This window comes from Alteromonas mediterranea DE, from assembly GCF_000020585.3.
Lineage (GTDB): Bacteria > Pseudomonadota > Gammaproteobacteria > Enterobacterales > Alteromonadaceae > Alteromonas > Alteromonas mediterranea.
Genome location: NC_011138.3, coordinates 804587 through 862257 on the forward strand (window position 1 = coordinate 804587; position 57671 = coordinate 862257).

Consider the following 57671-nt stretch of genomic DNA (forward strand, 5'->3'; position numbering starts at 1 on the left):
ATATAAGTGATTTCTTCACGCTCTTTGCTGGCTAAGTCATCGCGATTTGCGGCGTCGTATTGCGCGGCAGCGTCTTGACGTTGCTTAACCATTTTGGTTAACACCGCTAAGATTGCGCTATCGTCTAGCGTAATTTGTTCATCGATTTCTTTTTGCTTAATGGCAGCCATAGCCATACGAATAGTACCAAGACGTACTTTTTCTTTTGCACGCATCGCATCTTTCTGCGCTGCTTTTAAATCATCAATTAGTGCCATGATGCTTCCTGATTTTTATTAGTAGAGTGAGTTTATACCAATCCGCATAGATCATTGCCCACTCAGAAGGCGCTGGCAAGTTTCCTAGCGAAGCGTGGGAATGCAGGAATGGTTGTTCCCTTTCAATTTCCCAGAATGAAGCTAGGAAGCTTGCCAGACCTTCCCGAAGGGCGAGTATAAAATGTCCGTACTCTTTGTTGTGTCACCTTGATGTAGAACCACTATACCTGCGGTAACACGCCGCGATTCCAAACATTTTAACTCTCGCTGAGAGGGTAATCATCTATGCGGACTGGTATTATTAAGCCCCAAGTTGAAAATCAAATGCAACCATTTGAAGGGAAACAAACGGGATATTTTAGGATAGATAAAATAGCATCCAAAAAATAAAGGCCCAGAAACGCGAAAGGTGCTGCAATTGCAACACCTTTCAGACTCGTTACTTAACCCTATATTAGTAGAGTTTTACGCGACGTGCGTTTTCACGAGCTAGCTTCTTAAGATGACGCTTCTTAGCGGCAGCTTTCTTGCGCTTGCGTTCCCAAGTTGGCTTTTCGAAGAATTCACGACGACGAACTTCAGAAAGAACACCTGCTTTTTCACAAGAACGCTTAAAACGACGCAGCGCCACATCAAACGGCTCGTTTTCTCTAACTTTAACGATAGGCATTAAACACTCACCTCAAAACTTTTACTGTGTAAATCCGGGTAAAATTGTGCGCTAAAAAGGCCACCCGGGTTAAAAATGGTGCGAAATTCTAATCATATCTACAGAGAAAGTAAAGGATGAATTGCCAAAAAATAGACAATATTGTGCAATTACCATTCATTTACCCGTTCGCCGGCATTCCATGAATACAGGATTAAAGGTAAACTCTGCGCTCGTTAAGCACTGTGTTGTTTAACTCGGCTCACATAAGCGCCCTTATCAGAACGTGTTCACCTTGTTTTTTCTTTGATTAATACATCATTGATCAAAAATAAAACGTGGACAGATCTTATTAAGGGTAGTGTTAAGATCGCGGCCGGATCATAAAGATCATCGCGCCGGATCGCCAGAATTATTTATTCAGTTTTTGATCGTGCGTTTTATCGAAGTGGCTAACTCTACTTTATCGCTGAGCGTAGTAAAAAACAGGCACCGTAGTTTGTAGTAAAAGGGTACTCCCCATGCGTATTTTAGGAATAGAAACATCTTGTGACGAAACCGGCATCGCTGTCTATGACGATGAGAAAGGTTTGTTGTCCCACGAATTATATAGCCAAGTGAAGCTACACGCCGATTATGGTGGTGTAGTGCCAGAACTTGCGTCGCGGGATCACGTAAGAAAAATTATTCCTTTGATAGAAAAAGCCATGGAAGATGCCAACACGCAACCATCAGACATCGACGGCGTTGCTTTTACGCAAGGCCCAGGTCTGGTAGGCGCATTATTGGTCGGTTCATCAGTGGGTCGTTCATTGGCCTATGCGTGGAACGTACCTGCGGTAGGTGTTCACCATATGGAAGGGCATTTATTAGCGCCTATGCTCGAAGACGACGCACCGGCATTTCCTTTTATTGCGCTTTTAGTATCCGGCGGCCACTCGATGCTGGTTAAAGTAGAAGGTATTGGTCAATACGAAGTGCTTGGGGAATCTATAGATGATGCGGCGGGCGAAGCCTTTGACAAAACCGCTAAACTCCTTGGCTTAGATTACCCAGGCGGGCCGCTTTTGGCGAAGCTGGCTGAAAAAGGCGAAGCAGGGCATTACAAGTTCCCTCGCCCTATGACAGACAGACCTGGTCTTGATTTTAGCTTCAGTGGCTTAAAGACCTTTGCGGCTAATACTATCCGCGACGCTGATTTAACAGGCGATAATGCAGAGCAAATTAAAGCCAACATTGCTTATGCGTTTCAAGAGGCAGTGGTTGATACACTGATAATAAAGTGCAAGCGGGCGTTAAAACAAACGGGAATGAAGCGCCTTGTTATAGCAGGCGGCGTAAGTGCGAACACCATGCTACGCAGTGAGATGAAAGCGCTAATGCAAGCGCTAAAAGGTGAAGTGTTTTATCCTAGCTTGGCGTATTGTACTGACAATGGAGCCATGATTGCTTATGCCGGCATGCAGCGATTAAAAGCAGGGGAAACCTTAGCGCTTTCCTCTCAAGCAAAGCCGCGCTGGCCTCTTGACACCTTATCGGCAATTTAATGGGCTTGTGGTATCGCTGCGGCTATACCCAATGAAATAGGTAACAAGGAACAATAAACGGATGGGCTCAAATACATTGGCAACGCAGAAAAACACGTTATTCGCATTTACGATGCTAATTTTTTCATTTTGCTTTATGTCGTCTGATGCCGTCGCCGCTGAGCAAGCCAGCTCAGCCCAATCAAACCCCGTGGGTTTGAAGCAATTGCCGATAGAGACAATGCATGAAAGTGAGCAGGCAAAACGCCATGATGAACAATATGTGGTACTCATCTCCCTTGATGGTTTCCGCCATGACTATATTGAACTGCACAATGCTAAGTACTTAGGCGCGATTGCTAAAGAAGGGGTAAGAGCCGCTTCAATGATACCGGTTTACCCTTCCAACACGTTTCCTAATCACATTTCGCTGGTAACCGGGTTATTGCCTAAACACCACGGCATTGTAAACAACCGCTTTTATGATAAATCGCGCCCCGCCAAAGACGGTTATGCCAAATACAAATTAGGTTACGGGCGCATGGATAGTACCTGGATAACCGCAACACCTTTTTGGAATTTAGTGGAATATCACGGCATGAAAGCGGCCACGTTTTTCTGGCCAGAATCCGATGCACGTATTTCGGGCGCGCAGCCCAGCTATTTTTTCCACTATTCAAAATATGCAGATTATCAGCAGCGCATCGACCAAATTATACATTGGCTTAAACTTCCTGAGGGAGCTCGCCCTCGCTTTATCGCAGGCTATTTTTCTTTAACCGACACAGTGGGTCACGACGAAGGGCCCTTCTCAGAAAAAACGCACCATGCAGTGCAAAACGTCGATGCGCTTATCGGTCAGTTACACCAACGTATAAAAGCACTTAATTTGCCGGTAAATCTCGTGGTGGTCTCCGATCACGGCATGACACCGGTGGATGAAGCGCAACTAATCGAAGTGGAATCGTTATCTATTCCTGATAGCTTCATTATTGAAAATGAAGGCGCTCAGGTTCACCTGTACGCAAAAGAGAGCGTATCGAGAGAAGACATCACAAAAGAGTTCGACCGCCTTACCGCCATTGCGCAAAACCGCTACCTTGTTTTAAACGAACAGCAGCGTGCTCTGCGTCATATGGAAGCGGGAAATAGAACAGGGGATATCATTTTAGAAATTGCGCCGCCGGCGCGATTTAAAAACGCGGGTAGCATGCATACAAGCAAGGGCGGTCATGGGTATGAGAATACGCTGCCTGATATGGGCGCAACCTTCGTCGCTACGGGTCCCGCCTTTAAAATAAATAAGACATTACCGGCGTTTAGCAATTTAGAGGTTTACCCTGCACTGGCAAAAATATTGGGTATTACGCCACTAACTCCTATTGACGGTGAGCTAGACGTCTTGGCACAAGGTCTTACTCTTTAACTTTACCCTTGTCCCACACTTTACTTTCATTACCTGCCATTAGACGGGTAATGTTGTCTTTGTGACGCAGAATAATAAGCAGCGAAAGCATGGCTACCGGAATGGTATACAAAGGCTTAATCAAAAAAGTAAATAGGGGCGCGAGCGACACGGCAATAAGCGCCCCTAAAGAAGAGTAACCGGTGAGAAAGACGACCACCACCCAGCTGAGAACGAGTAAGCCTGCTAGGTCGAGGCCAATAGGAAGCATAGCGCCAAACGCGGTTGCGACGGCCTTTCCGCCTTTAAAACCGAAATACAGTGGGAAAATGTGACCTAAACACGCCGCGATGGCAATGACACCCAATACAATGGGGTTTAGCCCTAAAAAATAGCTGCCGTAGACTGGGATTGTCCCTTTTAAAATATCCATAATCAGTACTAACAGCGCAGGAATGCGACCGCCTAAGCGGTAAACATTGGTGGCACCGGGATTTTTGGAACCTGCGGTTCTCGGGTCGGGTAAACCGAATAGGCGGCTTATCACTACTGCGCTGGAAAGCGAGCCAAAGAGATAGGCAACAGTAATCATCAACAGAGTTAGCGGAGTCATTTTATCATTCTAGTTATAAAAGGTTTTGTTTAAAGACCGTTGCTTTTTATCGAGACTGAAATTCACACACTACAGGTTAGCAGGCTTTGCGCTTATTAAAATTATAAAACCTTGGTTGCCCCCAGTTGTCATACAGCGGTATAGTTGTGCCACACAAGCGTAAAGCTACTCCATCCAAATGCGATATACCACTGTTTACCTACAATAATGTGGGTAAAAGCGCAGTAGTAAGACCAGTATCACTGTGTTTAACTGGTTGATAACAGTACAAGATGAAAAAATCCATGGGTAAAATTTATATAACAGGGCTTGAAGTCGACACCCTGATTGGTGTTTATGATTGGGAGCGAGTACGCACAACGCAACTGCTGCTTGATGTAACACTTGACGTTGACCTATGCGCCGCAATGCAAAGCGATGACGTAGCAGATACCGTAGATTACGCGAAAGTGGCAGAGTGTATTGTAGATGTAGGTAAACAAAGTACGTTTGAACTACTCGAAGCGTTTGGAAGCAAAGTGATGGACGCCGTATGCGAACACTTTGCGGTATCGGCCATAACGCTTAAAATAGTAAAACCAAATATCCTTCCTAATGCGAAAACCGTGGCAGTTGAAATGAGTAAAGAGCGCGTTTGATGTCCTCACATACCGTTTTAATAAGTATTGGCTCAAACATTGAGCGCGAGCGTTACACTAAACAATCTTTAGTGGCACTAAAGCAGCACTTTTCCGATGTAACCGTGTCTTCTGTATACGAGAGCGAAGCGGTAGGATTTAACGGCAGCCCTTTTTACAATGCGGTAGCGAGGGCTACGACGTCTAAAAATATTGGACAGGTGTGCGCCACACTCAAAGGCATTGAAAAAGACAATGGTAGGGTACACACAGACAAAAAGTTCTGTGCAAGAACCCTTGATTTAGATCTGCTTACTTATGATAGTAGAGTAACAACAACACCTGTGGTTCTGCCTCGCGAAGAAATTTGCTACAACGCCTTTGTGCTCTGGCCGTTAGCTGAGCTTGTGCCAAATGACGTTCACCCTGAAACGCAAGAAACCTACGCCCAAATGTGGCAAAAATTTGATAAACAGAAACAGCAATTATGGCCAATTGACTTTACTTGGAGTTAAGCAAAGGAATGACACTTTTTGAAATCATTATTTTAGCAATTATTCAGGGCGTAACTGAATTTCTTCCTATTAGCAGTTCTGGGCACCTACTTTTGCCTGCCGAATTGCTGGGGTGGGTAAGCCAAGGGCTAGCCTTTGACGTTGCCGTGCACGTGGGGAGTCTATTGGCCGTGATGATTTACTTCCGTCAAGAGATAGGGCAAATGACGGTTGCGTGGGTCACGCAAGGCTTCAGTAAACAGCAGTCCACCGACAGCAAGCTGGCGTGGTATGTGATCGTTGGTACGATTCCGGCTGTTATTATCGGCTTTCTTATGAAAGGCTGGATAGAAGAAAACGCTCGAACTGCCCTTGTTATTGCGGGTACGACGATTATCTTCGGGTTATTACTTTGGTATGCCGACGCGACCGCAAAACGAGAGCAAGAGCTTGAAGGCTTAACCCTAAAGCAAGCTATATATATTGGCTTAGCACAAGTATTGGCTTTAATACCGGGCACGTCTCGTTCAGGTATCACTATGACCGCGGGTCTTATGTTAGGGCTAAAACGTGAAGCGTGCGCGCGATTTTCATTTTTGCTTTCTATTCCGGTTATTCTAGGTGCCGGGCTTTTAGCAACCCTCGACCTGCTAAGTGCCAATGAAGCGGTGGATTGGTATGCGCTTCTTTATGGTGCCGCCTTTTCATTTGTTAGCGCTTATTTGTGTATTTATTTATTCCTAAGCTGGATTGCACGCATTGGTATGCTGCCTTTTGTTATTTACCGTTTAGCGTTAGGTGCTGTGCTTTTGTGGTTTGTCTTTGCTTAAGCGTGAGCGAATAAAAGATAAAACAGCGAAAGCGTAGTAAAGAATTGGATATGAATTCGCACAGGGCATAGTACGTAGCTTCAAAGGTATAGCTGAACAATTGTACTTAAGCCCTAAAGTTTGCGAGAAACAACATTTTGATAAGGGAAGTAAGATATGGCAGAAACTATTTTCGATAAAATTATCAATAAAGAAATCCCAGCAGAGATTCTCTATGAAGACGATTTATCGCTGGCGTTTAAAGACATTAATCCTCAAGCTCCTTATCACTTTCTGGTAATTCCGAAAAAGCAGATTGCTACAGTCAATGATATTGCTGAAGAAGACAGGGAAGTGGTGGGGCATCTTTCTTTTGTAGCGGCTAAAATCGCCAAAGAAGAAGGGTTTGCCGATCAGGGTTACCGCACTGTCATGAACTGTAATGAATATGGCGGGCAAACGGTTTATCACATTCATCTTCACGTGCTAGCGGGTAAGCCTTTGGGGTGGCCTCCGTACACGGAAAATATGAAACAACACGTTGAATAGCAAGGTTTCACCCTGTCATATAAAAAGGCCGCTTTAGAAAGCGGCCTTTTTGGTATTTAAGTAAGCTAACGAAGTTACTCGCTAAGCCCTAGTACTTTTTTACCTTGGTTGAAGTGAATATCAACCGGAATACTCGCCGCCTCTAAGCGCGCTAAATCTGATGCAAGGTCAGGTTTAATCACACCCATTGTCTCAACCAATTCAGCCACGCCATCGTAATCGCCATCACCTTGTAAGGTAAGAATAAGTTCCGATAGCGCTTCTACCGCAGCGCCCATTTTCTCCATATTAACCCGGTATAGCCCGTCTTCGGTCTTTTCAAATGCGCCCTGTTGAGCAAAGAAGTTAAAGCGAATCATGTTGGCTTTGCCATGTGCAGAACTTGCACCAAAACGCACTGAACGGAAAATGCCTGCCATAAAGGTTACGTAGTAATCCTCTAATGCGCCTTCGGTAATCTCACCTTTTTCGAGAAGGCTTTGTACCATATACAGGCCAAGAATATCTGCTTTACCTTCTTCAAGGGCTGATGCATGCTCTTTTAGTGCGCCGCGCACGGTACCTGAACCGTCCAGGGTGTTTTTAATCCCTAAACCGTGGGCCACTTCGTGAAACATGGTGTTCGCGAAAAAAGCGTCGAATGTAATGTGCTTGCGCTGCTCAGGTACAATGAGCGTATCTGCGATAGGAACGAGAATGGTATCAAATTTTGCACGCATAGCGTTTTTAAGCTGCAGACGTCGGGTCCCTTTTTCTAGCTGAACCCGTTCGTCGTTAGGCAGGTTTATGGCAATGGTTTTACTGCCTGCATTAGAATGGCCCGCATAGTAAATGACGTCGTATGCGTTAAGGTCCGCGTCCGAGCCCGGCATTTCGGCTTTGTAGGCTTCAGCGACGGGCAGGCCTTGCTGTAGTTCAGGCAAGAAAGCCGCATACTTTGCGAGCTTTTCACTCCACGCTAGATCTTTAATAAGTACGTAAGCTTCAAACGCAGCGCGATAGCCAAAAAGTTGGTCTTCATAGCTTTCAATGGGGCCGATAACAAGCTCAATCGGGTTGGTTTTCATATCCATCCATGCCATGTCAGAGGCAAGGTAGTCATTGGATAAAAGTGCTTCGGCGCGAAGCTGCAGGTATTGCTTGAAGCTCTCATCTTCCGCCAGCTCTGATGCTTTTTTAAGTAAATCAGAGGCTTTCATTAACTCGCTTTTAAATGCTTCTGAATAAGGCACTGAATAAAGGTTACCTGCTTCATCACGTTTTACCATAGAGTAAAGGCCTTGTTTGTCTTCAAAGCTTGCCGTAGCGAATTCGGCTTTATCTATGTCATGGGGGTAAAATTCAGCACCGGGCGCTTTGTCATCATAGCCACTAATAAAAGGGGTATCTCCGTTTAAGCGATCCCACGGCCCGTAGTTAATGGCAGCAAAGTGGCGGACGTCTTCATCGTCTATTGATGAAAGAAATACATCTTTATCTTCAAAAAACGCTTGTTTCCAGAATAAGTCATCCATGATTTTTGATGCATCGATTAACAGCGAAAGCATTTTGTGCTGATTGTCACTAAGGTGTGACAAATCGCTAGTAAGGTCTATACCGTGATAAATAGACAAGCGAGATTCGTCAACTAACAAGGTTTGCTCTGTTGTCGTCTCGGGTTTTGCCGTTGTTGTTTGTGTTGTGTCGGCGCTTTTACCGCACGCTGTAAGCATAAATAACCCCGCTATTGCGGCAGCAATAGGAGTGTAATGTGAAAGTGTGTTTTTCATAATGAAGGTTACCGTGTTATCTGTCGAAAAATAGCTAGCTCACTATAGCTATGCTTTTGATTTTATACAAAAGTATGAAAATTATTTGTGTAATTTGAATAGTGCTTTGCTACTGGTTGTCTATACTTTTAAAAGCTTTGGTTACTCGGTCGGTGCGAAAACCCCGGTTAGATAATTGCTATTTTTTAGTTGGTCGAAACCGAAGCGCTACTATAGTATGGTGATAGAAATATCATAATAAAACAATAAACCTCCTGTATTTTTGCGTAACGAATAATGCCTTATGCTAATAAAGCAGGGAGAGCAAAGCATAAACGGTCATAGTTGATGCTGGTTTACGAGTACCAACTTGATTAACTGATACAGCAACTGATTGCCTTCTGGGCTATTTGGAACTTCCTAAGGGTAGAAATATGTCTACACAGAACGCGCTTTCAACCATCTTGGTTGAAAAAATTAACAACGATACTCTCGTCCTTCCTACACTTCCTGCTATCGCATTGAAAGTTCGTAAAGCAGCTGACGACCCTGATATAAACCTAAACGCAATGGGCGAGGTTATAGGTCAGGACCCGTCATTAAGCGCAAGAATGATTAAAATTGCTAATAGTGCTTATATGGGGCGTAGCGTTAAAGTGACTTCAATTAGTCAGGCGGTAACGCGTATTGGTCTGCGACAAATTAAGAACATTTCTACTGCCTTGGCAATGGAACAGCTATTTGTATCGAAAAACGACGTGGTTGCTCGGTATTTACAGCAGGAATGGGCCAATACTGTGAACATAGTGTCTAGTGCCATGGCGGTTTTACAGCTTTATATCGCCCGGACTAAAAATCGTGAAATGAGCATGGATACTATGACTTTGGCAGCCCTTGTTCATAACATTGGTGTGTTGCCTATTTTAACCGAAGCAGAGCGCCACCCTGAAGTATTTGCTAACCCAACATTTCTTGAAGTTGCGATAGATCAATTGTCGGGGCGAATCGGCGCGAGCATAATGAGAGAATGGGGCTTCGGCGATAGTTTCGTTAATGTGGCTAAAAACTGGAAAGATTTAAGCTACCTGCCTGATAACCTAAGCTATATCGATTTTGTACGTGTTGGCGCGGCGGTTTCAGGGGCTGCCGGCAGTCAAAAAGATGCTATTTTAAACTTAGCGATACAGCGCGGTGTTGTAGAAGATATGGGTGAACTACACTCTGATGAATTCGAAGAGCTAAGTAGCGCAGCGAAGCAAATTTTCTTATAAGCAGTTAAGCTACCCCCAGATCTACACAATAATGTTAGGCCGATACAGAAGTGAATCTTCAAAACGTATCGGCCTTTTTGTTATGTAAGTTGCTATGGGTACAGCGCTAAATAAGCAACACTAGGCGTTAGCAGGTTTCTTTTGAACATACAGCAATATTAAGCCTAGCCCCAACCCCCACACTGCTGAAGTCATAGAAAATAAGCTAAAGCCTGACGCAGTACACAGCATAGTAAGCAGTGCAGGGGCCCTGTGATGTTCTATTTCCATAGCACGAACTACCGCCCCTTGAAGCGTAGCTAACAGAGCTAGCCCAGCAAGTAGGTGAATAATGATACTGGGCATGCTAACAAATAATGCTACGACCACAGACGCTGAAAGCCCCATAAATATATACGCCACACCGGCTGCAATAGCCGCTTTATAGCGCTGTGACTTTTCACTATCCGCTTGTTCACCCATGCACAATGCTGCTGTGATAGCGGCTAGGTTAAAGGTAAAGCCTCCAAATGGTGCTAATAGGGCTTGAGCAATGGCGATACCTGATAAAATAGGCTTATGGTCGGGTGTATAGCCGTGGGCGTGATGAATAGCAATACCAGGTAAGTTTTGAGAAAGTGTAGTAATAAGAAAAAGGGGAAAGGCTAACCCAATAGTGGCACTTAGCGAGAAAGTGGGTGTTACCCAAATAGGCACGGGCAGGGCAAATATTGATGACAGCCCTGATGAATCGCTTGTTAAAGCAACACCACCGTCTGCACTGCTCATAAACATACTAATGCCCACCGACATAACCAGCAGTAACAGCATTAGATAACGGGGAAATAGCCGGCTTCCTATTAGATAAACCGCGAGAAATAACGCGACTAAGTGCGGCGCATCGTTCACATCACTGAATATAGCAAGACATATAGGTAAGAGAATACCGGCCAAAAGTGCCGATGAGATTGCAGGCGGAATCCGACTAATTTGTTTAAGCAGGCTACGACTTTGAGCCGTTACAAGAGAAAGCATTGCGCATATTACAAAAGCACCAATGGCTTCGCTTAAACGGTAATTACCGATACTCGTTAACAAGAAAGCGGCGCCAGGGGTAGACCAAGCGGTAACAACGGGCAGCTTGGATAGCCACGAAAATAAAATACAGGTAATACCCATGCCTAGTCCAAGCGCGAATAACCAGCTTATTACCATGTCATCGCTAGCGCCGGCCTTACGTGCCACATCAATGATAATAACGACAGAACTACTGTAACCTACCGTAACGGCGGTAAGCCCTGCGCTGATATGACTTAACTTCCATTTACTCATGAAAACCCTCGTGATGGAATTTCGATTTGGAATCGACTGAGTGATAAAAACACGCTTTTAGCGTCTATTTATGTGCTACTCTACCTTTTTGTGCGCTATAACGTACAATAGGTAACTTACCATTTGTGCGTTATAGCGCACAACTGCTTTATCAACATTAGAGACGAAGTAAAAGGCCTTCATTACATGACAAAAGCAAATGCGCAGCCTTCTGCTATTTCAAAAAGCATTGCTCAACACCTGCAATCAGTTCGTACAGGGCGAGGCCTTTCACTTGATAAAACCGCCAAATTAACAGGGGTGTCCAAAGCCATGCTTGGGCAAATAGAGCGAGGTGAGTCTAGCCCAACTATCGCGACTCTGTGGAAAATAGCCACAGGTCTTGCGTGTTCTTTTTCTTCTTTCTTGTCTGGTGACGAAACAGCGCCTACGTCTCAACACGCAGATGATAAGTTCGCTAACGACCCAAACGTAACCATTAAAACGCTATTCCCGTTTAATGCAGTCACTCAGTTTGAAATGTTTGAGCTTTGCTTGAAGGACTTTCATGAGCAGCACTCTTCGGCGCACCAAATAGGTGTAACAGAACACATTCACGTATTACAAGGGAAGTTAGGGGTTTTGCAAGATGGTCAATGGCAAGCCTATCAAGCGCAAGAGCAATGTATATTGCACGCAGATCAGCCACACGGTTATCGAGATGAAGTAGGAGAAACGCGCTTTGTTGTGGTAATTCACTACCCTGTTTAAAGTGGCTAAGTAATGTTTTTTGAGCGGCTAGAAAGCCTTTGTAAAAAATCGCTTCTACAAAAGCAAGCTAATTAGAAACGGTACTCTAGGGATATTTATGAAAAGCCTAATTACTGTAATAGTGATTAGGCTTTGAATTAAATGCTCAATTGATATTAGAGAATAGATTGCGTTCTACTGATCGCTCGCTCACAAACTATCGTCGTTAAGATTAAGCGCACCACGAAGGAAGTTTAGCAGCGTACAAATTTCGGCTGACATCAGCGCAAATTCCGCGTCAAGGCGCGCTTCTACCTGATCTTTTGGTACGTCGTCAGTTTCTTCTTTAATGCGGTCGGTGAACTTAATGCGTTTAATGGCACCATCTTCACACATAACAGCCGCTAGCGTCTCTGCATATTCAAATGCGACTTTTTGGACCAGCTTACCTGCATCTAGGTGAATAGTAATTTCTTCGCTGTCTAGCGGCTGGTTTTTACAGCGGATAACGCTGCCTGTGTCATCAGTTGATTTAAATTCAGCTTCTTCAAGTAAGCCTACGCCTTCAGGCGTTGCCTCAGTAACCCAATGGGTAAGTTCGCTTTGAAGGCTTCTGCGCGTAAACGGCACAACAGGCAGCGAGCCTATGGCCTTTCTTACCATGGCCAAAAAGGCTTCGGCTTTGCCGTCAGAAGACGCATCAACCACCACCAAATTGTCGGCTAACGAGATAAAACCATGAGTGTAGGTGTTTTTTGTAAAGGCCTGAGGCAGCAAGCGGGTTTGAATTTCTTGCTTAAGGTCGGCTTTGGCTTTTTTGCCAACCGGCGAGCCTGTTTCCATTTCTATCTTGGCTGCCATTTCATCAAGTTCAGCATTAACCACAGCAGAAGGAAGAATCTTTTCTTGTTTCTTTAGCGTTATCCAAAAACGCTGTTGAACAACGTGAAACATGGTGCCTTGCTTACCAGCCTGAGAAAACGGGGAAGCAAACCCCATAGTTGCCATATCTTGGCTGCCGCACGGGCGGAAAGCATGCTCGTTAAGGGCACGCTCTAAATCGCCCTCATCTAGCGATAGCGGTTGAGTAATTTGATAGGCTTTTACATTTTTAAACCACATAGTGTAAGCATTCTCTTGATAAAAATAGGGCGCAAGCGTACCAATGTAAGTGGCACTGCGCAATTGAATAAAAAGGTATTAAGTCATGATTGTACGCTTAACGTGCGACCTGTCTAAAAATGAATACTAGGCGTGTCATGTACTCTTTTTGGGGAAGCGAATAGTATAATGCAAGCCTTGCTCTGGCGCACTTTGCGCTTCAATATGCCCGTTTAGTGACTGCGTCACTAAGTTATACATAATATGCGTTCCCAAGCCACTGCCGCCTTGTCCACGTTTTGTTGTGAAGAAGGCGTCAAACAGTTTTTCTAATGCCTCTTCATTTAGCCCGTTACCATTATCGGTGTAGTCGATAACCACATTGTCACCCGCGTCTTTCACCACTAAATTAATGGTGCCGGTGGTTTTACCTTCAAAGCCGTGGGTAAGCGAGTTCACAACCATATTGGTAACAATTTGTGCAATAGCGCCAGGCGCACATTTCACTACTAAGTTGTCGGGGCAAGAGACATTAATTTCATACTCGGTATGTTTAAAGCTTGGTTTAAGCGACAGAATAATCTCATTAATGTAGTCGCCAAGTACAAATTCTCGTTCTGTTTCACTTGTCTGGTCTACCGCTACTTGCTTGAAACTGGCAATGAGATCAGAAGCGCGCTCTAAATTGTTCAGTAGCAGTAGGGCGGTTTGTTCTGCTTCATCAATAAAGCTCGACATGCTTTTACTGGTTAGGCTTTTATCTTCAAAGTCGGTTTTTAGGTTATTTAGGCGCTCTTGAAGAAAGCTTGCTGCGGTAACGCTTACGCCTAACGGCGTATTCACATCATGGGCGATACCTGCAACTAAACCACCAAGCGACGCCATTCGCTCAGACTCTACAAGTTGTTCTTGAGTCTGACGAAGCGTATTCATGGAGTTAGCTAATTCTTGATTACGTTTTCTAAGCTCAGCTTCTATGTACTGACGGTTCTCGTTTTCTTGGCGCAACTCCCGCTGATGGGCGATAAGTTCGTCTTTTTGCTGCTCCAAATCCAGCATAATTTGAGAAAGAGAAGCGGTTTTCTTTGCCACCTCTTGTTCTAAAATAAGGTTTTGGTCGTCTAACTTTCTGTTGGCGAGGGTTAATTCGCTTTTGGCGTCGTTAAGATTGTTTTTCGAAACTATCAAATCGTCAATGACGCCGTTGTACGACTCTTTGAGCTGTAAAAGCTCGTTATCGTCTTCTAGCTCTATATTGATTTTGCTGTCTCTGAGGTGCTCGGGGTCGAAGTTACCCATTTGTTCGGTAATACTTTGAAGCGGCTCTGAGAGCATAGTGCGAAAGGCTGTCATGAACAGAAATACAAGAAATGTGGTTTTTACGATAGCGTTTCCGATAAGGAAAAATACGCCCACCTCTATGCGACTAAAAATAGTATCAAAACTAGAATAAAGGGTAACATCACCCACCGTTGATTCGCGTCCCGAAAACTTAAAAACGAGAGGGAAACTGTAGCTGAATACCCCGCCAGAATGGTCTTCGATAACTTCGCGATCAATGGGCGCAAGTGAACGTTTTGCACGAATACCATAGTCTGCAATGTAGTTGCCGTTTTCTCCGCGAACCTGTAGGCCTTCAACGATGGGCAGTGACATCAGCCCTTCGGAGATGGCGCGGACCTGATCGTTATTGAGCTCCCACATTGCGCGGGTAAGGCTAGAGGAAAACGTGTTCTTCAAAGTTTGAAGTTCGCTTTCTACGTGATTTTTAGTGCTGAGGTACTCTGTGAAGATCTGTCCTATTGTTACCAGAAGAGTCAGCGAGAAATACACCGATAACACTCTGGCTAAGAGCTTCCTTGATAACCCTGTCTTGACCGCAGTCATTGATAAACATACCCCTGTTACATCAGACTCTATATTCTCTATACATAGTTTCGAGCGTTGCGTTTTAGCATAGAGTGATTGGTAATTTCGACGATTCAAGAATATGCGTAAAAGAAATAATAAACAAGATTAAGCGCTTAAACTTTGGGCGAAGTTGTTTTATTACCGTATTAAACTTGACACATTAATGTAATCGTTTTAATAAAACTGTCACAGACCACATTAATAATAACGGCGTTTAATAATGAGCAGGAATATAACGATGTCTCGTACAGTGTTGGTGGTTGAGGACGAAGCGCCTATCCGTGAAATGCTTAAGTTCGTACTTGAGCAGTCGGGCTTTAATATTATTGAAGCCGAAGATTATGACATCGCGCAAGAAAAAATTTGCGAACCCTATCCGGATTTAATCTTATTAGATTGGATGCTGCCGGGAGGAAGCGGTGTACAGCTAGCGAAAAGTTTAAAGCAACATGAATTTACCCGTGATATACCGGTAATTATGCTTACCGCGCGTGGCGAAGAAGAAGACAAAATTCGCGGCCTTGACGCAGGTGCTGACGATTACGTCACCAAGCCTTTCTCTCCTAAAGAGTTAGTGGCGCGAATAAAAGCGGTCATGCGCAGAGTAACACCGACCTCAAACGAAGAGCCTATCGAATTTAACGGGCTTAAGTTAGAGCCGGTTTCCCACCGTGTTATGGCTAACGAAGAGCCCCTAGACATGGGCCCAACTGAGTTCAAGTTATTACACTTTTTTATGACGCACCCAGAGCGTGTGTACAGTCGAGAACTTTTACTTGATAACGTGTGGGGAACAAACGTGTATGTAGAAGATAGAACGGTAGACGTTCATATCCGACGCCTGCGCAAAGCTATCTCTCGTCATGGCCATGATGCTATGATCCAAACCGTACGCGGTGCGGGCTATCGTTTTTCTACTAAACTGTAATTAACGAAGATGTTAAGGGAGTGGCAATGCGCTATTCCCTCTTGCCTTTACGCTTTTTGAGCGAATGTATTTTCCACCATTAACAACGCGAGTTATTTCATGTATTACCCTTTCTCTTGGTTGAGAAGTACACTGCGATTAGTGCTATTCCTTGTGGTTTTTGCGCTGGTGGGGTGGTATTTGGATGACATGTTGTTCGCAGTAGCGATAGGTGCAACCCTGCTCTTATTGTTTAATTATTGGCACCTTTATAAACTTAACCGTTGGCTATGGCATAGCCGTAAGATGTCTCCACCTACTGTGCGTGGCGTGTGGGAGCATATCTATGAAGGCATTTACTATCTTCAGCGCCGTAACCGCAATAAACGCAAGGAATTGGGCGAATTGGTTAAGCGCTTCAGAGAAGGTTCTGAAGCCCTGCCAGATGCCGCTGTGGTAGTTGATGCTAAGGCGTGTATTATTTGGTGTAACCGCCTAGCGCGACTAGATTTAGGGCTTAAGTGGCCACAGGATTCAGGCCGTCGAATAGACAACTTGCTGCGACATCCTGAGTTTATACAGTACTTTCATGCAGGTAACTATAAATACCCCATTGAAGTACCGTCGCCAACTAATCCGAATAAAACCTTTGAATATCGCATCATGCCCTACGGGGAAGAGCACTTGCTGCTTATTGCCCGTGATATAACACGGGTTTCTCAACTTGAAGAAATGCGCAAAGATTTTGTGGCCAATGTATCTCATGAGCTTCGCACGCCGCTAACGGTGATTAATGGATATTTGGAAATTCTTCCTGTAGATGAAGAATCAGACCCGTTTATGCATAAAGCGATGAAGGAAATGACATCGCAAACCCATCGCATGCAAAACCTGATAGAAGATTTGCTGGTATTGTCACGCATTGAGGCAAGTTCAGAACGCATTTACGAAAACGTGGTCAATATTCCTACAGTGCTAGCCCAAGTGGAAAGAGAAGCACAGGCGCTCAATAAAGAAAAGAACCACAAAATAAACTTTCATATTGATGAAGAGCTTTATGTATTTGGCGTAGAAACCGAACTTAGAAGTGCTTGCTCAAACTTGGTGTTCAATGCGGTGCACTACACACCTGCCGGTGGTGAAATTAATGTGTACTGGCGACGTAAACCCAATGGCGCGCAATTTTCTGTGGTAGATAACGGTGATGGTATTGAGCCAAATCATCTAAACCGCCTTACCGAGCGCTTTTATCGCGTGGATAAAGCGCGCTCTCGCAAAACCGGCGGATCGGGGCTGGGCCTATCCATTGTAAAACACGTGCTAAGTCATCATAATTCTCGCCTAGAGATTACGAGTACACTTGGCGAGGGCAGTAACTTCTCGTTTGTATTAGATAAAGAACTTATTGCTGAGCAGCTGTAGTGTTTAAGGTTTTTGAATGTGATAGTTATGCAATCAGAACACCAGGCGATTACGGGGGAGTATCAGTGAGTTTACATCGTTTTAGCCTGTTAAGCTTGGTCTTTTTGGGTTGTACTCTATTGTCGTTAAAAACGCCAGCCGTGGTTTTAGAGCAAGAGCATGAACAGACCGTGACGAAAGCCTATCAAGTGCCGGCTTACGAACGTGTACCGGGCGTAGCGGGGAAGATATCTTCAGTAGGTTCAGACACATTGGCGAACTTAATGACCTTTTGGTCTCAAGAGTTTAAAACGCTTTATCCTCAAGTAGGCTTTCAAATTCAAGCTTCGGGTTCATCGACTGCCCCTCCAGCGCTTATCGAAGGCACCGCGACAATAGGGCCAATGAGTCGTGAACTAAAGCCTAGCGAAATAAGAGACTTCACCCGCACACACGGTTATCCGCCCACAGTATTAAAAGTGGCAATGGATGCCATCGCAATTTTTGTTGATAGACGCAACCCGCTACCGGGTATGACCCTTGAGCAGGTGGATGCGGTTTTTTCCGAGACCCAGTTTTGTGGTAGCGATAATGAAATTACGACGTGGTCTCAACTCGGGGTGAATGACGTAGCGTACCGCTCTCCTATCCGGCTATATGGCCGGAACTCAGTATCGGGAACCTATGGTTTATTTAAAGTCATGGCGCTGTGTGACGGCGATTTTAAAAATACGGTGAACGAGCAGCCGGGTTCCGCATCGGTGGTGCTGTCGGTAGCCAGCGGTACTGGCGCCATCGGTTATGCTGCCTATGGTTATAAAACCGCGGGCGTGCGCGCACTGCCATTAGGTGAGTCTATGGACAACTTAATCCCCCTGTCTATCGATACTGTTCGCAATGAATCCTACCCCTTTGCTCGCTTTCTTTATTTAGTTATCAATAAAAAGCCGGGCGAACCGTTACCCACCCTAGAACGAGAGTTTTTACGGTACATATTATCTAAAGAAGGGCAGCGACAAGTATTAAGGGATGGGTATTTCCCCATTCGTGAAGATGTGCTTGTTCGTCAGCGTCGTTTGTTGAGTGAATAATTAAGCGCCAAGCTATAGTGTTTACACAGTTTTTTGCCATAGCGCGGCCTGTCATAATAGCGTCATAAAAAATGCAGCCATGCACCCAATGGCATCTATCTTGTGCTTTTTTAACTTGAACCGACGTCGAGTAACCTCTTTTACATCACAGCCAATGAAACGGCGATTATTTTGCTAGTATCAAAAAAATAGTTAAAAACTAAAAGCTTGAACGGAGTTAGTGGTTTTAACTTGCTTTTTTTAGCTCAAAAATGAACTTTTTCTGTGAAACTTTTGTTACAGCGCCTTAATGTAACAAATGTGTCATCTACCTTAGGTAAAGTTTCCGCGTTTTCAAAATCCATAATTATACCGTACTTGGAGAAACACATGGAACTTAAGCAACTTTTCAAAGCTTCGGCTATCGCTACAGCGCTTGTGCTAGCAGGCTGTGGCGGCGACATCAATATCAGTGAAGGCGATATTGATAACAGCGTAACTAATAACAACGGTGGCGACACTGGTGGTGATACTGGTGGCGATACTGGTGGCGATACAGGTTCAGATGATACAGCTCCAGGTGAATCAAGTACTTTCCTTAGCGGCGAAGTAAGCGACGCATTCGGTCAAGACGTTGAAGTTCGTGTACTTACCGGTCGTTTAACTGCAGATGACGCAGACGACCAAGGCGTAATCACACTAACTAACGACACAGTATGGGCACTTGAAGGTCCAGTATTTATCGGTAACGACAAAGCAGACAGCGTAACGCTTGCTATTGAAGAAGGTACAATAATCTTCGGTCGTACTGGTGCAGATTATCTGGTTGTAAGCCGTGACTCAAAAATTGAAGCCGAAGGTACTGCATCTGCTCCTATCATTATGACATCATTCAATGACGTGGTAGGTGATGAAGTTGGCGCAGGCCAATGGGGTGGCGTTGTTATCCTTGGTAACGGTACGTCAACTAAGTGTCCACAAGATGGTTCTGACTGTGCGCTTCAAGTAGAAGGTGCAGAAGAAGGTGCGGTATTCGGTGGTACTGACGATACAGACAACTCTGGTATCCTTAAGTACGTTGTTGTTAAGTATGCGGGCTTTGAAATTGCACCAGACAATGAACTTAACGGTATTACTTTTGGTGGTGTTGGTTCAGGTACAGAAGTTGATTACGTACAGGTTCACAGCAACGCTGATGACGGTGTTGAATTCTTCGGTGGTGCGGTAAACGCAAAACACCTTGTACTTACTGCTAACCAAGATGACTCAGTAGACTGGGACAACGGTTATAAAGGTAAGCTTCAGTATGTTTACGTGCAGCACGCTGCTGACAACTCTGACGCTAACCGCGGTATCGAAGGTGACGGTGACGGCGGTGACGGCCTTGAATTCTCTAAGCCAATGATCGCAAATATGACGGTTATCGGTAACACGTTCGACACAGCCGATGCTGACTCTGAAGGTCTTCTACTTCGTGACCAAACTGGCGCAAACCTAATGAACTTCCTTATCACTGGTCCTGAAGCAATGGGCGAGTGTTTAGAAATGGACACTGACGAAACGGTTCAAGCTAACCTTTCTGACGGTGACCTAACCATGACTTATTCAGCAATTGCATGTTCTGAGCCGTTTAACTCACCTGAAGGTGCCGTTGACCTAGAAGCGTGGTTCACAGGCCAAGACGGCAACCAGCTTATCGCGTTTGAAGACCGTGCAAACCTTGGTCTAAACCCTGACGGTACATTAACCGCAGAAAGCGCGCTTCTTACAGCGGGTGGCGACGCGTCTACATTGCTTGATACTTTCTTTGAAGCGAACACATTTGTTGGTGCGGTTGGTGAAACTGACTGGCGTGAAGGTTGGGCATTTGGTTTCGGTGGCGGTAACATCGAGCTAGTACAATCTGCTTCAGGCTGTCCATCAGGTACCACTTCAATTACACCAGTAGACGGTTCAACCACTACGTGTGAAGTGTCTGGTACTATTACATCTGACCTTACGCTTACAGAAGGTAACTTCTACGCGCTTTCAGGTGCAGTATTTGTAGGTGGAGATAAAGAAAACAGCGCAACCCTTACTGTTGAGCCAGGCGTAACCGTTTACGGCGCTTCGGGTAACGACTACCTAGTAATCAGCCGTGACTCTGAAATCAACGCAAACGGTACTGCTGAAAACCCAATTACATTCACTTCACGTGACCACGTTGTTGGCGGTCTAGAAGCGGGTGAAGCTGGTCAATGGGGCGGCATGATCGTGCTAGGTAACGGTGAATCAACTAAATGCCCTCAAGACGGTACGTCATGTTCACTTCAGGTTGAAGGTGCACAAGAAGGTGCAGTGTTTGGCGGAACTGACAACACAGATAGCTCAGGTACACTTCGCTATGTACGTGTAATGCACGGCGGTTTTGAAATTGCACCAGATAACGAACTAAACGGTATTACGTTTGGCGGTGTGGGTTCTGGTACTACTGTTGAGTATGTACAAGTTCACAAAAACGCAGATGACGGTGTTGAGTTCTTCGGTGGTGCAGTAAACGTTAAGTATCTTACGCTAACAGGCATTCAAGATGACTCAGTAGACTGGGATAACGGCTACGTAGGTAAGCTTCAGTTTGTACTTGTTAAGCACGCTGAAGATAACTCTGATGCTAACCGCGCAATTGAAGGCGACGGTGACGGCGGCGACGGCACAGCGTTCTCTAACCCAATGGTTGCTAACATGACTATCATTGGTAACGAGTTCGACACTGCTGATGCAGACTCTGAAGGTGTTCTACTTCGCGACCAAACTAATGCACAACTTTACAACTTTGTTGTAACTGGTCCAGCGGGTATGGGTGAGTGTTTTGAAGCCGACTTAAGCGATGGCGATACTACGCTACTTGCTAACATGGATGGTACCAACACGCCTCAGCTTACTTTTGAAACATCTGTACTAGCGTGTGCTGAAAACATCAAAGACTCTGGCGACTTTAGTCAAGAAGATTGGTTCACTGCGCAGGCAGGTAACAGCCTACTTGATAACACTGCAACAGTACTTAACGGTATTTACACAGTAGATGCAACAGTAGCGACTGACGTATCTACGCTAGACAGCTTCTTCTCTTCAGTAGACTTTATCGGCGCAGTTAAAGACGCTGATAATGACTGGACTGCGGGATGGACTGTTGGTCTTGAATAAGACACAGTTCGCATAGCTAAAAACAAGCAAGTGCGTTGCAACAGTGGCGCACTTGCTTTTAAGTTTGTAAGACACGAATTATTTTCGTGAATGTATTCCTTTCTAAAGAGGTTCATCATGAACAGACCTGCTAACAGGTTTCTTCTAAAACCCATCAGCCTAGCCGTTGCAGCGAGCATTGTGCTTCCAACGTCTATGGCTTTCGCTCAATCAAATGAAGAAGAAGTGATTGAGGAAGTTGTCGCTACCGGTACGCGCCTTAAGGGCACGGCAACGGCAGTAATGGAAGAACGAAAAAATCAAGCTTTCGTAGCTGACATCATGGGTGCTGAGCAGATCGCTCGTACTGGTGACAGTGATGCTGCGGGTGCACTTCGCCGTGTAACTGGTCTAACACTGGTAGATGGTCGTTTCATCTACGTTCGTGGTCTTGGTGAGCGTTACTCATCAACACAATTAAACGGCGCAATCGTGCCAAGCCCAGATCCAACGCGTAACGTAATACCTCTCGACTTGTTCCCGTCGAGCATTATCGAAAGCCTTGCGGTTCAGAAATCGTATTCACCATCTATGCCCGCGGCATTCGGTGGTGGTAACGTAAATATCCGATTGAAATCTATACCTACACAGCGTGTTTTCAACGTATCAGCTGCGGTTGGTATCGATACGGAAAACTCTGGTGATGTGTTAGATTATGCTGGTGGTGGTCGCGATTGGACAGGTGAAGACGACGGTACTCGTGGCGTTTCAGCGGCTATTCAAGAACGTTGGGATTCAAAAAATTTCTTAGACGATCTTGAGCCAGAAGAAGCATTGGAACTGTTCAAAGGTGTTAATAGAGAATACGGGCTAGAAAGAGAGTCTGCCGATCCTGACATGCGCGTGAATGTCACTTATGGTGACAGCTATGATTACGATGAAGACTGGCGCTTTGGCTTTTTGGTAACTTCACGTTATTCAGCCCAAACCCGCTCTTCTGAAGAATACGAGCTACAAGACCCTGACTTAGTCGGCGATGACATTATCAATGTACGCTTCTTTGACGATATCCAAGGTACAGAGCAAACGGTGACTTGGTCTTCACTATTAACACTAGGTGTAGACTATAACCGTCAACATCGTATTGATTACAGCCTTATCGTGCTAAACGATACGCGCGACGAAATCCGCGAGATGTTCGGTAATACTGAAAACCTAAACCAAGCAGAAGGCTTGCGTATTAGAGATATTGATGTTCAGTACGAAGAACGCTCGCTATATACCAATCAGCTTAAAGGCCAGCATACCATCCCAGAGCTAAACTTCATGGGTATTGACTGGACATACTCATTAGGCCGCTCGGTACGCTATGCGCCAGGTAACTTCAATGCACGCTTCGTTATGGAAGATGTGAATGAAGATGGTATTTTTGACGATGAAAACGAAATCTTCTTATCTGATGCACAAACTGCTGCTCGTTATACTTTCCAAAATCTTCACGACCGCTTGGAGAACTTTGGCTATAACGTGACTTACCCAATGACAATGGGTAAGTGGGAAACTGAGTACAAAGTGGGTGCAAGCTTTGTAACCAAAACTCGTACTGCAGAAAACCGCCGTTTCGATATCAATACGTTAGGTGTTGAAGACCGTTCAATATTAGATGGTAACGACTTTAGCGAAATCTTCAGCGACAGCGTTTTAGACACCTTGTCTTTGTCTAGCCGACCTATCATTCGTGATACGACTATTGCTGGTGATGACTATGTAGCGGGTCAGAAAATTGATGCGTACTATCTAGAAGCTGATTTCTTCTATGACAACAAATGGCGCTTCACTGGTGGTGCTCGTTATGAAGACTTCCGTCAGGTAGTGGCGCCATTAGATCCGCGTACAAACCAATTTGACTTGAGTGACGAAGCGGATCGTTCACAGTTAGCGTTTCAAGAAGACGGGTTCTATCCAGCGCTTGCTGTAACTTACTTCTTAGAAGACGATATGCAGTTAAGAGCGAGCATAGGTCAAACAGTTGTGCGTCCGGATCTTCGTGAAGTGTCATCAGCAACTTACCTAGACCCATTAACTAACTTCCCGATTGCGGGTACACCTGGTGTAAGCACAACAGATATCATTAACTATGATTTACGTTGGGAATGGTACCGTGAAGCAGGCAACAACGTATCGGTAGGCTTATTCTACAAAGATATGGAAGCGCCAATTGAATCGGTACAATCTCCAGCTCAGGATGGTCCACCGCTAATTCGTATCGCTAATGCAGAATCTGGTGAGGTCTATGGTGTCGAAGTTGAATTCCTTCAAGACTTGGCCTTTATTGGCGACGGTATCTGGGACAACTTGTTTACTACAGGTAACATCACTGTCAGTGATTCTGAAATCGTGTTAGATCGTCAGAATATTGTTGAGCAAACCGGTGTTTCTGCGGCGATTACTAATGTTGAGCGTCGTATGACGGGTCACTCTCAGTATGTACTTAACATGCAGTTGGGTTATGACTCAGATAACGGTGAACACTCTGCCTCACTCGTCTACAACGTATTTGGTGAGCGTATTCTAATTCCCGGTATCGACGGTTTCGACGATAACTTCGAACAACCATTCCATTCACTTGATATGGTGTACAAGTATTACCCAGACTTTAATAGCACTGTCACATTACGCGTTCAAAATATCCTAGGTGAAGATCGTGAAATTGAATTCAATGATACGTTGCTTAGGTCGGAGACAAGGGGTACAGGTATTAGGTTGTCATATAAATATGACTTCTAAACCTTAACTTATTACAGAGGCCGCTAACCAGCGGCCTTTTTTATGTGCAATAGATGACACTTTTGGTCTATTTATGACAGTTTCGTAATAAAACTGTCACAGAAAACTCCTATCCTACGCGCAGAAATTTATAGTCGGATACAACCGATTTCTTTTAACTTTAAAGGTTTGAATGTATGAAGCTTATCAATGCCTTGCTTGTAGCTGGTGCGCTTAGCGCGACACCCGTGCTTGCACAAGACGATGAAGTCTTAAAACCCGTTGTCGATGAGGCAGCGAAAATAAACGAATCAGCAGCGAAGTCGCAAGAAAAAATCAACGGCATTACTGACCAGATTGACAGCAAACTTCAACAGTTCAAAACATTGATGAAAGAAATCGAAGGTCTTGAGGTTTATAACACTCAGCTTCGTAAGCAAATCAATAACCAAGAACAAGAAATGGCAGACCTAAACGCTGCTATTGATGAAGTGTCTGTTGTTGAGCGTCAAATCACGCCACTCATGATGCGTATGATTGACGGTTTAGAGCAGTTCGTTGAACTAGACGTTCCTTTTCTTCCAGAAGAGCGCGCGAATCGCGTAGCTGACCTTCGCGCCATGATGGACCGTGCCGACGTTGCTGCGTCTGAAAAATTCCGTCGCGTAATGGAAGCTTACCAAGTAGAGATGGACTACGGCCGCACAATGGAAGCGTACAGCGGTATTCATTCAATTAACGGTCAAGAGCGTGATGTTGAATTCCTACGCCTTGGTCGTACAGCGCTAATTTATCAAACACGCGATGCGAGCATGCAGGGTGTTTGGAACAAGCAAACCCGTCAGTGGGAAGAGCTTGATAGCAGCTATCGTACACAAATTACAAAAGGTCTGCGCATGGCGAAGAAGCAACTTGCACCAGACTTGCTAATGCTGCCAGTGGCAATTACAGACTAAGAGGTTGATGAGAATGTTTAACACAGTAAAACGTATCGCTGTTGGTCTAGCAGCCCTTAGCATCAGCGTTGGTGCTTTCGCACAAAGCGACCGTGCAATGGACTTAGACGCACTTCTTAAGCAACTAGAAGAAGGTCAGTTTGCACAGTCACAACAAAACAAACAGCGCGAGCGCGACTTCCAAGCGCAACGTGCAGAGCAAGATCGCATTCTTCGCGAAACGCGTCAGCAGCGCGATCAAATGTTAGCGCAGTCTGAGCAGCTTGAAACTCAATTCGAAGAAAACGAATTTAAACTGGCTGACTTAAACGGTGCACTAGACACCCGTCTAGGTTCACTAAAAGAACTATTCGGTGTGTTGCAGCAAATTGCTGGTGACACGAAAAATAAATTCTACAACTCGGTTATTTCAGCCCAAATCCCAGGCCGCTCTGATTTCTTGGATCAGATGGCACAGGACATGGGTTCAAGCTCTAAGCTTGCTTCAATTGAAGAAATTGAGCGCGTGTGGTTCGAAATGCAGCGTGAAATGACGGAATCAGGCAAGGTGACGACCTTTACCACTGACGTTGTTGAAGCAGGCGGCGAGAAAGTGAACAAATCTGTAGTACGTGTAGGTCCGTTCGCGCTAGTTGCCGACGGTAAATACCTAGACTACAACGGTGTAACAGGCACAGTGTCTGAACTAGTGCGCCAGCCAGCTGACCGTTACAACGATTCTGCGGCAGAGCTTCAAGCATCAAATGGTGAGCTAGTCCAGTTCGGTATCGACCCAACAGGAGGGTCTATCCTAGGTCTTCTTGTTCAAGCGCCTAATCTTAAAGAGCGTGTAGAGCAGGGCGGTGTAGTTGGATATATCATCCTTATCGTTGGTGCGTTCGGCTTATTACTTGCACTTGAGCGCCTAGTAACCCTTACGCTAACGCGCATGAAAGTGAACAAGCAGCTTAAGAGCAAAGAAGTAAACACAAACAACCCGCTTGGCCGTGTACTTAAAGTACGTGACCAGTATCCAAACGCAGATGTAGAAGCGCTAGAGCTTCACCTTACTGAAGCGATTTTGGGCGAAGTACCTAAGCTAGGTCGCAACCTAACTATCATCAAGATTATCTCTGTGGTAGCACCGCTTATGGGTCTACTAGGTACAGTAACCGGTATGATTAACACCTTCCAAGCGATTACCTTGTTCGGTACAGGTGACCCGAAACTAATGGCTGGTGGTATTTCAACAGCACTTGTAACAACAGTACTAGGTCTTGTTGTAGCGATTCCGATGACACTGCTTTATGCAATGCTAAACACACGTTCTAAGAACATTGTGTACATCCTACAAGAACAGGCGTCTGGCGTAATTGCAGAGCGCGCTGAGCGAGGCTAATCATGATCGAGTTTCTAGAAGCAATTCGCGACTTCACAGAAACAGGTGGCCAGGTTCTCCTGGTCATCGGTCTGCTGATATTCGTTATGTGGCTTTTGATCCTCGAGCGTGCGATGTATCTGATGGTTTGGCACAAGCAGGCCAAGAAAGAAGCGATAGCAATGTGGACTGCACGTGCAGATCGCTCTTCTTGGTTCGCTGAACAAGTTCGTCAGAAAACGATTTCACAGTTAACCATGCGCCTTAACGGCAGCATCCCCATTATCCAGTCACTGGTTGCGCTTTGTCCGCTACTGGGCTTGATGGGAACGGTTACCGGTATGATTGAAGTGTTCGATGTAATGGCGATTGCGGGTTCAGGTAATGCCCGCTCAATGGCGTCAGGTGTATCGAAAGCTACTATCCCGACAATGGCGGGCATGGTTGGCGCACTCTCAGGCGTATTCGCCGCTACCTGGTTAACTCGTATGGTGAAATCTGAACGCACGCATCTTGAGGATGCATTGATTATTCAACGTTAATGCTAGTTAAGCGTTAAGGTAAGGTATTTATTATGAAGCAGCACTTTCAAAACCTAGTCGATGAGGAAGAAGCAAACATCGACATGACGCCCATGCTGGACGTTGTATTTATCATGTTGATCTTCTTTATCGTGACTGCGTCATTTGTGAAAGAAGCCGGTATTGATGTTAACCGTCCAGAAGCAGCCACGGCTGTGAAAAAGGATCGCGCCAACATTCTTATCGCTATTTCAGATAAAGGCGAAATTTGGATTAACAAACGCCGCATCGACGTTCGTGCAGTACAGGCGAACATTGAGCGTCTGCACGCTGAGAACCCTCAGGGAACTGTTGTTATTCAGGCTGACAAAAAGGCCACAACAGAAACCTTGATCAAGGTTATGGACGCGTCGCGAGCCGCCGGCGTTTACGATGTTTCGATTGCAGCCCAAGAGCAATAAATCATGCCACGATATTTAATCGCATTTGTTATTTCCCTTGCGATCACGTTAGGCCTGTTCTTCTTGATGCAATCGCTTATCAAGATGGGTGGCAGCGCCTTAACTGAACCGCCCAAGGGAAGCGTGCTTGACTTTGTAAGGGTTAAGCAGGACGAGCAGGTTGAGAAAAAAGATCGTAAGCCGAAGAAGCCACCTAAGCCAAAAGAGCCACCTCCGCCAATGGAGCAACCTCAAATGGACTCGCCTTCTCCTGATGCAGAAGGTACGTCGATGGACTTTGGTGCCGAAGTGGGAGACGACATCTCTTTAGATGGGGGCTTAGCCCTTGAGTCAGGCGACGGTGAATACCTTCCAATCGTTAAAGTTGCGCCGGTATACCCACGACGTGCACTTCAGCGCGGTATCGAAGGCTTCGTTATTGTGGAATTTACAGTAACTAAGCAAGGTGCGGTGCGCGACCCCATTGTTGTAGAAGCGAACCCAGAAGGTATATTCGAACAAGCGGCCATTGACGCTGCAATGAAGTTCAAATATAAACCTCGTGTGGTAAATGGCGAAGCAACAGAGGTTTCTGGTGTGCAAAACCGTATTACGTTCCAAATTGACGGGTAACAGAACATGATGAAAAAACAGACGAATACATTGCTTAGTGCACTGGCGTTTGCATTTGCATCGGCCACGGTATCTGTACCTAGCATGTTGGTTGCCACAGACGCTGTTGCGCAAGAGCAAAAAGCGAGCGAGAAGAAAACCCGTCGCGTACCTACGCTGCGCGGTAAGGTTTACGAGCAGCTAGCGCGCGCGCAAACGGCAGCGGATGAAGCGGGTAACGTTGAAGAAGCTATCGCTATTTTGAAAGAAGTAGAAGATAAGTCTGACTCAATGAACGCCTACGAAAAAGCCATGATGTACAACTTTTTCGGCTTCATTTATTACAATAATGAAGACTACGCTAAAGCGCTGGAATCATTTGCCAAAGTGGTAGAGCAGCAGCCTATTCCTGAAAAGTTTGAAATGACCACACTTTTCAGTTTGGCGCAGCTTAACCTAATGCAGGGTAATTACGACGAAACCATCACCTATTTGGAGCGTTGGGAAAGTCTAAACACCGGTCCAGTACCTGTAAAAAACAAGGTGATAAAGGCCCAAGCGTACTATCAAAATAAACAGTACGACGAAGCGGCAATGTGGATTTCTGAAGCCGTTGCTGATCACGAAGCAGAAGGCATGATCCCTGATGAAGGTTGGTTAATTCTTCAACGTGCTATTTTCTATGAACTAAAGCAGCCTCAAAAGGTTAAAGACGTTCTTATTAAAATGGTGAAGTTGTTTGACGAACCTAAGTATTGGATCCAGCTAGCCGGTATGTACGGTGAGCTAGGTGAAGAGCGCAAGCAATTGGCTATCATGGAAACCGCTTATCAGCGTGGTTTTGTTAATACGTCAGCTGACGTGTTCAACATGGCGCAGCTTTATTACTATCACCGTGTACCTTATAAAGGTGCTAAGTTGATGGAACAAGCGATGAACGATGGTGTGCTTGAGAAAAACTTGCGCAACCTTAAGTTCTTAGGACAAAGCTGGTCACTTGCTAAAGAGCAAGACAAAGCAATTCCAGTAATGATGCAAGCGGCTGAACTGTCTGAAGATGGCGAGCTAGACGCGCAGTTAGCGCAAATTCTTCTTAATGAAGAGCGTTTTGATGACGCAATAGCAGCGGCTGATCGAGCGGTTGAAAAAGGTGACTTAAGAAACCCTGGTTTGGTTCACTTGATTAAAGGCATGGCGCTGTATAATAAAAAGCAGTATGCACTTGCGCTAAATCAGCTTGCAGAAGCGGAAAAGCATCAGAAAAGCCGTGCTATGGCACAGCAGTGGAAACAGTTTGTTCAAGGCGAAAAGCGCCAAGCTGACGCACTGGCTTCCGAGCTAGGTGCAAGTTAAACCGTGAGCTAAAGCTTCACACGATAAAAAGGGTCGAGAATTCGACCCTTTTTTCTTGCCGTTGACCCGTCCTAAATTAGCGTTGATACTTAATGTAAAGTTTGCTGGGTGATTAACTATCTTTCCTGTTAAAGCAAGCTGCCTATCGATATCATCGACCCCTCTGCCTCTAACGCATTCCAGTAACGTTTAGTTTCGATAATTTCTTCTTTAATTGATAAAAAACAGTCGACTAGGTCTGGGTCAAAATGGTCTCCGGCACCATTTGTTAAATGTGCAAACGCTTCATCGTCAGTCCATGCTTTCTTATAAGGGCGTTGCATGGTTAGTGCGTCGAACACATCCGCAATTGCAACAATACGCGCACTTTCGGGAATCTCTTCGCCAGTTAATCCTTCTGGATAACCTGTACCGTTCCATTTTTCATGGTGACATAGGGCTATTTCGGCGGCGAGGTTAAAAAGCGGGGTTTCACATTGAGAAAGAATTTTATGCCCTATTTGTGCGTGGGTTCGCATTACTTCCATTTCGCTGTTTGTTAGCCGGCGTGGGGCTTTCAAAATGGAATCGGGTATACCAATTTTCCCGGTGTCATGCATAGGAGCGGCTTGCGCAAGCAAACATGCATCGTTATAAGACCACCCCGATGCAATAGCTAAACATTTACTGTAAGCCGCCATTCGCCAAATGTGGTGCCCGGTGTCCGTATCATTGTAATGCCCTGCTGTTGCCAACATGGTAATGGCGCTCTGTTGACTTCTCGTTAGCTCTTCTGTGCGCGCGACTACAAGGTTTTCAGTTGTCTGCATTTGGTGCGCAAGGCTAGTGTGAGTTTTAACTCGGGCTAGCGCAATACTGGGGGAAACGGGCTTAGTGATATAGTCGACCGCACCTAACTCAAAACCCTTTTCTTCGTTCTCGCCTTGACTTAGCGCGGTTACAAAAATAACGGGTATACGGCTCAATAGTTTATCCGACTTAAGCTGCCTACAGACTTCAAACCCGTCCATTCCCGGCATCATAATATCTAGCAGAATAAGATCGGGCGTGAACTGCTGCGTTATTTTCAGAGCGATGGCGCCAGATGGTGCTACTTTAACGTCATAAAAAGGGCCAAGAATTCCAAGTAAAATATCGATATTTGCCGGCTCGTCGTCAACAACGAGAATACTAAATCTATGTTTTGTTTTATTCTGTTCGGTCATTATTAATTTCATCTATCAGTGATTGCGCTACGACCAAAGCCCCTTCAAAATCATATATAGAGGCAAGCTTTTTCAATTGATTCAACGTATGTGAATGACCCAGCCCGAAGTGGCGAGCTGCAAGCGCTGTTATTAACTCAAGTGCCCTAGCATCGTAGGCTTCAAGGGCCTGTTTTACCTCTTTTAAAGAAGAGCGTAGTGATGCATTGTCCACATCGCTGTTTTCATTACACTCATTGCCCACGTCACTTTTATCAATAGTATGAGCAATTAAGCGAAGTGTTGCATCTAGCTCGAAGGAGATGTCTGAAATGTGCTTTGCGTTGATAGTATCAGGCCTCTGCTTCGCCTCCATAAAACGATGTAAACACCGTTCTAATGTTGTTGCTCCTATTTTCTGGGCGTCAGCAAGTAATTCGGTTAATAGCTGACTGGTGTGTGTCGGTTCGTGAAAAATATTGAGTAAATTAGACATTACGCTACGCTGGCTATAAGTATCGTAAAAAGACAGCAGTGAGGCGATAAATGCGTCTGTCTCGCTTGGCGGGGTAATTTCCATGTATCCGGCGTGTATGTGAATATCGATTGTGTGTACAATCTCGTCTGCGGTTGCGGGCTTTACTAAGTGATGACACATGCCGGCAGATAACGCTTTTTCAGACGCTTCATTCGTTTCATCCGCGCTCAACGCAATGATTGGGGTATAACACCCTTCTTTATGTGTAAGCGTTTCAGCGATGTCATAACCTGTTATGCCTGGAAGGTGGCAGTCCAGCAATATAGCGTCAAATGTATTCGATTTGCAGAGCGCTAACGCCAGCTCGCCAGTCATCGCCGTTACCACGTTGACGCCTAAATCTTTCAGTATCTGCTGACTTATTTCAACGCTAATTAAGTCGTCATCGACCACTAACACGCGCTTATTCAATAGGCGCTTAGTTCGCCACTTTTTACTTTCCAGCCCTTCACTCGTTTTTTTGTTCGTCGACGCATGCAGCGGAGACAAAGCGGAAATAAGTTCACCTTCCGTGAAGGGAAGCTCGATAATCCGAATATTTTTAGAGAGGGATGTTCCGATTCGCTTTTGCACTTCTTCTTTGCTAAACGGACTTATTAGCACATTGCAGTTTAGCTCGTGGTATTCACCAAACTGGACATGACGTAAAAAGCTTTTCCAGCTGGACTCATCGACAGGTAAAAAAACAATGCTAAAGTCTGCTTGTTTAGGTAGAAGGTTCTCATTTGGGTCAGCTATGAGGCAGTGAATATTGAACCTTTGTAACGTTTGACAAAGGATTTGACAGCCTTGTTCTACGCTTTTATGTGTTTGAATACAAAGTACTTCAGAAGGGATGGACACAGGAAGAAGAGAGTCGCTTGGTTCAGTGTCTTCAATACAAATTGGCAGTGAAAATGCAAAATTAGTCCCTTCGTTAACCTTACTTTCAATGGTTAGTTCGCCACCCATTAGCTCAACGAGTCGTTTACAAATAGCAAGTCCTAACCCTGTACCGCCAAACTTTCTCGAGATTGATGCGTCTGCTTGTTCAAAAGCATTGAATAATTTGGTTTTACCTGTATCGCTAATGCCCATGCCGGTATCGCTTACGCTAAAACCGAGCTCGTTACCACGCTTATCAATTTTAAGCAAAACATGGCCTGTTTCTGTGAACTTGATGGCGTTACTCAAAAGGTTGAGCAAAACTTGGTAGATTTTCTCGCTATCACCACTGCACCGTATCTTGGTACTGCATCGAATATCGAAAAGAAGCTGAAGCTGCTTTTGTTGTGCCTTTACCTGAAATACTTGAGCCAGTTTATCTATGGTTTTCGTAAGAGTGAAAGGCTCGTCAAGAATGTCTATTTTATTGGCTTCAACTTTGGAGAAATCCAAGATGCTATTCATTAACTCAAGCAGCGCGTTAGAGCTTTTCTGGACTTTTTCTAAATATTGCTGGCGTTGGTCGTTATCCTGAGTCTCTAACGCCAAGTGCGTTAGACCGATTATTGCGTTCATCGGTGTTCTGATCTCGTGACTCATGGTAGCGAGAAAATCAGTTTTCGCTTTATTCGCACTTTGTGCTTCGTCATACGCCTTCTGTAGCTTATGCTCAATCGCTTTTTGACTGCTTATATCGTTGAAAACACCTACGTGCCCATCGGGTTTACCTTCGTTGTTAAGTAGTGGTACTGCTACAATGGAGATGGGAAACAGTCTCCCTCGTTTGTCGGTAAAAAAATCTTCGTAGGAAGTATATGATTTCCCGTCGCGTATAGTGAGATTAACGGGGCATTGCTCTCTTTTAAGAAGGGTGCCGTCGCCTTTTTGATAGTGAACCGTATCGTGAAAACGGCGGTCTTGAAGTTCTTCTAACGTCCAACCTAGTAATCGAGAAGCGGCCGGGTTGAGAAACTGGGTCTTGCCCTCTGCGTTTACGGCGTAAACCCCTTCGCCGATGCTATCGGTGATGCTGCGGTAAAATGCTCGTCCTTCAGATAAGCTTTTCTCTAAACGCTTTTGCTGGGAAATGTCGGTAGCGATTACGATAAGGTGATCGACAAGAGGGGCTTTCTTTACAACAGGTACGACGGTGGCAAACACAAACCAAGGTTCGCCCGTTTTTCTTAAGCTGTGTACTTCGCCTTGCCAAATATTCCCTAAGGCAAGAGCGCTAAAAATTGCGCTTATATCTGAATTTGAAATGTTAGTAATATCGAAGGCTGTAATGTATTTACCAACAATTTCATGTTCTGCAAACCCTGAAAGTTCGCTACACTTTTCATTAGCGCTAAGAATTTTACCTTTTACATCCATGGTGACGACCATGCCATGTTTGTCCATGGCTTGTCGCTGCAGTAGCATAGCGTTCATAGTTCGATCCCTTTAAAGGGACGTCTTATAAAGCGAGTGGTTCGGTACTTGTTGACTGAGAATGTCATAAATTGCATAAGTGCAACGAAAGTGAAAAGTGTAAGGTTAAGTTTTAGCCAGAACTAAAACTTTTTCAATAAGCTAAGCTTATTCTTTGGTAGCAATAATCTGATTTTTATGTGAAAAACGCATAGGAAGTTATCACTATGCGTTTTCTGATTACTTCTCTCTTCTAAGCTTACGCTGAACGTAATTCTCGACGTAAAATTTTACCCACTGTGGATTTGGGAAGTTCTTCTAATACGGTGATAGATTTTGGGATTTTGTAGTTGGTTAAGTGCTTTTTGCAGAATTCGGTTACATCATCGGTGGATACTTCACTGGATAACGTAATGTAGGCGCATACCCTTTCGCCAGTTTTATCGTCGGGCTTTCCTACCACTGCAGCTTCCATCACATTGGGGTGAGAGGTTAATACGTCTTCTATTTCGTTCGGGTACACGTTAAAGCCAGACACAATGATCATGTCTTTAAGGCGATCTACTATTTTTATAGCACCAGATTCTGTGCGTATGCCGATGTCTCCGGTTTTAAAAAAGCCATCTTCGGTCATGACTTTTGCCGTCTCGTCATCACGGTTCCAATATCCCATCATTACTTGTGGCCCGCGCACCGCTATCTGCCCAGAGTCGCCTTCTTCAACTGGTTTATCTTGGCTGTCTAACAACGCGACTTCCGTGCCTTCAAGTTCGTAGCCTACGGTGCCAATTTCTTCTTTGCCTGGAATATTAAATGACACAACAGGGGCTGTTTCCGATAAGCCGTAGCCTTCAGTAATGGTGTTACCCGTCACATCTTGCCAAATAGATACCGCAGCTTGTGTAAGAGCCGTACCGCCTGACATGGTGAGATGTAAATTAGAAAAGTCTAGTTTGGCAAATTCCGGGTGACGTCCAAGGCCAACAAATAACGTATTAATACCCATGAAGGCAGATATTTTATGCGGTTTTAAGGTTTGTATAAAGCCGTCAATATCGCGAGGGTTTGGAATCAGAATAATTTGTGTTCCTTTGGCGAAAAGCGCCATCATTCCTACGGTAAAGGCATAGATATGGTATAGCGGTAATGGGCACACCAACACTTCTTCACCGTCTTTAAAGCCATCGCCAATACGGTCAAGCATTTGAATACAGTTAGCAAGTACGTTTTTGTTACTTAACGCTGCCCCTTTCGATACCCCGGTGGTACCGCCTGTGTACTGCAGCATGGCAAGATCATCTAACTGAATCTTAGGGCGTTCGAATTGCGGAAGACCTTTGCCAATTTCTACCGCTTGGCTAAGGGATACTGTGCCATCTAATGCGGGGGCCGTATTGGGGTCTAAGAGCTCTGTTGCTGATGTGGTAATAACCGTATTGATACTCGTATCATTTTTAATACTAGTAAATTTAGGAAGTAAATCGCCAAGTATGACTAAGGCTTTTGCGCCGCTGTCAGTAAATTGATGCTTCATTTCGCGCTCTGTGTAGAGCGGGTTGGTATTCACTACCACTAAACCTGCGCGTAATGCAGCATAAACGACAATGGGGTTTTGAATTAAATTAGGAAGTTGAATAGCAACTCTGGTTCCAGGGGTAAGCTTAGCTTCGTGAACAAAGTAGCGCGCTAAGGCTGATGACTTGCTATCAATTTCAGCAAAGGTAAGGGTTTGCCCAAGGGCCGTATACGCGGGCCTGTCAGCAAATCGCTGCATTACGCTTTCAATGTAGTCGGCAAGACAGGTCACATTATCAGGGTAAGTTATCATGTTGCTTGTTCCTAGTAGGGCGTAAAAATTCAATCTACGCCATACAGTAGCAAACTTAACTTTTTATTTACATCTGTGTTGGGTTATTTAATTCTATAAGTTTTAGTTATTATTTAAGCGCAAATTTATTACTTAAATAGGTGTAAACACTGCCAGCCGCCACACCAGCCAAACATTGGGCGCACAGCCCTGCGACAGAGCGCGCGCCAGCAATTAGCGTCACGTTTAAGATAGGCTGCATCGCTAGCAACATGATTAAAAAAGATAGGCCGCCGGCAGCGCCAAATAATAACAATCGGGTGCTCACAGTGGTGCGGCGCTCTAAATGTTTCTCGACTCGACGGGTAACCTTATGAGCAATTATAAAAGCTAAAAACAGAGAAAACCCTATGATAAGCCCGTAGGTAGGTAACAGCCCTACTAGGTCTTGGCTTATCATGAACCACCAATCGCGTGGCTGCAATTTAACGTGAATGAGCGAAAGGTTGATTAAAACGGCAATGGAGTGAAATATACTTGCCAGCAAGAAGCCCACGGCCCATGCAGGGATAAAGCTAAATAGAATGTGGCGAATGGCTTTGTTCATAATTTACAACCTAAAGTCTGTCGACCTTATTTATCCGGTTAAGCTAAATAGCGTGAAATAAGTGCCATCATTATGCGCGTATGAATGGGATATGCCATAGTATGCTGATTAAAAGAGGACAATAACAATGAAATCATGGCTCGCGTTAAGCGCTCTGTTATTTAGCACTGCCTTGTTAGCAAGTGAGAGTGAAAGTGTTAAAAACAGCACATTAAATAGTACATTAAACACCACGCAGCCAAGCGTCTTACAAAGTTTGGCTGAGCGCGTAGAAATCAACACGGTTATTGACGCGCTGTCCTACCCTAAGGCAATAACAACCGTCGTGGATAAAGAAAAATCAACCACGCATATAATAATAACCACCCGAGACGGTGAGCTAATTGTTGTTAACGATGAACGAAAAGTAAGCCGCTTCACTTTGCCCTTAGATAACCTTTATACGAAAGGGCAGGGCGGCGTATTAGATATACTGATCCCTTTTACTTATCCTCAAGATAAAACCGTGCTGCTGAGTTATTCGAAGGGAAGCGATGAAGCCAATCATTTAGCTGTGGTCAAAGCACAGTTCTCTCTAACCGCTGGGATCAGTGATGTGCAGCTAGTACTCGACATTGCTCAATCGAAAGATACACCCGTTCATTACGGTGGAAAACTACTTCAAATTGATCACGTGACTAAAGGAGAAAATGCTAAAGAGCATGCCTTCCTCGTGACTACCGGAGACGGTTTTGATTATCGCGAACAGGCCCAAGTTGTCACTTCCCAGCTTGGAAAAGTGCTTGGCTTTACAATTAATGGTAAGCCGCTGGCCGCACCGGCCTTTCCAGAGGCGCCTTATGTGTTTACGCTCGGACATAGAAACCCACAAGGTTTAGTGCATGGCGCTGACGGTCAAATCTTCTTACACGAACACGGGCCTGATGGAGGCGACGAACTAAATCTTCTTCAAAAAGGGAATAATTACGGTTGGCCTGTGGTTACTTTAGGAAAAGATTACTCGGGCGCAAGAATCTCGCCCTTTTCGGAGTATGCCGGCATGACCGGACCGCTTGTAGATTGGACGCCCTCTATCGCGCCATCTTCTATGCTTTACTACATAAATTCAAAGCAGCCTCATTTCAGCAATACGCTGCTGGTTACCAGCTTAAAAGCAAAAGCCTTGTTCGCAGTATCGCATGACAAAAATGGTTATACGTCAACGAAGGTCTTTGACGCGCTAAATGAACGATTAAGGGATATTGCAGTAGATAGCGACGGTAATATTCTACTTCTTACAGATGGTGAAAGCGCGAAGGTGTTCAAACTCTCATTCAAAGAAAGCTACACGGCCAAAAACTAACGATTAATTGAAACTTTGTTTCAATATTGATGGTAATTTGTACTGGTAGCACCATAAGTAAAGTGAATGTCTGTCATAAGTGCAACACTATTATTTATCGGTATTGGTTTTACCAATAGAGGGTGGAAGTAGGGTCCATTTAGCTTTTATTTTTCATAAGTTGCTGTAATAGCATGTTTATTTTTGTTTGTTGCAAAGTTTCGGGTTTGCTGCCATTTTTCTCGGCGCGCAAGATAATTACACGCTAGCGAGATGTTTACCTATCTGATTACTTTCAGTCATTACGTAACTGCTAAAAATCGGTTAAAATATCCCTCATTTTTATATGCGTATAGCTAAGACCGACTTAACACTACGCTCAAGTAAAACTAAGACCGAGAGAACTATATGAGTTTGTATTCAGAATATCTGGCAGAGATCGAAACCCGTAAAACGGAACTAGGTCTTAACCCTAAGCCAATCGACAGTGCTGAGTTGCTGTCTGAAATTATTGCTCAAATTAAAGATACAACAAACGAGCACCGCGAAGACTCTCTAAAATTCTTTATCTATAACACCTTGCCGGGTACTACACCTGCTGCCGGTGTTAAAGCACAATTCCTAAAAGAAATTGTACTTGGCGAAGAAAAAGTAGAAGAAATCACCCCTGAGTTTGCACTTGAGCTTCTTTCTCACATGAAAGGTGGTCCATCGGTAGAAGCTTTACTAGACCTTGCGCTTTCTGACGATGAAGCGGTTGCAAACCCTGCGGCTGAAGTACTGAAAACGCAGGTTTATTTATACGAAGCTGATACTGAGCGTTTAGAGACAGCATACAAAGCGGGTAACGCGATTGCTAAAGACGTGCTAGAAAGCTACGCGAAAGCTGAATTCTTCACCAAGCTGCCTGACGTACCAGAGAAAATCGAAGTCGTTACCTACATTGCTGCTGAAGGTGATATCTCTACAGACCTTCTATCTCCTGGTAACCAAGCGCACTCTCGTGCAGACCGTGAACTTCACGGTAAGTGCATGATCACGCCAGAAGCGCAGCAAGAAATTGTTGAACTAGGTAAAAAACACCCTAACGCAAAAGTTATGCTTATTGCTGAAAAAGGTACCATGGGTGTAGGTTCTTCTCGTATGTCTGGTGTGAACAACGTTGCACTATGGGCCGGTGAGCCAACAAGCCCTTACATTCCTTTTGTAAACAAAGCGCCAATTGTTGCTGGTACTAACGGTATCGCACCAATATTCCTTACTACTGTAGACGTAACCGGTGGTATTGGTCTTGACCTTAAAAACTGGGTTAAGAAAACAGACGAAAATGGCGAAATCGTTCGCGATGCAAACGGCGACCCAGTGCTTGAAGAAGCTTACTCTGTAGCAACAGGTACGGTACTGACCATCGATACCAAAGCGAAGAAGCTTTTCAATGGTTCAGAAGAACTTGCTGACGTATCTGCGTCATTTACTCCTCAGAAAATGGAGTTCATGAAAGCGGGTGGTTCTTACGCCGTAGTTTTCGGTAAGCAGCTACAATCTTTTGCTGCACGTACACTAGGTGTTGAAGCACCAGCAGTTTACGCGCAATCAAAAGAGGTTTCACACGAAGGCCAAGGCCTTACTGCTGTAGAAAAAATCTTTAACCGCAACGCGGTAGGCGTAAACTCAGACGCACCACTTCACGCGGGTTCTGACGTACGCGTTAAAGTAAATATTGTAGGTTCTCAGGACACTACCGGCCCAATGACGTGCCAAGAGTTAGAGTCAATGGCGGCATCGACTATTTCACCTACTGTTGACGGTGCATATCAGTCAGGTTGTCACACGGCGTCGGTATGGGATAAGAAAGCACAGGCTAACATTCCTAAGCTAATGTCATTCATGAACAACTTTGGTGTAATCACAGCCCGTGACCCTAAAGGCGTTTACCACGCAATGACTGACGTTATCCACAAAGTGCTTAACGACATCACGGTAGACGACCGCGCTATCATCATTGGTGGTGACTCACACACGCGTATGTCGAAAGGCGTGGCGTTCGGTGCTGACTCAGGTACGGTAGCACTAGCACTTGCGACAGGTGAAGCGGCAATGCCAATTCCAGAGTCTGTGAAAGTGACCTTTAAAGGTAGCATGAAAGAACACATGGACTTCCGTGACGTGGTTCACGCTACTCAAGCGCAAATGCTTAAGCAATTCGCTGGCGAGAACGTGTTCCAAGGTCGCGTAATTGAAGTACAAATCGGTACTCTACTTGCTGACCAAGCGTTTACGTTTACTGACTGGTCTGCAGAAATGAAAGCGAAAGCGTCAATCTGTATCTCTGACAATGAGACTATGGTTGCGTCACTTGAGCTTGCTAAGAGCCGTATCCAAATCATGATCGACAAGGGTATGGATAACGAAGCGAACATGCTTCAAGGTCTAATCGACCTTGCTGACAAGCGTATTGCTGAAATCAAGTCTGGCGAAGTACCAGCGCTTGCACCAGATGACAACGCTAAGTACTACGCAGAAGTGGTTATCGACCTAGATCAAATCGACGAACCAATGATTGCTGACCCAGACGTAAACAACGAAGACGTGTCTAAGCGTTATACCCACGACGTGATCCGCCCGGTTTCTTACTACGATGGTAAGCCAGTAGACCTAGGTTTCGTTGGTTCTTGTATGGTGCACAAAGGCGACATGCAAATCATCGCGCAAATGCTGCGTAACCTAGAGAAGCTTAACGGCTCTGTAGAGTTTAAAGCGCCACTTGTTGTTGCGCCACCTACATACAACATTGTTGACGAACTAAAAGCTGAAGGCGACTGGGAAGTACTTGCGAAATACGCAGGCTTTGAATTCGACGATGCTAAGCCAAAAGAAGCAGCGCGTACTAAGTACGACAATATTCTTTACCTAGAGCGTCCTGGATGTAACCTATGTATGGGTAACCAGGAAAAAGCTGAGCCAGGCGATACCGTAATCGCAACGTCTACTCGCTTGTTCCAAGGCCGTGTTGTTGCTGACTCTGATGAGAAAAAAGGTGAGTCACTGCTAGGCTCTACGCCGCTAGTAGTACTTTCAACTGTACTTGGTCGCTTCCCAACCACGGAAGAGTACAAGCAAGCGGTTGAAGGCATTGACCTAACTAAGTTTGCTCCACCATCTGAAGACTTAGCTGTTAAGCCTAAGTTCGAAGCAGACGTAGCAGTTAAGCGCGTATAAGCACTTACCGCTAAACAAAACATTAAAAAGCCCCAACCAAGGTTGGGGCTTTTTTATTTCTGACCCCATTTATTATTTACTGAGGCTCGGATGCTACGAGCTCATCGAGTATGCCAAGTAGTAGTTTTGTGCCGGTGCCAGAGGCAATTGCGTCAAATACATTTTCAACATTTTTACCGTGCTGCCCGCCCGCTAGGTCGCTAATTGAGCGGATAATTAACCAGTCCACGTCATTAACAAAGCTCACCTGTGCAACGGTTGCTGATTCCATTTCTGCTACATCGGCAGTGTAAACATCGCGAAGCCATTCGCGGTATTTTGCGTTATCGACAAATACCGAACCTGTCACCCCGTTACCGCCAATATCCACCAGTATTTCTTTACCCGATGGCATAGTAATAGGCGGGATTTTTTTCAAAGCACGCTGTGCCATCGCCAATAGCGCTTTGTCTGCCGTAAAATAGGGCATTCTTTTGCGGGTGTCCCAACCTTCTTTAACTACAGCAACCTCGGTAGGGTGAATAAACCCAATGTTTTTATAGTTAGGCGAGTGCTTATCAGTCTCCCGTCGCGCTTTGTAATATTCGAGCTGCTTAGCGTAATAGTCCGGTAGCTCGTAGACGTTAGCGTCACCTTTCTTCGGGTTGATATAGACAGATTCATCGTGGAAGTACCAACGTTCAGGTACTGCGATATCGCCCGGCGTGTATTTCGGGTTTATGGCCCCTGCAATCCCCATCATTACCAGTTTATCAATAGGAAAGTAATCCAGCGCCATCTGTACGGTCATCGCTGCGTTGGTAATGCTGACACCCGTACTAAATACAACAATGGGCTCACCTTTATAAGTACCTAACTGATACTTAACCCCTTTAATATAAACCGTTTGCGTAATCTGAGCATCGTCCATGGTTGCAAACGCGGCGTCAATCGCTTCAATTTCTGGCTCGTAAGCAGCAACCACGGCTGTCCATTTGTTTGTAACATTGGAAAAATCTTTAGGGCCGTACTGGCTGGTATCGTCATTTGCTAAAGACGACAGCGATATACACACGAAAAAAACAAAACTACTTAAGCGCATAGTGACCTTATTTAATTTATTATTTGCACCAATAAGGTGCGGTTGATGAGCGAGTACTGCACGTTATTGCGATAAATAGCTATTAGCACAGCCTCAGATAGACACTAGGGCAAAGTTCGAGCCAACAAGGTCGCTAAATGTTAGCAACTTTATTAGGGCGATGATAGCGATTGATAAAGGTGAGAAATCATGGCAACGCTCTTCGTTTATTGCTTAAAATTTGCATACCAAGTAATGTTAAGTAAACGCCCACCTGAATAGCTAAATGATTCAGAAAAAGCAGCCTACTTAAGCATTTAGCATAGCTTTTGATAAGGTACTCTCGACACCGCAGCACGAGGGTCACCAAGTTTATCTAAATAGACAAAAGCGCTTGCAATCTTTACTAAAGGAATAAGCTACCTTGAAATACAAAAGCAAATTTAAACATTTAAACTGGGCTAGCACTGCAGTTGTCATGGTTGGAATTACCGTGGGAGCAAGCGGGTGTACTACCGTCACGACAGGCCAAACCGAAGACTGTATTGAGCAAGCTAATAACGCAGATGTTCACGGGGTGAATACGGCCGATGAACAACTCAATGCCTGCTTAGAAACTTACCAACTGCGACGCAATAAAGAACGAACGGTAGGTGAAGCCTTTGCTGAAGACGTGCTTATCACTGTTATTAATATTATTACTGACTAGAGCCGTTTCAATTAAACGAAAAAACCATCTTACGTACAGTTAAAAAAACCAAGAAGGCAGAGTAATTTACTCTGCCTTCTCTGTTTTAACGTCTCTATTTTGAAGCGTTGAAGCGGGTAACTTTTAACGAACCAAGGTGAATTTAGTGCAATTTTTTCTAACAGTATTTTGTCTTCTTTTAATCACTGCTGCTACCCACGTTAATGCAGAGGATAAGCTTGATATTGTCGATGGTTTACAGCTTGCCAAGCAATATAGCCACAGCCGACAAGATATAAATATCGCCGAGTATTGGGTGAGCGAAAAATTAGACGGCATTCGGGCACGATGGGACGGCACTGAACTGAGAACCCGCAATAACAACAAAATAGCCGCTCCGGCATGGTTTACTGCCAATTGGCCCAAAGCAACCATTGATGGTGAGCTCTGGATTGCGAGAGGGCAGTTTGAACGTACGGCTTCCATTGTGCTTTCAAAGTTAACGAGCGTTGCGCCTCATTCTGTAGCCGGATCTTTACCTCGTACTGAATCTACAACCGACGCCATGACCGCTACACATTCCCTACCAAGCAAACGCTGGGCTAAGATTAGGTTTATGGCGTTCGACATGCCTGTAGCGGGCCAGTCCTTTGACAGTCGACTAAACATGCTGAACAACCTTAAAGAAGCTACGCCCAATCCTACGTTTGCCGTTGTTCCCCAATTTACCCTTTCTTCTGTTAATGCGCTTGAAGAAAAGCTTGAACAAGTAACATTAAGCGGCGGGGAAGGGTTAATGCTTCACCACAAAAAGGCGTTTTACCATTCAGGGCGCAGTGACAAACTACTTAAGGTAAAGCAGTTTGAAGATGCTGAAGCGAAAGTATTGGCGCACCTTGCCGGGAAAGGAAAATTTCAAGGCATGATGGGCTCGCTGCTTGTAGAAACGCCCGCCGGCGTTCAGTTCAAATTAGGAACGGGCTTTTCTGAAAAAGAGCGTCGAGCGCCGCCCGCTGTTGGCAGCTGGGTGACCTTTAAGTTTTACGGTGTAACGAAAAACGGGAAACCGAGGTTTGCGAGCTTTCTTCGTGTAAGGCCGCCCTCTGATTTACCCAAGTAATAGCTTGCCTAAATGTTTCAATAGACCTAACGAATCGTGTTAAAAAGGCTGTTTTCTACGGTTTACGTTTTTCACTGCTCTTAAAAGGGTTATCTAAAGGCTACCCCTTGTCTTTACCTCATAAAGCCTTATACCTTATTCATATGTCAATTGTTAACGTTGATTTCGAGGCTTTTCTTTAATCGATTTTAGCGTTTAAAAGTAACGCTATGAATAGTGATTATAAGTGAATAAAAAGGGCTTAAAATTTAAAAATCTAGCCCTTGAAGTTATACTGATGATGATTTATTAAACACTCCTTGCGTCAAGTGCGTACAAGACCGTTTACTCCCATTGCGCAAGCTAACTTAGAGGAAGAGACTGTGTTACAAGACTATCGCAAACACGTTGAAGAACGTGCACAACAAGGCATTCCCCCAAAAGCGCTTAATGCCGAACAGGTTGCTAGCCTCGTCGATTTATTAAAAAATCCGCCAGAGGGTGAAGGCGAATTCTTACTAGAACTACTTTCAGAACGTGTGCCGCCTGGCGTCGATGAAGCGGCTTACGTTAAAGCCGGTTTTTTAAGTGCCATCGCAAAAGGCGAAGACAGCTGCGAGCTCATCTCTAAGGAAAAGGCAGTAACCCTATTGGGAAACATGCACGGCGGTTACAACATTGCCACGCTGGTAGAACTGCTTGATGACGAGAGTCTAGCGCCGTTGGCTGCCAAAGAGCTTAAACACACGCTGTTAATGTTCGATGCTTATCACGATGTGGAAGAGAAACACAAAGCGGGTAACGAGTACGCTACTGACATTATCAAGTCTTGGGCCGAAGGTGAGTGGTTTACTTCGCGCAAACTCATGGATGACAAAATTACCTACTCAGTATTTAAAGTAACCGGCGAAACCAATACTGATGATTTATCTCCAGCGCCCGACGCATGGTCTCGCCCTGATATTCCTCTGCACGCCCTTGCGGCTTACAAAATGCCTCGCGAAGGATTGGAGCCCGAAGAACCCGGCGTTAAAGGCCCAATGACACAAATAGAAGAAGTCAAAAGTAAAGGATATCCGGTTGCTTTTGTGGGTGATGTTGTCGGTACCGGATCGTCACGTAAGTCGGCGACGAACTCAGTGTTATGGTTCTTTGGCGAAGATTTACCGGGCGTGCCGAATAAACGTGGCGGTGGTGTATGTATCGGCTCAAAAGTTGCGCCTATTTTCTTTAACACCATGGAAGATGCTGGCGCACTGGTTTTCGAAGCCGATGTGGAAAAAATGAATATGGGGGATGTGATAGATATCTACCCATTTGAAGGCAAAATTACCAACCACGAAACCGGTGAGCTTCTCGCAGAATATAGCTACAAGTCGAAAGTGATTTTAGATGAAGTTCGTGCGGGGGGACGCATTAACCTGATTATTGGGCGCGGTCTTACAGAGAAAGCCCGAGAGACGTTAGGTTTAGGTCCAACAGATCTTTTCCGCACGCCTGAACAACCAAAAGACAGCGGAGCGGGTTTCTCGTTAGCGCAGAAAATGGTGGGCAAGGCTTGTGGTGTTGAAGGCATTCGCCCGGGCACTTACTGCGAGCCTAAAATGACAACTGTGGGCTCGCAAGATACCACAGGGCCTATGACCCGCGATGAGCTCAAAGACTTAGCTTGTCTTGGTTTTACTGCCGATTTAACCATGCAGTCATTCTGTCACACAGCGGCTTATCCTAAGCCGGTGGATATTGAAACCCAGCACACATTGCCTGATTTTATTATGAATCGCGGTGGGGTATCGCTTCGCCCCGGCGATGGCATTATTCACAGCTGGTTAAATCGCATGTTGTTGCCTGACACAGTAGGAACAGGCGGCGACTCCCATACCCGTTTTCCATTAGGTATTTCGTTCCCAGCGGGCTCAGGGCTGGTGGCGTTTGCTGCGGCCACGGGCGTGATGCCTCTTGATATGCCTGAATCTATTCTTGTGCGCTTTAAAGGGGAAATGCAGCCGGGCATTACCTTAAGAGACCTTGTACACGCTATTCCTTTGTACGGTATTAAACAAGGGCTATTAACGGTAGAGAAAAAAGGCAAAATAAACGCCTTTTCTGGCCGTATTCTAGAAATTGAAGGGTTAGAAAACCTGACGGTAGAGCAGGCGTTTGAGTTATCCGATGCATCGGCAGAGCGTTCAGCGGCAGGTTGTACCATCAACCTTTCTGAAGAATCGATTGCCGAGTACCTGCGTTCAAATATCACTATGCTTCGCTGGATGATTAACGAAGGTTACGGCGATCCGCGCACATTAGAGCGCCGCGCTCAGAAAATGGAAGAGTGGCTCGCAAATCCTGAGCTAATGCGCGCCGATGCCGACGCGGAATATGCTGAGGTTATCGAAATCGACCTTAATGATATTAAAGAACCCATTGTGTGCTGCCCGAATGATCCAGACGACGCGAAAACCTTGTCTGAGGTGGCGGGTGATAAGGTGGATGAGGTCTTTATTGGTTCATGCATGACAAACATTGGTCACTTCCGCGCTGCCGGTAAATTGCTTGAGCAGTTTAATAAAACCTTGCCAACTCGTTTGTGGATGTCGCCACCAACGAAGATGGATAAAGCCCAGTTGATGGAAGAGGGGTATTACAATATTTATGGTCGTGTTGGTGTGCGCACCGAAATGCCTGGATGTTCTTTGTGTATGGGGAACCAAGCCCGTGTAGACGCTGGCGCTACCGTACTTTCAACCTCTACCCGTAACTTCCCGAATCGCTTGGGTGACGGCGCAAACGTGTACCTGACATCCGCTGAACTTGCTGCAGTAGGAGCAATTGTAGGGCGCATTCCAAGTGCCGAAGAGTACATGGAGTACGCCAGCAAGATTAACGCTATGTCGGGTGAAGTATTCCGCTACTTAAACTTCGACAAAATGCCAAGCTTTAAGAAGGCAGAAGAAGAGGCAAAAGCGCGCATTATTCCGACATTGAATGTTGCTTAAAATAGTGTATAAACTACAAAGCCGGTTCCCCTTGAGGTGACCGGCTTTTTTTATGGCGAAAAGGAATGTCTAATGGGAAAATCTTTCTTTATTGTTGCTGCACTTGTATTAACCTTAGGGTGTGCAAAAGCGCAGGTTGACCCTGCATCGTCGCTCGATTCGGTGAACTTCGATTCCATATCACTTGAAATTGGCGATAAGCACTATGAAGTTGAGTATGCCAAAACCTTTGAACAACGCGCTCAGGGCTTGATGTTTCGCAAAGCCCTTTGTGAAGATTGCGGTATGTTTTTTAAGTTTTCCAGCCCCAAATTTGCGGGGATGTGGATGAAAAATACTTTTGTTCCGCTAGACGTAGCATTTATCGACAGAAATGGCGTAATAACGGATATAAAACCTCTCACTCCCCATAGCTTGGAGTCGGTCGGATCATCGAAAGAGGTACTTTACGCATTGGAAATGAACCAAGGGTGGTTTGCCGAGAATAACATTAAAGTAGGCGACCAAGTAACGATTGATTGACCGCGCAAAACGCGCGGTTTCGCTAGCTGTAGGCTAGTTTTATTCTGGAGTTTAATATAGTGACAAATGCCTTATCGATAGCCAAGTTCGGTGGAACTAGCGTAGCGAATTACGAAGTAATGCAAAACTGCGCCCGAATTGTTGCCGGTAATGACAAAACGCGCATTGTGGTAGTGAGTGCCTCAGCAGGGGTAACTAACCACCTGGTGAGTCTAGCGCACACGCCGATGACGCAACAGCAAATTGAAGAAACCTGCCAAGCCATTGTCGACATCGAGCACGCTATTCTTAACAAGCTTGACGACAAAGCGGCCGTTGAACCTAAGCTCAACGATTTACTTGAAGAGATGCGAAGCTTAGCGTTTCACGAAGAAATTCTTCATAGGGACGACTTAAAAGATCAGCTGCTTTCTATGGGCGAGCGTATGTCCTCGCTTATGTTCTCATCAGTGCTTGCTGAGCAGGGCGTGAAGACCATGAACTTCGACGTTCGCAAGGTACTTCGTACGGATAGCGAGTTCGGTGAAGGCGCGCCGCAAATCGAAGAAATTGAAAAACTAGCGAAGCAACTGCTCGCGCCTGAAATCAAAGAGGCCATTGTGGTAACCCAAGGCTTTGTTGGCGCAGATGAAGAAGGTCGTACTACAACACTTGGTCGTGGTGGGTCTGATTTTACGGCAGCGCTACTTGCTGAAGCCCTTGATGCCGAGGCGTGCGAGATTTGGACCGACGTAACCGGGGTATACACAACCGACCCGCGGATTACACCAGCAGCACACCCTCTGCCTGAACTGAGCTTTGAAGAAGCGGCAGAAATGGCAACCTTTGGTGCAAAGGTACTTCACCCTGCCACCATGGAGCCAGCGCTTCGCAAAGACATTAAAGTGTTCGTAGGGTCAAGCAAAGAGCCTGAAAAGGGCGGTACGTGGATTGTACGCAATTGTGAGCACGAGCCACCATATCGCGCTATCACCCGCCGTAAAGAGCAGGTAATGGTAACGGTTAAAACACCTAAGATGATGTACGCTCAGGGCTTTCTACAGCAGGTATTTGCGATTATCGCTAAACACAAACTGAGCGTTGACTTGGTAACCACGTCAGAAATCTCGGTATCGTTTACCCTAGATAACCCAGCAAACTCGGTAGCCCAGCGCCTGAATAAAGAGACCATTGCTGAACTTGAAACTATCTGTGATGTAAAGGTAGAGAAAGGGTACGATTTAGTAACCGTTGTGGGTAACAACATGCAAACGGCTATTGGCGTTTCAAGCAAGATTCTATCTGCGGTATCAGATTTTAACCTGCGTATGATTTGCTTTGGTGCAAACCCGCATAACTTGTCGTTCTTAGTAAACGAGACAGACAGTGATGACGTGGTTCGCAAGCTTCACAGCGCATTGTTTGAGTAAGCAAGTGTAAGATAAAAAAACGGCCGATATGATATCGGCCGTTTTTGTTTGTATTACGCGTAAATTATTACACTTTAAACTGTCTGATAGACTGTTGAAGTTCGTCTGCCAGACGCGCTACTTCATGGCTAGATTCAGACGTTTGCTGTGCACCTGCTGTGGTTTCTTCTGCAATACCCACAATGGTTTCAAGCTTTTCACTGATTTCTTGCGAGACCGTGTTCTGTTCGCGGGCAGACTGCTCAATTTGCGAGCTTACATCATGCGCTTTGTGAACCGCGTCTGTAATAATATCTAACGCCTGCGTTGCTTTCTCTGTTTGCTCAACACATGCCGCTGTTTGGTCTTTGCCTTGGTCCATAACCGCTACCGCTTTTTCGGCGCCCGCTTGAAGCACCTCAATCATGGCATTGATTTCTTGTGTCGACTCTTGGGTTCGGCTAGCAAGGGTTCTTACTTCATCAGCAACTACCGCAAAGCCTCGGCCTTGTTCACCGGCACGGGCAGCTTCGATAGCTGCGTTCAAGGCTAGCAAGTTAGTTTGATCGGCAACACCGCGGATAACGTCCAGAATACCGCCAATACTAGCGCTGTCTTGATGCAGCTTGTTAATAACGTCGGCCGCTTCTTGCACGTCGCGAGACAGAATTTCGATGGTGTTCTTATTCTCTAACGAAATTTGACGCACGTTTTCGGCTTCAGCATCAGCATGGCGAATTTGGCTAAGCGTATCTTCAGCATTTTGCACGACCAGCTGAGACGTAGAGTGCATTTCTGTTGTTGCTGTCGCTACTTGGCCAATCTGAGACTTCTGATCCTGAATTGAATGAGTAGTTTGCGCGGTGACTGCCGACGTTTGCTCTGACGCCGCAGCTAACTGCTCAGCGCGAACATTGATGCCGGTAATCAGCTCTTTAAGGCTGCCTATTAAAGCATTACAGTTTCGAGCTAACAGACCGAATTCGTCTTGTGCTGAATCATCAAGACGATGAGTTAGGTCACCCGATGAGGCAACAGTGAGTAACTCATTTACGCGATAAAGTGGGCGTGTAATAGCGCGTACTGTCACGTAACCTATGAACGCAGCAACCGCGATAGAAATGATCACAACAACGATAACAAACGTGTTGCCCGTTGCAATGGCACTGTTTACTTGGCTTTCTACGTGTGACGCTTTTTTGTCCGCCAACGTTAGCAAGTTTTCAAGTGCAACCACACCTTGCGTAATGTTTTGATCAGATGCGTTCAGCGCTTTCTCTGCATCATTTCTACGCTCTAAGCGGTCCACGTGGAGTTGGACTACGCCATCGTTTGCTTTTATTGCATTTATTGCGTCGTTTACAAGGTCATTAATATCATCCAGCGTACCTGAGTCGTCACGACCGCCAGCAGCTTGCATCATGTCGCTTAACTGCGTAACCACTTTCTCAACAACAAGGTCTACTTCGTTACCTAGCGTCTGTGAACGCACTAGCGTCTGGGTTTTAATGTACTCGTAAGATACGGTGAGTAAAGACAGCAGTGACGTTTCAAGTTGACCGCCAATCTCAGCTGCACGTCTAAGGTTTGAATCTTGTTGAACGCTATCTAAATCTGAAAAGTCCAGAAGGTAGGTTGAAGCATCATCGGCGTTATCTTCCGCATCACCCAGTCTATCTTCAATACTGTTACGTAAATCAAGATACATTTGGTGGTTTTTATACATAGCTTCAACGTTGTTAATATACGTTTCGTATGACTCACGCACACTGTTGAGTGTGCTTTTTAACTCTGGCTCGTTGTTAACAGCCTGCGCTAACTTTTTATACTCGCTTTCAAACGTATCTTTAGCAGAGTTAAAAGACGCTCGTTTGTCCTTTAATTCACTGACGTTTTCTTCGATATAGCTTTCAAAAGTTAGCCGCCCCATGTTGAGGAAGCTGGCTTTTAATGCGTTGCTGCCCGCTACCGTAGGTAGAGCAACGTCATTAACTTCTTCTGTAGCAGAGCCTATTGAGTTGAGGTTATAAAGTGAAACAACACTAATGACGATTAGAAGTGCGCTAATCGCGACAAATCCCCCGATTACGCGTGTGGCTACCGTTATTTTCATCGGAACTCCTGGATGAGTGTTTTTATTTTTATCCCTAACGATATTACCCGTCTCAGTTAACAAAATATAGCGCTTAAGCGCAAGACTTTGCCCTCAACGAGAGAAGGTAATGAAACATCATCGTTACTAACTTACGTAAGTGTATCGGCTACAATAATTTAATGTTTATTTTATTTAGCAACTTGGTATAGAAATAGTAGCGTAATTATAGGTAGTAATACCAGTTTGCGCTTCAAATAAGGTGGGCAAGGAAGGCAGACTTGCTCGCAAAGCCTGCCTTTTTGTCTTTAAGCTTTTACGTTTTCCAGTGTATCACTGCTAAGGTTAAGCATGGTCATACTTTGCCCCCACACGTAGCCCGTATCTAAGCCAATAAACTGAGCGCTATTAGTTTGGCCTGAAAGGGCCGCCCAGTGGCCAAATACAACGCGCTGATTGGCAAGTAGCTGTTCATTCTTTCGTTCGAACCACGGCATAATTGTGCTACTTGTACTGTGCGACACTGCGCTAGGGTGAGATTTATTGTCGAAATCGAGCGTTCCATCACTGTAAATAAAGCGCATTCGCGTGCAGGCATTAACAATAAAGCGCAGCCGCGCTTCGCCGGTCCATTTTTCAGACCAGTTATCGGGGCTATTTCCATACATGCTGCTTAGAAAATTAGCATAATTATCTGACTTCAAAATGGTGCTGACTTCGTCGCTTAACGACACGGCCTTATCAATTGACCATTTAGGATAAAGCCCAGCATGGACCATAATAGAGCGCTTATCTATTTTCATGGCTAAGGGGAATTGTCTAAGCCAGTCAATCATTTCCGGCAAATCAGGCGCGCTTAATAAGTCGTCTAACTTGTCTGATTTCTTAGGCTTGCGAATGCCGTTGACTACGGCGAGTAGGTGGAGATCATGATTACCTAAAACGCTATTAAAGTTATCTCCAAGCGATTTTAGAAAACGAAGGGTGCTTAAAGAGTCTTCACCACGAGCGACAAGGTCGCCCACGGCAAGCAACGTATCGTTTTCTTCATCAAATTGTACTTTATCTAAAGCGCGTCGAAGACCGTCATAGCAGCCTTGAATATCGCCAATGACGTAGGTGTTACCTTGTGACATAGAAACCTTAATGAAGAATGCTTGGAATGGCTAATCGAAATACATTGATAGGAACTCGAAAGCGTTCTTTGCTCTCTAGCTCCATCTCATAATAGCCTTCCATATTCCCCACAGGTGTGTTAATAACCGCACCACTGGTATATTCAAACTGTTCACCGGCTTTTAAGAAAGGTTGTTTACCTACTACCCCAGCACCTTCTATTTCAGAGGTTTTACCGTTGGCATCGGTGATCTTCCAATAGCGGTTGATCAGCTGAACGGTATGATTGCTCTTGTTTTCAATAGTGATGTGATAGGCAAAAGCAAACTGCTTTGAATCTGAAGGAAGGTGGTCTGGAAGGTGGCGGGTTTTCACCCGCACCTTTATATCAAGTACATCCATAGATGGCTATTGCTCTTGTTGACTCTCTTTTGCAGACACTGCGTTGGCAATGGTGGCAAAATCATTGAGAGATAGCACTTCAGCGCGACAGGTAGGGTCAATACCTAGCTCACGAATTTCTTCCTCGCTTAAGCTGTCCTTAAGTGAGTTACGAATGGTTTTACGGCGCTGATTAAAAGCCTGTGCACAAACCCGCTCTAGCGTACTAACAGACACAACGTCAACCGGTGGCGACTGATGCGGGACAAGCTTCACTACCGCTGAATCTACCTTCGGCGGCGGCTTAAACGCACCGGGTGGAACATTCAATACGGGGATCACATGGCAGTAGTACTGCGCCATTACCGAAAGTCTACCGTAGTTCTTTGAACCGGGACCTGCTGCTAAGCGGTTAACCACTTCTTTTTGCAGCATAAAATGCATATCTTCAATGCAATGAGCATGATCAAAAAGGTGGAACATTAACGGCGTTGAAATGTTGTAAGGCAAGTTACCAAAAACACGCAGCTTTTTATCTTTGAGCGGCATCTCTTTAGACAGCGCACCAAAGTCCATGGTCATTGCATCTTGCTCTATAACAGTCAGCTTTTCACCATTAAACGGATGATGGCGCAAACGTTTGGCAAGATCTCGATCTAGTTCTATAACCGTTAATGCGTCGACTTCTTCGCAAACGGGGTCTGTTAACGCGCCTAAACCCGGCCCTATTTCCACCAAGTTCTGTTCGTTTTTAGGGGCGATGGCCGCAACAATTTTACCTATCACGTAGTCGTCGTGAAGGAAATTCTGACCGAATCGCTTCCTGGCCGTATGGCCTAAATGTGTTTTACTCATTGTTGATGATGTGCAAGCTCAATGGCTTTTTCCAATGCTTTTCTGAAACTACCGGCGTCGGCTTCTCCGGTACCGGCTAAATCTAATGCAGTACCGTGATCAACTGAAGTACGAACAAAAGGTAACCCTAATGTGATATTCACTGACGCCCCAAAACCTTTGTATTTTAGCACGGGAAGGCCCTGATCGTGATACATAGCAAGCACCACGTCGGCATTTTCAAGGTATTTAGGTTGAAAAATAGTATCTGCAGGTAGAGGACCCGTAATATTTAGCCCCTCTTCCCTCAATTCATTTAGCGCAGGAATAATGGTATGGATTTCTTCAGTACCAATATGACCGTCTTCACCGGCGTGAGGGTTCAAACCACACACATAAATATGAGGCTCTTTAATACCAAACTTCAGTTTCAGGTCGGTATTGATAATATGGATAACTTTGTAAAGTCGCTCGCGGGTTATGGCTTTTGCTACATATTCAAGAGGGATATGGGTTGTAGCAAGCGCTACATTAAGCCCTTCAGTGGAAAGTAGCATCACCACGTCAATGGTATTAGATTGATACGCAAAGAACTCGGTATGACCGCTAAACGAGACGCCAGCTTTGTTAATAATGCCTTTGTGAACCGGGCCGGTAACAACGGCGTCGAAGTCGCCATTAATATTTGCCTGACAAGCCTGGCGCAGCGTTTCTACTACATACAAGCCATTTTCACTATCAAGCTCACCCGCAGTCACTTTCACTGATTTATCTATTTGCTTTATAAACAACGAACCCGCAGCTTGTACCTGCGGGTTATTTTCATCGTAATCGATGAGTGTAAGAGGAAGGCCTAACGTGGCGGCTCGGTCTTTGAGCATGTCACCGTCGGCGAACACGACAAGCTGAGCTTGCCATGCTTCTTGAGCCAGTTTGATGATTAAATCTGGCCCGATACCTGCCGGCTCTCCCGGTGTAATTGCAATTTTAATTGGTTTACTCATGAATAACTTATTGTTATGAATCGATAACTTCTACGTAAGCGGCATCGCGCATTTCACGTAACCAGTTCTCGGTTTCTTCTGAAAATTTTCTATTGAAGATTAGCTGGTACGCTTTGTCTTCTTTTCGCTTATCTGTGGCGTCATCCATGCGGCGGTCGATAAGCTGTATTAAGTGCCAGCCGTGAACTGTGCGCACAGGGTCGCTATACTCGCCAGGCTCAAGCTGCGATAACGCTTCTTTAAACTCAGGTACATAATTGCCTGGGTCAGACCAACCTAATTCGCCACCGCGAAGGGCTGAGCCTGGATCTTCTGAATGCTCTTTAGCTAGGTCGGCAAATTCCGCTTCACCGTTTTTCAATTCTTCTTTGAAGCGCGTTAACATGGCTTTTGCTTTGTCTTCGCTAAGAATAATTGATGGCTTAACAAGGATGTGGCGTGAATTTACTTCCTCAACAGTGACTTTTTCAATACCGCGCGTATCGAGCACTTTCAAAATATGAAAGCCAGCACCGCTTCGAATAGGGCCCACAAGCGCATCTTTATCTTTGTTTTGGATAGCTTCGGCAAATAGTGTTGGCATGGCATTGATATTAAGCCATCCCATATCACCGCCTTCTAGCGCCTCGTTACCTGATGATGACGCAATGGCAATTTTTGCGAAATCAGAGCCTGATTCTAATAACGCGATTACTTTGTCAGCACGCTCACGCGCTGCTTGAATGTCTTCGTCTGTCGGTTCAGGTGGGAAACCGATAAGGATATGGCCCAAGCGATATTCTGCTTGCTGCGCGCCCTGCTGCTCCATAAGGTCAACAAGGGTTTCAATTTCCTGAGGCGTAATATAAACGCGGCGGCGCACGTTAGCGCGGCGCACTTCACCCATAATGATTTCTTCACGAATATCTTCGCGGTAATCATCGTAAGCAATCCCTTCTGCGGCTAATTGGGCACGAAGCTGCTCAACGGTGGCGTTTTGGTTAGAAGCGATGTTGCCAATGGTTTGTTCTAACTGAGGGTCGCTAATACGAATACCCATGCGTTCAGCCATTTGTAGCTGCAGGCTTTTGGTAATTAAACGCTCGATTGCTTGTGTACGAAGCGCACGATCAGAGGGCAGCTGTTGATCATTCGCTGCAGCGTTGCGTTTAACTTCTTGTACAAGGGCATCAATTTCGCTTTCAAGCACTACGCCTTGGTCGACAATTACAGCAACGCGGTCAAGCACAACTTCTTGCGCAATACTGTTAAACGAGAGTAGGGCACCTAACATCAATGCACGGATAATGAACTTCATACACACTCTTTTATTATTGGTTAATTGCACTTAAGCGCTCGTAAACGCTTAACTGCGGGTTAATTTAAACTATAAGGCTGACGATAGCCAAACATACCGTCTTGAAGCATGCTTCTTTGGGTTCCCGACGAACCTATTCCTTTAAAGATAAATTGCAGCGAAATACCGGAATCGAAGTCGTCCGTCGTTTGTTGGCCGCTATCGTTGTAGCGGTTGTTCAAACTGCGCTGCGCTACTAGTCGCACGGCCCAACAGCATGATTCGTATTGAATACCTGCGTAAGTCTCTACACTTCTGTTGCGCTCTAGATCGCGATAAGTACGACCTACCCACTGCCAATTTTCAGAAATAGGCCAGCTAGCAGAAATACCAATTTGGTCTATGGTTTCGCCACTGAGATCGCGAACATAGCGATGACTTAATTGAATAAAGCGCGAATCGTCTTTGCGGTATTCAATACCCACACTGCTTAAGTCAACTTTGTCTGTGTCAGTGGTCACTTGCACATCAGAATGGAAAAACCAGTTATTGTTAAAGCGCCAGTCTACTTCAGCCGCTAAGGCGGAGCGATCTTGATTTTTGGTCGCTGCAACGACTTCGTTATCTTCAAGGTAGAATATCTGACCCACGCTAAGAACAAATTGTTCCCGATTGTTTTTATCTAACATGCGCGTGGTTGCACCAAGGGTAATTTGGTTGTTGTCGCTAATTCTATCAAGGCCAGTAAACTCCTGACCTCGAAACAGCCCCTCAACGTCGGTTAAAAGGGGCGTAGAATCGTAAAAACCAATCGCCGTTTGGTCTTCATATGACGTATATAAATACTGAACTTTCGGCTCTAAGGTCATGGACATGTCGTCACTAAACCAAGAGGTATCTCGTTCAAAGTACAGGGCACCATAAAGGCGAGCCTGACCAAGGGTTCGTTCTACGTCTTCTTTTAGGTCCGTTCCTTCCACATTATCTTGTTGGTAGACCGTTTGAAATAAGGTGGTTTCGGCAACAAATTCGCCCCATGCTGCTCTTAGCGGCATGGCAAGTGTTGGCGCTACGTGAAAACGGGTGGCGGTGGGGGCCGTGTCTAGCGTATTGTCGAAATGGGCGACTTCAGAGTCGAGGTTGAATTCAAAGTATTCGCCCAAGGGCTTTGTGTAATTAACTTTGATTTCAGGAACGGAGCGATAGCTATCAGCGGTGTCGCCAAGTACTTCAAAATCTTTTATGTGCATATTTACCGATAGATTGGGCGAGTAATAACTCAGGCCCACACTACGGTAAAGATGTGTATCGGCGCGACTGTAATAGTCTGAGCCTAAATCGACAAGGTAGTTGTCATCGCTCAAACCGTTAAAATCTACATTTAAGAGCCAGTTATCGGCTATCAGGCCCTGATGCTCAAAACGATAAAAGTAGCGGTCTGGGTTACCTGTAATGTCAGAGTCGCTAGGCAAGTATTCTACGTATGCTTTACCCTGACTGCGGGCTGTTAAATAACGAAACTCAGTATTTAGCTGAAGGCCGCGAAGACTCATCAGGCGAGGCGAGATAGTCATGTCGTAGTTAGGTGCAATATTCCAATAAAAAGGCTGGGTATAGTCGACGCCCGTTCTACTTGAACTCGTAAGCTCGGGAAACAGTAGGCCAGTTTGACGTTCATTACTGACAGGAAAGGCAAAATAGGGCAGATAGAAAACGGGCACATCGGCAATGTAGAAACGAGTGTGCTTGGCTTGTCCCCACACCGTTCCTTTTTCCAGGCTTATTTCACTCGCGCGAATAAGCCAGTCTTCATCCCCTTCGGGGCATGTTGTGAAGCTTACTTCTTTTAGTACTATGCCGGTATCGGTATCTAACACAATATCTTTTGCTGAACCTTGACCAACAAAGCCCGTTAACTGGTAACGGGTGTTTTGCATTTCTAAACGCTCTTCTTCAGAGCGCAGCGTTACCACATCACTTTCTACTTTTAGCTGCGCATCTTGATAAGTAACGTCGCCTTTCGCTATCAAGTCGCGACCGCTTCCGTTGACTTGCGCCTGAGAAGCGCTGATAACCGCAGTGTCTGAGGTAATATCTACATTGCCGGAAAACAGCGCTACGGTATCTTGGATAATCTCAGTACGGTTGGCTTCAACCTTCACGTGGCCTTTAGGCATTAACGCTTGGCTGCTGAAGGTAACAGGCTCGACTGAGCAAAATGCTAGAGGCACTGCATCTGAGTCTGGTTTAGAATTTGAAGCTGTCGTTTCCTGTGCAAACGCGACTGTAGGCAAAAGAGTCGCGGAAACAAGCATGGCGCAGGTCTTTTTCATGCGTTAATGGGTGGCCTGTTTTGTTGTATGTTGCTTATAAACCCAAATAAGACGGCACGCGTCTCGGTTAGTTCGACATAACGTTTAAAAAAACCAGTGATGGTGCCCTTTATCCACTTATGTTTTAGCAGGTAGGGATGAATCACTCGCTATTACTATTTATTTAAGCGCCCAATTCTAAGCACTTCTGGCATAATTACCAACCATTCAGGCAAAAAAATGCACTTTTATACGTACAACTTATCCAAGTGCTGAATAAATATTGCGGTGTCGCTTGATTTCACAGGGTGCAGACCAAAGGTTAAACGGGTCTTTTGACAACGAGTTTTTGGTTTGC

General features: G+C 45.2%; 45 protein-coding genes (1 of these 45 cut by a window edge). 26 read left to right on the top strand and 19 right to left on the bottom strand.

Annotation, left to right across the window (positions count from 1 at the left end; genetic code table 11):
- Together MADE_RS03700 and rpsU are read right to left on the bottom strand one after the other, a co-directional pair.
- Positions 1-257 carry the 5' portion of a GatB/YqeY domain-containing protein gene (locus MADE_RS03700; RefSeq protein WP_012517256.1) on the bottom strand. Its footprint begins 190 nt before the window's first position, so the window shows 257 of its 447 coding nt (coding positions 1-257); the start codon lies at positions 255-257; its stop codon lies off the left edge, out of view.
- A gap of 454 nt (positions 258-711) precedes the next feature.
- The gene (rpsU, locus tag MADE_RS03705) at positions 712-927 is read right to left on the bottom strand and encodes a 30S ribosomal protein S21 (RefSeq protein ID WP_012517258.1); all 216 of its coding nucleotides are present in this window, start codon (positions 925-927) and stop codon (positions 712-714) included.
- 500 nt (positions 928-1427) lie between these two features.
- On the opposite strand from rpsU, the gene tsaD reads away from it, so the two are divergent.
- Both tsaD and MADE_RS03715 read left to right on the top strand, forming a co-directional pair.
- Positions 1428-2453, top strand: a complete 1026-nt coding sequence (gene tsaD, locus MADE_RS03710; RefSeq protein ID WP_012517259.1) for a tRNA (adenosine(37)-N6)-threonylcarbamoyltransferase complex transferase subunit TsaD — start codon at positions 1428-1430, stop codon at positions 2451-2453.
- A gap of 61 nt (positions 2454-2514) precedes the next feature.
- The gene (locus tag MADE_RS03715; protein WP_012517260.1) at positions 2515-3858 is read left to right on the top strand and encodes an alkaline phosphatase family protein; all 1344 of its coding nucleotides are present in this window, start codon (positions 2515-2517) and stop codon (positions 3856-3858) included.
- On the opposite strand, the gene plsY is transcribed toward MADE_RS03715, so the two are convergent.
- Positions 3848-4450 carry a glycerol-3-phosphate 1-O-acyltransferase PlsY gene (plsY, locus tag MADE_RS03720; RefSeq protein WP_012517261.1) on the bottom strand — a complete coding sequence of 201 codons (603 nt, stop codon included), beginning with the start codon at positions 4448-4450 and terminating at the stop codon, positions 3848-3850. The genes MADE_RS03715 and plsY overlap by 11 nt on opposite strands.
- A 284-nt stretch (positions 4451-4734) precedes the next feature.
- Here plsY and folB point away from each other — a divergent pair, with 284 nt between their 5' ends.
- The 4 genes from folB to MADE_RS03740 all read left to right on the top strand — a co-directional run bounded on the left by folB (position 4735) and on the right by MADE_RS03740 (position 6919).
- On the top strand, positions 4735-5088 hold the full coding sequence (folB, locus tag MADE_RS03725; RefSeq protein WP_012517262.1) for a dihydroneopterin aldolase: 354 nt from the start codon (positions 4735-4737) through the stop codon (positions 5086-5088).
- Positions 5088-5582, top strand: coding sequence for a 2-amino-4-hydroxy-6-hydroxymethyldihydropteridine diphosphokinase (folK, locus tag MADE_RS03730; protein ID WP_012517263.1), 495 nt, complete (start codon positions 5088-5090; stop codon positions 5580-5582). Before folB ends, folK begins: the two co-directional genes overlap by 1 nt.
- An 8-nt stretch (positions 5583-5590) precedes the next feature.
- Positions 5591-6391, top strand: a complete 801-nt coding sequence (locus MADE_RS03735; RefSeq protein WP_012517264.1) for an undecaprenyl-diphosphate phosphatase — start codon at positions 5591-5593, stop codon at positions 6389-6391.
- A gap of 156 nt (positions 6392-6547) precedes the next feature.
- Positions 6548-6919, top strand: coding sequence for a histidine triad nucleotide-binding protein (locus MADE_RS03740; protein ID WP_012517265.1), 372 nt, complete (start codon positions 6548-6550; stop codon positions 6917-6919).
- A 74-nt stretch (positions 6920-6993) separates the two neighbouring features.
- On the opposite strand, the gene MADE_RS03745 is transcribed toward MADE_RS03740, so the two are convergent.
- Entirely contained in the window at positions 6994-8688 is a 1695-nt protein-coding gene (locus tag MADE_RS03745; protein ID WP_012517266.1) for a dipeptidyl-peptidase 3 family protein, read from the bottom strand.
- 413 nt (positions 8689-9101) lie between these two features.
- Between MADE_RS03745 and MADE_RS03750 the strand changes: the two genes are divergently transcribed.
- Positions 9102-9938, top strand: coding sequence for an HDOD domain-containing protein (locus MADE_RS03750; RefSeq protein ID WP_012517267.1), 837 nt, complete (start codon positions 9102-9104; stop codon positions 9936-9938).
- 120 nt (positions 9939-10058) lie between these two features.
- Here the strand turns inward: MADE_RS03750 and MADE_RS03755 are convergent, their stop codons facing one another.
- Positions 10059-11249 carry a benzoate/H(+) symporter BenE family transporter gene (locus tag MADE_RS03755; RefSeq protein ID WP_012517268.1) on the bottom strand — a complete coding sequence of 397 codons (1191 nt, stop codon included), beginning with the start codon at positions 11247-11249 and terminating at the stop codon, positions 10059-10061.
- A gap of 186 nt (positions 11250-11435) precedes the next feature.
- Between MADE_RS03755 and MADE_RS03760 the strand changes: the two genes are divergently transcribed.
- Positions 11436-11999, top strand: coding sequence for a helix-turn-helix domain-containing protein (locus MADE_RS03760; protein ID WP_012517269.1), 564 nt, complete (start codon positions 11436-11438; stop codon positions 11997-11999).
- Positions 12000-12188: 189 nt separating this feature from the next.
- Here MADE_RS03760 and rdgC read toward each other — a convergent pair whose 3' ends face one another.
- Together rdgC and MADE_RS03770 are read right to left on the bottom strand one after the other, a co-directional pair.
- Positions 12189-13100: a recombination-associated protein RdgC gene (gene rdgC / locus MADE_RS03765; RefSeq protein WP_012517270.1), complete on the bottom strand. Its 912-nt coding sequence runs from the start codon at positions 13098-13100 to the stop codon at positions 12189-12191.
- Positions 13101-13235: 135 nt separating this feature from the next.
- Positions 13236-14966 carry a sensor histidine kinase gene (locus tag MADE_RS03770; RefSeq protein WP_020742893.1) on the bottom strand — a complete coding sequence of 577 codons (1731 nt, stop codon included), beginning with the start codon at positions 14964-14966 and terminating at the stop codon, positions 13236-13238.
- A 262-nt stretch (positions 14967-15228) separates the two neighbouring features.
- On the opposite strand from MADE_RS03770, the gene phoB reads away from it, so the two are divergent.
- The 11 genes from phoB to MADE_RS03825 all read left to right on the top strand — a co-directional run bounded on the left by phoB (position 15229) and on the right by MADE_RS03825 (position 29535).
- Complete coding sequence (gene phoB, locus MADE_RS03775) at positions 15229-15918, top strand: phosphate regulon transcriptional regulator PhoB (RefSeq protein ID WP_012517272.1); 690 nt, start codon at positions 15229-15231, stop codon at positions 15916-15918.
- Between the two features lie 99 nt (positions 15919-16017).
- Entirely contained in the window at positions 16018-17319 is a 1302-nt protein-coding gene (gene phoR / locus MADE_RS03780; RefSeq protein ID WP_012517273.1) for a phosphate regulon sensor histidine kinase PhoR, read from the top strand.
- 140 nt (positions 17320-17459) lie between these two features.
- Positions 17460-18389: a PstS family phosphate ABC transporter substrate-binding protein gene (locus tag MADE_RS03785; protein WP_043960572.1), complete on the top strand. Its 930-nt coding sequence runs from the start codon at positions 17460-17462 to the stop codon at positions 18387-18389.
- Between the two features lie 369 nt (positions 18390-18758).
- Positions 18759-21551: a hypothetical protein gene (locus MADE_RS03790; protein WP_012517275.1), complete on the top strand. Its 2793-nt coding sequence runs from the start codon at positions 18759-18761 to the stop codon at positions 21549-21551.
- A 117-nt stretch (positions 21552-21668) separates the two neighbouring features.
- Positions 21669-24317: a TonB-dependent receptor domain-containing protein gene (locus MADE_RS03795; protein WP_012517276.1), complete on the top strand. Its 2649-nt coding sequence runs from the start codon at positions 21669-21671 to the stop codon at positions 24315-24317.
- Between the two features lie 176 nt (positions 24318-24493).
- Positions 24494-25252 (top strand): DUF3450 domain-containing protein, encoded by a 759-nt coding sequence (locus tag MADE_RS03800; protein ID WP_012517277.1) that lies wholly within the window; start codon positions 24494-24496, stop codon positions 25250-25252.
- A 13-nt stretch (positions 25253-25265) separates the two neighbouring features.
- Positions 25266-26630: a MotA/TolQ/ExbB proton channel family protein gene (locus tag MADE_RS03805; RefSeq protein ID WP_012517278.1), complete on the top strand. Its 1365-nt coding sequence runs from the start codon at positions 25266-25268 to the stop codon at positions 26628-26630.
- Positions 26631-26632: 2 nt separating this feature from the next.
- Complete coding sequence (locus MADE_RS03810) at positions 26633-27151, top strand: MotA/TolQ/ExbB proton channel family protein (protein ID WP_012517279.1); 519 nt, start codon at positions 26633-26635, stop codon at positions 27149-27151.
- Between the two features lie 32 nt (positions 27152-27183).
- Positions 27184-27591, top strand: coding sequence for an ExbD/TolR family protein (locus MADE_RS03815; protein ID WP_012517280.1), 408 nt, complete (start codon positions 27184-27186; stop codon positions 27589-27591).
- A 3-nt stretch (positions 27592-27594) separates the two neighbouring features.
- Complete coding sequence (locus MADE_RS03820) at positions 27595-28203, top strand: energy transducer TonB (RefSeq protein ID WP_012517281.1); 609 nt, start codon at positions 27595-27597, stop codon at positions 28201-28203.
- Positions 28204-28209: 6 nt separating this feature from the next.
- Positions 28210-29535, top strand: coding sequence for a tetratricopeptide repeat protein (locus MADE_RS03825; RefSeq protein WP_012517282.1), 1326 nt, complete (start codon positions 28210-28212; stop codon positions 29533-29535).
- Between the two features lie 128 nt (positions 29536-29663).
- Here the strand turns inward: MADE_RS03825 and MADE_RS03830 are convergent, their stop codons facing one another.
- From MADE_RS03830 to MADE_RS03845, 4 genes are all read right to left on the bottom strand, one after another.
- The gene (locus tag MADE_RS03830) at positions 29664-30740 is read right to left on the bottom strand and encodes a response regulator (RefSeq protein WP_012517283.1); all 1077 of its coding nucleotides are present in this window, start codon (positions 30738-30740) and stop codon (positions 29664-29666) included.
- A complete protein-coding gene (locus tag MADE_RS03835; RefSeq protein WP_012517284.1) occupies positions 30724-33612 on the bottom strand; it encodes a PAS domain-containing hybrid sensor histidine kinase/response regulator in 2889 nt (962 codons plus the stop codon). The genes MADE_RS03830 and MADE_RS03835 overlap by 17 nt, the downstream gene beginning before the upstream one ends.
- Positions 33613-33850: 238 nt before the next feature.
- Entirely contained in the window at positions 33851-35419 is a 1569-nt protein-coding gene (locus MADE_RS03840) for an AMP-binding protein (RefSeq protein ID WP_012517285.1), read from the bottom strand.
- Positions 35420-35528: 109 nt separating this feature from the next.
- Positions 35529-36005 (bottom strand): hypothetical protein, encoded by a 477-nt coding sequence (locus MADE_RS03845; protein WP_012517286.1) that lies wholly within the window; start codon positions 36003-36005, stop codon positions 35529-35531.
- 127 nt (positions 36006-36132) lie between these two features.
- Here MADE_RS03845 and MADE_RS03850 point away from each other — a divergent pair, with 127 nt between their 5' ends.
- Both MADE_RS03850 and MADE_RS03855 read left to right on the top strand, forming a co-directional pair.
- Positions 36133-37347 (top strand): PQQ-dependent sugar dehydrogenase, encoded by a 1215-nt coding sequence (locus MADE_RS03850; protein WP_012517287.1) that lies wholly within the window; start codon positions 36133-36135, stop codon positions 37345-37347.
- Between the two features lie 387 nt (positions 37348-37734).
- A complete protein-coding gene (locus tag MADE_RS03855) occupies positions 37735-40545 on the top strand; it encodes a bifunctional aconitate hydratase 2/2-methylisocitrate dehydratase (protein WP_012517288.1) in 2811 nt (936 codons plus the stop codon).
- A gap of 76 nt (positions 40546-40621) precedes the next feature.
- Here MADE_RS03855 and MADE_RS03860 read toward each other — a convergent pair whose 3' ends face one another.
- Entirely contained in the window at positions 40622-41626 is a 1005-nt protein-coding gene (locus MADE_RS03860; protein ID WP_012517289.1) for a 5'-methylthioadenosine/S-adenosylhomocysteine nucleosidase family protein, read from the bottom strand.
- Between the two features lie 403 nt (positions 41627-42029).
- Between MADE_RS03860 and MADE_RS03865 the strand changes: the two genes are divergently transcribed.
- From MADE_RS03865 to lysC, 5 genes are all read left to right on the top strand, one after another.
- Positions 42030-42314 carry a hypothetical protein gene (locus MADE_RS03865; protein WP_012517290.1) on the top strand — a complete coding sequence of 95 codons (285 nt, stop codon included), beginning with the start codon at positions 42030-42032 and terminating at the stop codon, positions 42312-42314.
- Between the two features lie 145 nt (positions 42315-42459).
- Positions 42460-43413: a DNA ligase gene (locus MADE_RS03870; RefSeq protein ID WP_012517291.1), complete on the top strand. Its 954-nt coding sequence runs from the start codon at positions 42460-42462 to the stop codon at positions 43411-43413.
- A 362-nt stretch (positions 43414-43775) separates the two neighbouring features.
- A complete protein-coding gene (gene acnB, locus MADE_RS03875) occupies positions 43776-46388 on the top strand; it encodes a bifunctional aconitate hydratase 2/2-methylisocitrate dehydratase (protein ID WP_012517292.1) in 2613 nt (870 codons plus the stop codon).
- 72 nt (positions 46389-46460) lie between these two features.
- A complete protein-coding gene (locus tag MADE_RS03880) occupies positions 46461-46910 on the top strand; it encodes a DUF192 domain-containing protein (protein ID WP_012517293.1) in 450 nt (149 codons plus the stop codon).
- A gap of 59 nt (positions 46911-46969) precedes the next feature.
- Positions 46970-48319: a lysine-sensitive aspartokinase 3 gene (gene lysC / locus MADE_RS03885; protein ID WP_012517294.1), complete on the top strand. Its 1350-nt coding sequence runs from the start codon at positions 46970-46972 to the stop codon at positions 48317-48319.
- 67 nt (positions 48320-48386) lie between these two features.
- On the opposite strand, the gene MADE_RS03890 is transcribed toward lysC, so the two are convergent.
- The 7 genes from MADE_RS03890 to lptD form a co-directional block, all read right to left on the bottom strand.
- The gene (locus MADE_RS03890) at positions 48387-50411 is read right to left on the bottom strand and encodes a HAMP domain-containing methyl-accepting chemotaxis protein (RefSeq protein WP_012517295.1); all 2025 of its coding nucleotides are present in this window, start codon (positions 50409-50411) and stop codon (positions 48387-48389) included.
- Between the two features lie 287 nt (positions 50412-50698).
- On the bottom strand, positions 50699-51526 hold the full coding sequence (locus MADE_RS03895; RefSeq protein ID WP_012517296.1) for a symmetrical bis(5'-nucleosyl)-tetraphosphatase: 828 nt from the start codon (positions 51524-51526) through the stop codon (positions 50699-50701).
- Positions 51527-51533: 7 nt separating this feature from the next.
- Entirely contained in the window at positions 51534-51908 is a 375-nt protein-coding gene (gene apaG / locus MADE_RS03900) for a Co2+/Mg2+ efflux protein ApaG (RefSeq protein ID WP_012517297.1), read from the bottom strand.
- Positions 51909-51914: 6 nt separating this feature from the next.
- A complete protein-coding gene (gene rsmA, locus MADE_RS03905) occupies positions 51915-52742 on the bottom strand; it encodes a 16S rRNA (adenine(1518)-N(6)/adenine(1519)-N(6))-dimethyltransferase RsmA (protein WP_012517298.1) in 828 nt (275 codons plus the stop codon).
- A complete protein-coding gene (pdxA, locus tag MADE_RS03910; protein WP_012517299.1) occupies positions 52739-53725 on the bottom strand; it encodes a 4-hydroxythreonine-4-phosphate dehydrogenase PdxA in 987 nt (328 codons plus the stop codon). The genes rsmA and pdxA overlap by 4 nt, the downstream gene beginning before the upstream one ends.
- Positions 53726-53738: 13 nt before the next feature.
- Positions 53739-55022, bottom strand: a complete 1284-nt coding sequence (gene surA / locus MADE_RS03915) for a peptidylprolyl isomerase SurA (RefSeq protein WP_012517300.1) — start codon at positions 55020-55022, stop codon at positions 53739-53741.
- 59 nt (positions 55023-55081) lie between these two features.
- The gene (lptD, locus tag MADE_RS03920; RefSeq protein ID WP_023559521.1) at positions 55082-57334 is read right to left on the bottom strand and encodes an LPS assembly protein LptD; all 2253 of its coding nucleotides are present in this window, start codon (positions 57332-57334) and stop codon (positions 55082-55084) included.
- Positions 57335-57671: the final 337 nt, after the last annotated feature.

What these genes read in the sequence shown, in the direction of transcription:
- rpsU (WP_012517258.1), bottom strand. Translation starts at nt 927, where the DNA reads ATGCCTATCGTTAAAGTTAGAGAAAACGAGCCGTTTGATGTGGCGCTG.
- tsaD (WP_012517259.1), top strand. Translation starts at nt 1,428, where the DNA reads ATGCGTATTTTAGGAATAGAAACATCTTGTGACGAAACCGGCATCGCT.
- MADE_RS03715 (WP_012517260.1), top strand. Translation starts at nt 2,515, where the DNA reads ATGGGCTCAAATACATTGGCAACGCAGAAAAACACGTTATTCGCATTT.
- plsY (WP_012517261.1), bottom strand. Translation starts at nt 4,450, where the DNA reads ATGACTCCGCTAACTCTGTTGATGATTACTGTTGCCTATCTCTTTGGC.
- folB (WP_012517262.1), top strand. Translation starts at nt 4,735, where the DNA reads ATGGGTAAAATTTATATAACAGGGCTTGAAGTCGACACCCTGATTGGT.
- folK (WP_012517263.1), top strand. Translation starts at nt 5,088, where the DNA reads ATGTCCTCACATACCGTTTTAATAAGTATTGGCTCAAACATTGAGCGC.
- MADE_RS03735 (WP_012517264.1), top strand. Translation starts at nt 5,591, where the DNA reads ATGACACTTTTTGAAATCATTATTTTAGCAATTATTCAGGGCGTAACT.
- MADE_RS03740 (WP_012517265.1), top strand. Translation starts at nt 6,548, where the DNA reads ATGGCAGAAACTATTTTCGATAAAATTATCAATAAAGAAATCCCAGCA.
- MADE_RS03745 (WP_012517266.1), bottom strand. Translation starts at nt 8,688, where the DNA reads ATGAAAAACACACTTTCACATTACACTCCTATTGCTGCCGCAATAGCG.
- MADE_RS03750 (WP_012517267.1), top strand. Translation starts at nt 9,102, where the DNA reads ATGTCTACACAGAACGCGCTTTCAACCATCTTGGTTGAAAAAATTAAC.
- MADE_RS03755 (WP_012517268.1), bottom strand. Translation starts at nt 11,249, where the DNA reads ATGAGTAAATGGAAGTTAAGTCATATCAGCGCAGGGCTTACCGCCGTT.
- MADE_RS03760 (WP_012517269.1), top strand. Translation starts at nt 11,436, where the DNA reads ATGACAAAAGCAAATGCGCAGCCTTCTGCTATTTCAAAAAGCATTGCT.
- rdgC (WP_012517270.1), bottom strand. Translation starts at nt 13,100, where the DNA reads ATGTGGTTTAAAAATGTAAAAGCCTATCAAATTACTCAACCGCTATCG.
- MADE_RS03770 (WP_020742893.1), bottom strand. Translation starts at nt 14,966, where the DNA reads ATGACTGCGGTCAAGACAGGGTTATCAAGGAAGCTCTTAGCCAGAGTG.
- phoB (WP_012517272.1), top strand. Translation starts at nt 15,229, where the DNA reads ATGTCTCGTACAGTGTTGGTGGTTGAGGACGAAGCGCCTATCCGTGAA.
- phoR (WP_012517273.1), top strand. Translation starts at nt 16,018, where the DNA reads ATGTATTACCCTTTCTCTTGGTTGAGAAGTACACTGCGATTAGTGCTA.
- MADE_RS03790 (WP_012517275.1), top strand. Translation starts at nt 18,759, where the DNA reads ATGGAACTTAAGCAACTTTTCAAAGCTTCGGCTATCGCTACAGCGCTT.
- MADE_RS03795 (WP_012517276.1), top strand. Translation starts at nt 21,669, where the DNA reads ATGAACAGACCTGCTAACAGGTTTCTTCTAAAACCCATCAGCCTAGCC.
- MADE_RS03800 (WP_012517277.1), top strand. Translation starts at nt 24,494, where the DNA reads ATGAAGCTTATCAATGCCTTGCTTGTAGCTGGTGCGCTTAGCGCGACA.
- MADE_RS03805 (WP_012517278.1), top strand. Translation starts at nt 25,266, where the DNA reads ATGTTTAACACAGTAAAACGTATCGCTGTTGGTCTAGCAGCCCTTAGC.
- MADE_RS03810 (WP_012517279.1), top strand. Translation starts at nt 26,633, where the DNA reads ATGATCGAGTTTCTAGAAGCAATTCGCGACTTCACAGAAACAGGTGGC.
- MADE_RS03815 (WP_012517280.1), top strand. Translation starts at nt 27,184, where the DNA reads ATGAAGCAGCACTTTCAAAACCTAGTCGATGAGGAAGAAGCAAACATC.
- MADE_RS03820 (WP_012517281.1), top strand. Translation starts at nt 27,595, where the DNA reads ATGCCACGATATTTAATCGCATTTGTTATTTCCCTTGCGATCACGTTA.
- MADE_RS03825 (WP_012517282.1), top strand. Translation starts at nt 28,210, where the DNA reads ATGATGAAAAAACAGACGAATACATTGCTTAGTGCACTGGCGTTTGCA.
- MADE_RS03830 (WP_012517283.1), bottom strand. Translation starts at nt 30,740, where the DNA reads ATGACCGAACAGAATAAAACAAAACATAGATTTAGTATTCTCGTTGTT.
- MADE_RS03835 (WP_012517284.1), bottom strand. Translation starts at nt 33,612, where the DNA reads ATGAACGCTATGCTACTGCAGCGACAAGCCATGGACAAACATGGCATG.
- MADE_RS03840 (WP_012517285.1), bottom strand. Translation starts at nt 35,419, where the DNA reads ATGATAACTTACCCTGATAATGTGACCTGTCTTGCCGACTACATTGAA.
- MADE_RS03845 (WP_012517286.1), bottom strand. Translation starts at nt 36,005, where the DNA reads ATGAACAAAGCCATTCGCCACATTCTATTTAGCTTTATCCCTGCATGG.
- MADE_RS03850 (WP_012517287.1), top strand. Translation starts at nt 36,133, where the DNA reads ATGAAATCATGGCTCGCGTTAAGCGCTCTGTTATTTAGCACTGCCTTG.
- MADE_RS03855 (WP_012517288.1), top strand. Translation starts at nt 37,735, where the DNA reads ATGAGTTTGTATTCAGAATATCTGGCAGAGATCGAAACCCGTAAAACG.
- MADE_RS03860 (WP_012517289.1), bottom strand. Translation starts at nt 41,626, where the DNA reads ATGCGCTTAAGTAGTTTTGTTTTTTTCGTGTGTATATCGCTGTCGTCT.
- MADE_RS03880 (WP_012517293.1), top strand. Translation starts at nt 46,461, where the DNA reads ATGGGAAAATCTTTCTTTATTGTTGCTGCACTTGTATTAACCTTAGGG.
- MADE_RS03890 (WP_012517295.1), bottom strand. Translation starts at nt 50,411, where the DNA reads ATGAAAATAACGGTAGCCACACGCGTAATCGGGGGATTTGTCGCGATT.
- MADE_RS03895 (WP_012517296.1), bottom strand. Translation starts at nt 51,526, where the DNA reads ATGTCACAAGGTAACACCTACGTCATTGGCGATATTCAAGGCTGCTAT.
- apaG (WP_012517297.1), bottom strand. Translation starts at nt 51,908, where the DNA reads ATGGATGTACTTGATATAAAGGTGCGGGTGAAAACCCGCCACCTTCCA.
- rsmA (WP_012517298.1), bottom strand. Translation starts at nt 52,742, where the DNA reads ATGAGTAAAACACATTTAGGCCATACGGCCAGGAAGCGATTCGGTCAG.
- pdxA (WP_012517299.1), bottom strand. Translation starts at nt 53,725, where the DNA reads ATGAGTAAACCAATTAAAATTGCAATTACACCGGGAGAGCCGGCAGGT.
- surA (WP_012517300.1), bottom strand. Translation starts at nt 55,022, where the DNA reads ATGAAGTTCATTATCCGTGCATTGATGTTAGGTGCCCTACTCTCGTTT.
- lptD (WP_023559521.1), bottom strand. Translation starts at nt 57,334, where the DNA reads ATGAAAAAGACCTGCGCCATGCTTGTTTCCGCGACTCTTTTGCCTACA.